The organism is Rhabdobacter roseus (assembly GCF_014202275.1).
GTDB lineage: Bacteria > Bacteroidota > Bacteroidia > Cytophagales > Spirosomataceae > Rhabdobacter > Rhabdobacter roseus.
Window position 1 is genome coordinate 115,343 of the sequence record NZ_JACHGF010000002.1, and the last position, 57,671, is coordinate 173,013.

Annotated in this window: 49 protein-coding genes (2 of these 49 running past the window's edge); 37 read left to right on the forward strand and 12 right to left on the reverse strand. The window is 54.4% G+C overall.

Features of this window, described 5'->3' with window-relative positions; translation table 11 throughout:
• A protein-coding gene (gene radC, locus HNQ92_RS05450) for a RadC family protein (RefSeq protein WP_184172001.1) crosses the window boundary here: on the forward strand, positions 1-428 show its 3' portion. Its footprint begins 277 nt before the window's first position; the window shows 428 of its 705 coding nt (coding positions 278-705); its start codon lies beyond the left edge, outside the window; the stop codon is at positions 426-428.
• On the opposite strand, the gene HNQ92_RS05455 is transcribed toward radC, so the two are convergent.
• The 4 genes from HNQ92_RS05455 to HNQ92_RS05470 all read right to left on the reverse strand — a co-directional run bounded on the left by HNQ92_RS05455 (position 425) and on the right by HNQ92_RS05470 (position 4,014).
• Entirely contained in the window at positions 425-1,246 is an 822-nt protein-coding gene (locus tag HNQ92_RS05455) for a DUF3298 and DUF4163 domain-containing protein (RefSeq protein ID WP_184172003.1), read from the reverse strand. The genes radC and HNQ92_RS05455 overlap by 4 nt on opposite strands.
• Positions 1,247-1,306: 60 nt before the next feature.
• Positions 1,307-2,041: a LytR/AlgR family response regulator transcription factor gene (locus HNQ92_RS05460; protein ID WP_184172005.1), complete on the reverse strand. Its 735-nt coding sequence runs from the start codon at positions 2,039-2,041 to the stop codon at positions 1,307-1,309.
• A gap of 70 nt (positions 2,042-2,111) precedes the next feature.
• Positions 2,112-3,191, reverse strand: coding sequence for a sensor histidine kinase (locus HNQ92_RS05465; protein WP_184172007.1), 1,080 nt, complete (start codon positions 3,189-3,191; stop codon positions 2,112-2,114).
• A 178-nt stretch (positions 3,192-3,369) separates the two neighbouring features.
• The gene (locus tag HNQ92_RS05470; protein WP_184172010.1) at positions 3,370-4,014 is read right to left on the reverse strand and encodes a histidine phosphatase family protein; all 645 of its coding nucleotides are present in this window, start codon (positions 4,012-4,014) and stop codon (positions 3,370-3,372) included.
• Between the two features lie 86 nt (positions 4,015-4,100).
• Here HNQ92_RS05470 and HNQ92_RS05475 point away from each other — a divergent pair, with 86 nt between their 5' ends.
• From HNQ92_RS05475 to HNQ92_RS05490, 4 genes are all read left to right on the forward strand, one after another.
• A complete protein-coding gene (locus HNQ92_RS05475; protein ID WP_184172012.1) occupies positions 4,101-4,526 on the forward strand; it encodes a hotdog fold thioesterase in 426 nt (141 codons plus the stop codon).
• An 87-nt stretch (positions 4,527-4,613) separates the two neighbouring features.
• Positions 4,614-5,864, forward strand: a complete 1,251-nt coding sequence (locus tag HNQ92_RS05480) for a chorismate-binding protein (protein WP_184172014.1) — start codon at positions 4,614-4,616, stop codon at positions 5,862-5,864.
• 158 nt (positions 5,865-6,022) lie between these two features.
• Complete coding sequence (locus tag HNQ92_RS05485; protein WP_184172016.1) at positions 6,023-6,445, forward strand: DoxX family protein; 423 nt, start codon at positions 6,023-6,025, stop codon at positions 6,443-6,445.
• Positions 6,446-6,578: 133 nt separating this feature from the next.
• The gene (locus HNQ92_RS05490; RefSeq protein ID WP_184172017.1) at positions 6,579-7,418 is read left to right on the forward strand and encodes a CvfB family protein; all 840 of its coding nucleotides are present in this window, start codon (positions 6,579-6,581) and stop codon (positions 7,416-7,418) included.
• A 219-nt stretch (positions 7,419-7,637) separates the two neighbouring features.
• Here HNQ92_RS05490 and HNQ92_RS29255 read toward each other — a convergent pair whose 3' ends face one another.
• Entirely contained in the window at positions 7,638-7,883 is a 246-nt protein-coding gene (locus HNQ92_RS29255; protein ID WP_460885355.1) for a WCX domain-containing protein, read from the reverse strand.
• 3 nt (positions 7,884-7,886) lie between these two features.
• Positions 7,887-8,618: a helix-turn-helix transcriptional regulator gene (locus HNQ92_RS05500; protein WP_184172022.1), complete on the reverse strand. Its 732-nt coding sequence runs from the start codon at positions 8,616-8,618 to the stop codon at positions 7,887-7,889.
• Between the two features lie 183 nt (positions 8,619-8,801).
• Here HNQ92_RS05500 and cas6 point away from each other — a divergent pair, with 183 nt between their 5' ends.
• The 10 genes from cas6 to HNQ92_RS05550 all read left to right on the forward strand — a co-directional run bounded on the left by cas6 (position 8,802) and on the right by HNQ92_RS05550 (position 20,871).
• Positions 8,802-9,659 carry a CRISPR-associated endoribonuclease Cas6 gene (gene cas6 / locus HNQ92_RS05505; RefSeq protein ID WP_184172024.1) on the forward strand — a complete coding sequence of 286 codons (858 nt, stop codon included), beginning with the start codon at positions 8,802-8,804 and terminating at the stop codon, positions 9,657-9,659.
• 224 nt (positions 9,660-9,883) lie between these two features.
• Positions 9,884-11,869 (forward strand): hypothetical protein, encoded by a 1,986-nt coding sequence (locus HNQ92_RS05510; protein WP_184172026.1) that lies wholly within the window; start codon positions 9,884-9,886, stop codon positions 11,867-11,869.
• 26 nt (positions 11,870-11,895) lie between these two features.
• Positions 11,896-12,816 carry a type I CRISPR-associated protein Cas7 gene (locus HNQ92_RS05515; RefSeq protein WP_184172028.1) on the forward strand — a complete coding sequence of 307 codons (921 nt, stop codon included), beginning with the start codon at positions 11,896-11,898 and terminating at the stop codon, positions 12,814-12,816.
• 14 nt (positions 12,817-12,830) lie between these two features.
• On the forward strand, positions 12,831-13,595 hold the full coding sequence (gene cas5, locus HNQ92_RS05520; protein WP_184172030.1) for a CRISPR-associated protein Cas5: 765 nt from the start codon (positions 12,831-12,833) through the stop codon (positions 13,593-13,595).
• Positions 13,579-16,395, forward strand: a complete 2,817-nt coding sequence (gene cas3, locus HNQ92_RS05525; RefSeq protein ID WP_184172032.1) for a CRISPR-associated helicase Cas3' — start codon at positions 13,579-13,581, stop codon at positions 16,393-16,395. Before cas5 ends, cas3 begins: the two co-directional genes overlap by 17 nt.
• A gap of 90 nt (positions 16,396-16,485) precedes the next feature.
• The gene (locus HNQ92_RS05530; protein WP_184172034.1) at positions 16,486-17,004 is read left to right on the forward strand and encodes a hypothetical protein; all 519 of its coding nucleotides are present in this window, start codon (positions 16,486-16,488) and stop codon (positions 17,002-17,004) included.
• Between the two features lie 6 nt (positions 17,005-17,010).
• Positions 17,011-17,556, forward strand: a complete 546-nt coding sequence (gene cas4 / locus HNQ92_RS05535; RefSeq protein ID WP_184172036.1) for a CRISPR-associated protein Cas4 — start codon at positions 17,011-17,013, stop codon at positions 17,554-17,556.
• 58 nt (positions 17,557-17,614) lie between these two features.
• Positions 17,615-18,619 carry a type I-B CRISPR-associated endonuclease Cas1b gene (cas1b, locus tag HNQ92_RS05540; RefSeq protein WP_184172038.1) on the forward strand — a complete coding sequence of 335 codons (1,005 nt, stop codon included), beginning with the start codon at positions 17,615-17,617 and terminating at the stop codon, positions 18,617-18,619.
• Between the two features lie 68 nt (positions 18,620-18,687).
• The gene (gene cas2 / locus HNQ92_RS05545; protein WP_184172040.1) at positions 18,688-18,951 is read left to right on the forward strand and encodes a CRISPR-associated endonuclease Cas2; all 264 of its coding nucleotides are present in this window, start codon (positions 18,688-18,690) and stop codon (positions 18,949-18,951) included.
• Between the two features lie 738 nt (positions 18,952-19,689).
• Positions 19,690-20,871 (forward strand): PQQ-dependent sugar dehydrogenase, encoded by a 1,182-nt coding sequence (locus tag HNQ92_RS05550; protein WP_246439705.1) that lies wholly within the window; start codon positions 19,690-19,692, stop codon positions 20,869-20,871.
• Positions 20,872-21,040: 169 nt separating this feature from the next.
• On the opposite strand, the gene HNQ92_RS05555 is transcribed toward HNQ92_RS05550, so the two are convergent.
• Positions 21,041-21,487, reverse strand: coding sequence for an NUDIX domain-containing protein (locus HNQ92_RS05555; protein ID WP_184172042.1), 447 nt, complete (start codon positions 21,485-21,487; stop codon positions 21,041-21,043).
• A gap of 193 nt (positions 21,488-21,680) precedes the next feature.
• On the opposite strand from HNQ92_RS05555, the gene HNQ92_RS05560 reads away from it, so the two are divergent.
• From HNQ92_RS05560 to HNQ92_RS05650, 19 genes are all read left to right on the forward strand, one after another.
• Positions 21,681-23,204, forward strand: coding sequence for an FAD/NAD(P)-binding protein (locus HNQ92_RS05560; protein ID WP_184172044.1), 1,524 nt, complete (start codon positions 21,681-21,683; stop codon positions 23,202-23,204).
• Positions 23,191-24,111: an AEC family transporter gene (locus HNQ92_RS05565; protein ID WP_184172046.1), complete on the forward strand. Its 921-nt coding sequence runs from the start codon at positions 23,191-23,193 to the stop codon at positions 24,109-24,111. Before HNQ92_RS05560 ends, HNQ92_RS05565 begins: the two co-directional genes overlap by 14 nt.
• Before the next feature lie 483 nt (positions 24,112-24,594).
• Positions 24,595-26,646 carry a dipeptidyl-peptidase 3 family protein gene (locus HNQ92_RS05570; RefSeq protein WP_184172048.1) on the forward strand — a complete coding sequence of 684 codons (2,052 nt, stop codon included), beginning with the start codon at positions 24,595-24,597 and terminating at the stop codon, positions 26,644-26,646.
• Positions 26,647-27,021: 375 nt separating this feature from the next.
• Positions 27,022-28,050 carry a GntR family transcriptional regulator gene (locus HNQ92_RS05575; RefSeq protein ID WP_221307394.1) on the forward strand — a complete coding sequence of 343 codons (1,029 nt, stop codon included), beginning with the start codon at positions 27,022-27,024 and terminating at the stop codon, positions 28,048-28,050.
• 324 nt (positions 28,051-28,374) lie between these two features.
• Positions 28,375-29,535, forward strand: a complete 1,161-nt coding sequence (locus HNQ92_RS05580; RefSeq protein ID WP_184172050.1) for a sialidase family protein — start codon at positions 28,375-28,377, stop codon at positions 29,533-29,535.
• A gap of 22 nt (positions 29,536-29,557) precedes the next feature.
• Positions 29,558-30,367, forward strand: a complete 810-nt coding sequence (locus HNQ92_RS05585) for an alpha/beta hydrolase family protein (RefSeq protein WP_184172052.1) — start codon at positions 29,558-29,560, stop codon at positions 30,365-30,367.
• 84 nt (positions 30,368-30,451) lie between these two features.
• Entirely contained in the window at positions 30,452-33,541 is a 3,090-nt protein-coding gene (locus HNQ92_RS05590; protein ID WP_184172054.1) for a SusC/RagA family TonB-linked outer membrane protein, read from the forward strand.
• Positions 33,542-33,554: 13 nt separating this feature from the next.
• On the forward strand, positions 33,555-35,015 hold the full coding sequence (locus HNQ92_RS05595) for a RagB/SusD family nutrient uptake outer membrane protein (protein ID WP_184172056.1): 1,461 nt from the start codon (positions 33,555-33,557) through the stop codon (positions 35,013-35,015).
• Complete coding sequence (locus HNQ92_RS05600; protein WP_184172058.1) at positions 35,015-35,950, forward strand: dihydrodipicolinate synthase family protein; 936 nt, start codon at positions 35,015-35,017, stop codon at positions 35,948-35,950. Before HNQ92_RS05595 ends, HNQ92_RS05600 begins: the two co-directional genes overlap by 1 nt.
• A gap of 83 nt (positions 35,951-36,033) precedes the next feature.
• A complete protein-coding gene (locus HNQ92_RS05605) occupies positions 36,034-37,812 on the forward strand; it encodes an FAD-dependent oxidoreductase (protein ID WP_184172060.1) in 1,779 nt (592 codons plus the stop codon).
• Entirely contained in the window at positions 37,809-40,235 is a 2,427-nt protein-coding gene (locus HNQ92_RS05610; RefSeq protein WP_184172062.1) for a sodium:solute symporter family transporter, read from the forward strand. Before HNQ92_RS05605 ends, HNQ92_RS05610 begins: the two co-directional genes overlap by 4 nt.
• An 8-nt stretch (positions 40,236-40,243) precedes the next feature.
• Complete coding sequence (locus HNQ92_RS05615; protein ID WP_184172064.1) at positions 40,244-41,029, forward strand: HpcH/HpaI aldolase family protein; 786 nt, start codon at positions 40,244-40,246, stop codon at positions 41,027-41,029.
• A gap of 297 nt (positions 41,030-41,326) precedes the next feature.
• A complete protein-coding gene (locus tag HNQ92_RS05620; RefSeq protein WP_184172066.1) occupies positions 41,327-43,225 on the forward strand; it encodes a heparinase II/III domain-containing protein in 1,899 nt (632 codons plus the stop codon).
• Positions 43,226-43,702: 477 nt separating this feature from the next.
• Complete coding sequence (locus HNQ92_RS05625; RefSeq protein ID WP_184172068.1) at positions 43,703-44,500, forward strand: sulfite exporter TauE/SafE family protein; 798 nt, start codon at positions 43,703-43,705, stop codon at positions 44,498-44,500.
• 116 nt (positions 44,501-44,616) lie between these two features.
• Positions 44,617-46,038, forward strand: a complete 1,422-nt coding sequence (locus tag HNQ92_RS05630) for an MBL fold metallo-hydrolase (RefSeq protein WP_184172070.1) — start codon at positions 44,617-44,619, stop codon at positions 46,036-46,038.
• 74 nt (positions 46,039-46,112) lie between these two features.
• Entirely contained in the window at positions 46,113-46,316 is a 204-nt protein-coding gene (locus HNQ92_RS05635; RefSeq protein ID WP_184172072.1) for a YgaP family membrane protein, read from the forward strand.
• A 4-nt stretch (positions 46,317-46,320) separates the two neighbouring features.
• The gene (locus HNQ92_RS05640; protein WP_184172074.1) at positions 46,321-46,626 is read left to right on the forward strand and encodes a rhodanese-like domain-containing protein; all 306 of its coding nucleotides are present in this window, start codon (positions 46,321-46,323) and stop codon (positions 46,624-46,626) included.
• A 20-nt stretch (positions 46,627-46,646) separates the two neighbouring features.
• Positions 46,647-47,357: a DUF2490 domain-containing protein gene (locus HNQ92_RS05645; RefSeq protein WP_184172076.1), complete on the forward strand. Its 711-nt coding sequence runs from the start codon at positions 46,647-46,649 to the stop codon at positions 47,355-47,357.
• 79 nt (positions 47,358-47,436) lie between these two features.
• Complete coding sequence (locus tag HNQ92_RS05650; protein ID WP_184172078.1) at positions 47,437-47,631, forward strand: DUF6132 family protein; 195 nt, start codon at positions 47,437-47,439, stop codon at positions 47,629-47,631.
• Between the two features lie 83 nt (positions 47,632-47,714).
• On the opposite strand, the gene HNQ92_RS05655 is transcribed toward HNQ92_RS05650, so the two are convergent.
• The 4 genes from HNQ92_RS05655 to HNQ92_RS05670 form a co-directional block, all read right to left on the reverse strand.
• On the reverse strand, positions 47,715-48,509 hold the full coding sequence (locus HNQ92_RS05655; RefSeq protein ID WP_184172080.1) for a cation diffusion facilitator family transporter: 795 nt from the start codon (positions 48,507-48,509) through the stop codon (positions 47,715-47,717).
• A gap of 29 nt (positions 48,510-48,538) precedes the next feature.
• Positions 48,539-48,952: a response regulator gene (locus HNQ92_RS05660; RefSeq protein ID WP_246439864.1), complete on the reverse strand. Its 414-nt coding sequence runs from the start codon at positions 48,950-48,952 to the stop codon at positions 48,539-48,541.
• Positions 48,953-48,970: 18 nt separating this feature from the next.
• Positions 48,971-52,774, reverse strand: coding sequence for a PAS domain S-box protein (locus HNQ92_RS05665; protein WP_184172084.1), 3,804 nt, complete (start codon positions 52,772-52,774; stop codon positions 48,971-48,973).
• A gap of 139 nt (positions 52,775-52,913) precedes the next feature.
• Positions 52,914-54,056 carry a CehA/McbA family metallohydrolase domain-containing protein gene (locus HNQ92_RS05670; protein WP_184172086.1) on the reverse strand — a complete coding sequence of 381 codons (1,143 nt, stop codon included), beginning with the start codon at positions 54,054-54,056 and terminating at the stop codon, positions 52,914-52,916.
• Between the two features lie 59 nt (positions 54,057-54,115).
• Here HNQ92_RS05670 and HNQ92_RS05675 point away from each other — a divergent pair, with 59 nt between their 5' ends.
• Positions 54,116-54,379 (forward strand): hypothetical protein, encoded by a 264-nt coding sequence (locus tag HNQ92_RS05675; protein WP_184172088.1) that lies wholly within the window; start codon positions 54,116-54,118, stop codon positions 54,377-54,379.
• Here HNQ92_RS05675 and HNQ92_RS05680 read toward each other — a convergent pair.
• Positions 54,366-55,721: an enolase C-terminal domain-like protein gene (locus tag HNQ92_RS05680; protein ID WP_184172090.1), complete on the reverse strand. Its 1,356-nt coding sequence runs from the start codon at positions 55,719-55,721 to the stop codon at positions 54,366-54,368. The genes HNQ92_RS05675 and HNQ92_RS05680 overlap by 14 nt on opposite strands.
• Positions 55,722-55,917: 196 nt before the next feature.
• Between HNQ92_RS05680 and HNQ92_RS05685 the strand changes: the two genes are divergently transcribed.
• Both HNQ92_RS05685 and HNQ92_RS05690 read left to right on the forward strand, forming a co-directional pair.
• On the forward strand, positions 55,918-57,186 hold the full coding sequence (locus HNQ92_RS05685) for an oligogalacturonate lyase family protein (protein WP_184172092.1): 1,269 nt from the start codon (positions 55,918-55,920) through the stop codon (positions 57,184-57,186).
• A 279-nt stretch (positions 57,187-57,465) separates the two neighbouring features.
• On the forward strand, positions 57,466-57,671 hold the beginning of the coding sequence (locus HNQ92_RS05690) for an alginate lyase family protein (protein WP_184172094.1). It continues 1,762 nt past the right edge of the window; only the first 206 of its 1,968 coding nucleotides appear in the window; it begins with the start codon at positions 57,466-57,468; its stop codon lies off the right edge, out of view.

Consider the following 57,671-nt stretch of genomic DNA (forward strand, 5'->3'; position numbering starts at 1 on the left):
TGGCGGCGCTGGAGCTGGGACGGCGGCGTAAAGAAAGTACCATGCTGCGACGGCGGCGCATTGGCTCCTCGCTGGATGCCTACGAAGAAATGAAACCCTACCTGCTGGACAAGCCCCACGAGGAGTTCTGGATTTTGCTGCTCAACCGCGCCAACGAGGTACTTCGTCCGGTCCAGATCAGCACGGGCGGCGTGGCGGGTACCGTGGCCGACCCCAAAATGATTTTTAAGCACGCGCTGGAGCAGCTGGCGAGCTCGATCATCCTTTTTCACAACCACCCCTCGGGCAACCTCTCGCCCAGCCAGGCCGACCGCGACCTCACCCGCAAACTAAAAGAGGCAGGCCGAATGCTCGACCTGCCCGTGTTGGATCACCTTATTTTTACCGATAGCGGCTACTACAGCTTTGCCGACGAAGGTACTTTCTAAAAGAGTAGCTCGCGCTTCACAACGCCCTCCAGCTCGGCGTAAGGTACCGTAAACGAAATGGGGCCACGGGCGTAGGCGGCTATTTCGTAGGGATTGTAGTGAAAAAGTACCCCCTCGCGCGTGAAGGCGACGTTGGCCGGCAGGAAGAAAACGTGGTCTCGCAGAAAGTACCCCTGCTCCTCCAGGTTGGCGTCCGCCGGGATTTCTTCCAGCTTCCGGAAGGCCGCCTCGGCTTTCTGGTACAGGGCTACTGTGTCGCTCACGTAGGTTTGCCACTCCCGGTGCTGGCCGGTTTGGGCGTCGAAGAGGTAGTAGCCCAGGAACGAGTTGGGGTGCGCGCCGCCCGTGAAAGAATACTGGTCCAGGCTGTACACAATGAGCTTCGGCGTGGTAGCTACCGTATCGCCCTTCATTTCCACCGCCCAGCAGCCGGGGGCGTCGGGGTTTTCCTGGTGGAAGTCGCGGTAGCTGGCCATAAAAGCCTGTCCGGCGTTTTCCATCTCCGACAGGTTGGGCTTCTTGGTGCTTTGGTAGGCGCTGTCGGAGTACGTATACAGCAGCCGAACCACCGTTTCCTGGAGGTACTTGCGCAGCGCCTGGGTGGCTTTGCCCGAATCGGCGGGCATCAGCAGGTCCACGGATACCATCGCGCCGCCCAGGTTGGCGGTGTCGCAGCTACCTACTTCGGTACCCTGCCGGGTGGCGTTTTCAAAGGTGATGCCCGTGCGCTGGGTACTTTCCTCGTCCTGGTTTGCTTGCCGACAAGCCCCCGCCAGGAGGGTACTTAGTAAGCACAGGGCTGCTAGGTGCTGCTTCATAAGGTACTTCCGGGTCCAAAAACCGCTATTAGATTTGGTAAAAAAAGATTCCGTAGGGCCTCATAGGCTCATGAGCTCTTTGAAACGAATGGCCTGACGGCGCGAAATTTCGATGCGGTCGCCGCCCTGTAGGGTCACGAGCAGACCACCGCTAAACCACGGCTCGATCTTCTCGATCCATTGCAGGTTGATGATATGCTTGCGGTTGGCGCGGAAGTAGGTATTCTGGTCGAGGCGCTCTTCCAGGCTGTTGAGTGACTTCAGTACCAGCGGTTTCTGATCGTCGAAGTGCAGCCGCACGTAGTTGCCCATCGACTCAAAAAGCCGGATTTTTCCCAGCTTCACAAACCAACATTTTTCTCCGTCCTTTACAAACACCTGATCGTTTTCGCCCAGTACCTTTTCGCTACGCTCGTTGGGGGCCACGGCTACTTCCAGCGGCGACTGGTTTTCTTCCACGCGGTTGATGGCGTCGCGGAGCCGGTCGCTGTCGATGGGCTTCAGGAGGTAGTCCAGGGCGTTAAACTCAAAAGCTTTGATGGCGTACTCGTCGTAGGCGGTGGTAAAAATCACCTCCGGGGCCTTGCCTTCCAGGGCCGAGAGCAGTTCGAAGCCATTCTTGCCGGGCATCTGGATGTCCAGGAAAAGGAGCTCCGGTTGCAACTCATCGATCATCACCAGGGCTTCGTCGGCATTGGAGGCTTCGCCCACGATGTCAATTTTCGAGAAAGGCTCAAGGAGGCGTTTGAGTTCGTTGCGGGCCAGGCGTTCGTCATCAACGATTAGTGTTTTCATGGCTTTTGGGGTTGTAAAGAGCGTTTAATCTATTCGTTTAGGGTACTTCCGTTGGGTACTTTGGGGTTGGTCAGGATTCTTCCTGGGTACTGGGTGCTACCTCGCCGCTAAACCGGTGCAGGCCGTCGGTGAGCATGGGCATCCGTACTTCGGCGCACACTACATTCTCTTTTTCCTGCAAGATCCGAAAACTGGCGTACTTTCCGTACAAAATCGAGAGCCGCTCGGCGGTATTGAGCAGGCCCACGCCGCCGGAGTCGGTGGTGCCCAGCGTACCGGTGTTCCGAATCCGGATCAGGAGCAGCTGCTCTTCCAGCTCCGTGCTTACTTCCAGAAAGCCCCCACCCATAACCTTGGACACGCCATGCTTGATGCCGTTTTCGACCAGCGTCTGGAGCATCATGGGCGGTACCTGCCAGTAGAGGGTCGTTGGGTCGGCCTCGAGGCGGTATTGCAGCCGGTCTTCGTAGCGGACTTTTTCCAGTTCCAGGTAGTCTTCCACGGTTTTGAGCTCTTCGCGCAGATCTACGGTTTTGCGGCGGTCGGCCAGGAGCGAATTTCGTAAAATATTGGACAACTGCGTAATGCTTTGCTGCGCTTTGGCGGGATTTTCCATCACTAGCGCCCGGATACTGTTCAGGGCGTTAAAGGTAAAGTGTGGGTTGAGCTGCGAGCGAAGTACCTTGGCCTCGGCCTCGCGCATGGAGGTTTTGAGCATGATTTTGTCCAGATCAGCCAGGCGGTTTTGCTCCACGTAGTGGTATACGGTGTACGACAGGATCCAGGCCAGCAGGTTTTTGCACCAGCCCGAAAAGTACCCCCAAAACAGGAACGGGTGGTTGACGAGGTTTTCGGCCAGCACGGCTTTGTCGAGCGGGACGTTCACGGCGGTCATGATCACGCCCAGCACCAGCACCGACAGCCCCACCCGAAACACCAGCCGGGGCATGGGCAGGGCGGTCCAGTTCCAGCGCCGGATCACCAGGCGGTAGAGGTGCGTGAGGGTAATACCCAGCAGGATGTTGGCCAGGCTGGTAAAAAAGTAGTTGGAATCAAATCCGTATTCGGCCGAATAGAGCAGGTACTCGTACATCACGAGCACAGTCCAGCCGGTGATTTGGAGCGTCCAGTATATGCGCGTCTTGGACATGGATGACGTGGGTCTAGCCAAAGAAATAAAATAAGTAGGTACCCGCGAGAAAAGCTAAAAAAAAGCCATTGCGTTTTCTGCCGGTTAGCATACCCTTACAAAAAAAGCAAGGTACATACTTACCGCCAACGGCGCGGGCGTAATTACACCAGTGGGAGCCACTCTACACGAGCGGCTGCTAGGAGTTATGCGGTATTTCGAGCGAAAGCAGGTGGGTGATGTCGTTGGAAACTTCCAGGGTAAACTGCCGGTCGGGGTAGCAGTAGCTGAGCTTGTACAGGCACAGGTTGCTGTGCTCGTAGTGATCCATTTCGGTGAGGGGCTGGTTAAAGAGGGTCGTGAGCAGGATGCGCATCGCGCGGCCGTGCATGGCTATCAGGATGCACTTTTCGTGGGGGCGCGACAGGATCAGGTCAATCACGGGTAGCTGGCGCTCGCGCACCTGCATGGGGCTTTCGCCTTCCTCGGCGGCCAGCTCCACTTGTCCGTTGCGCCATGCCAGCACCAGGTCCCGGTAGTAGGCGTTGTCCATGTTGTTAGGGGTGCGGCCTTCGCGCATACCCCAGCCTATCTCGTTCAGCCCGGCGTGGCTTTCGTACGGAATCCCCAGGTCAATGAATGCCTGGACGGTTTGCTTCGTGCGCTGGAGCTTCGAGGTATATATTCGGTCAAAAGGGACGTGCTCGTAGGCGTCAAAAAAAGCCGCCGCCTGGGCTTTGCCCCAATCATTAAGCTCAGAATCAACGCCGCTTCCCTGTACTACGCCCAGGCGGTTGTACTCGGTTTCGCCGTGCCGGATGATATAGATAGACTTGCTTCTCAATGGATTTGGATTATTTTTATAAATAATTTGCCAAAAAGTGGTTTTTTCGCTTATTTAGCGCATACAAATTTAGATAATTTTTAGATATGTTTAAAAATAATGCGTCAATAGATTTCCTGAAATCCCTGGATACCAATTCCATGGGGGGGCACCTGGGAATCGAATACCTGGAGATAGGAGCAGACTACATACTGGCCCGGATGCCCGTTGACCACCGAACCCGCCAGCCCTTCGGCATCCTGCACGGCGGGGCGTCGGTGGTGCTGGCCGAAAGCCTCGGGAGTGTGGCCTCTTTTCTGTGCCTCGACGACCCCCAAACCCAGCGCGCCGTGGGCCTGGAAATAAACGCCAATCACCTGCGGTCGGTAAAGGAAGGGTACGTCTACGGACAAGTGACGCCCATCCACGTGGGCCGCACCACCCACATCTGGGACATCCGGATCACCAACGAAGCCAACAAGCTGGTGTGCGTAAGCCGCCTCACGATTGCGATCATCGAGGCCAATCGCTAGCAGATCGAAACAAAAAGGTCATCCAAAAGTGTTATTCAGGCAGGTACTTTGAAGGTACCCACGCACTGCGTACGGAAGATTTTATTCATGATTGATCAAGAAATAACTACCCCCGAGCCGGGCGTCATTAGTTACCAGGCTCAGTCTCTTTGGGATACCGCCCAGGCCCTGGGCTTCCCGGCGGCTATTTGGCGGCTGCCGCACCGGGCGGAGGCGGTGCTGCTGGTGTCGCTGCGCGAGCAAATAGCACGTCGCCAGCCCGACCTGGAGGCCTTGCCGACCGGTTTTTTGTTAAGTCCTTTTCTTCATGCCCAGCCCGACGAGGTACTTTTTCTGGAAGGAGACCTGATTTTTACGCTCAACGAGAGCGGGCAGGTACTTCGTATGGAAAGCCCCCTGGGCGAAGAGCATCCCCTGGTGCGGCCGTTTCTGGACGCCGCCGCGCAGGTGCCTGCCAAGGCCGCCCCGCTGGCCCCGACGCACCTGCACCCGCTCAACGACGAAGTACCGGTGCCGACGGGTACTTTTCAGAACGCCGTAGCCCAGGCCGTGGCGGCGATCCGGGAGGGGTACTTTGACAAGGTGGTACTTTCGCGCACCAAAACCCTCACCTACGCCGACGATTTCCCGCCGCTGGAGGCTTTTCAGCGGCTGTGCCGCGCCTACCCCACGGCCTTCGTGTCGCTGGTGCGCCTGCCCGAGCGCGACGAAATGTGGCTCGGCGCTACGCCCGAAACCCTCGTGGAGCTGGACGCCAACCGGATCTTCCGGACCATTGCGCTGGCCGGTACCCAGCGCGCCAGCACCGAGAGCGGCACGCTGCTGCCGCGCCAGGAGGTACGCTGGGGGCAAAAAGAAATCGAAGAGCAGGCGCTGGTGAGCCGCTACATCATTGAATGCTTCAAGAAAATACGCCTGCGCGAGTACCTCGAGCGCGGGCCCAAAACGGTACTGGCGGGTAACCTATACCATTTACAAACGGAGTTTGAGGTTGATACGCAGGAGGTAAACTTTCCGGAGCTGGGTACCGTGATGCTACGGCTGCTGCATCCTACCTCGGCGGTTTGCGGTACGCCCAAGGAGCCCGCGCTGCGCTTTCTGACCAGCGTGGAAGGCTACGACCGCTCTTTTTACAGCGGGTACCTGGGTCCGGTCAACGTGGAGCGGGCGTCCAACCTGTACGTAAACCTCCGTACCATGCGCCTGGCCCAGGGCGTAGCCACGGTATTTGCCGGGGCGGGTATCACCGAAGACTCCGACCCCGAGCGCGAGTGGGAGGAGACCGAGCTCAAGTGCCAGACCCTCCTGCGAGTACTCGCACCAGACCCAACTACCTAAGCACCTGCCTAAAAGGTACTTTGCCGATAAGCCAATGGGTAGATTTTTGAGCAAGCTACTTATAAGACTAGCGTAACTTCCCGGAAAATTAAAACCGAAAGGTACTTTGGGAAGTTACGTAAGCATGCTAAGTCTCATCCCTAACCGCTCACAACCTCATGAATCGACTCTTCGGAATTTCCCACAATCCGTCCTATCTGCACGTTTGGCTGCTGCTGCTCCGCGTTGGCGTGGCGGCCTGTATGCTCACCCACGGGTGGCCTAAGTTGATGAAAGTCCTCGGCGGCGATTTTCAATTCATGGACCCCATCGGGATCGGGGCCGCCCCGTCGCTGGTGTTGGTTACGTTCTCCGAAGCCATTTGTTCGTTCCTGATTTTGTTGGGGTTAGCTACCCGTCTGGCCACCATTCCGCTCATCATCAGCTGCTCGGTGGCGGCCCTGGTGGCCCACGCCGGCGACCCCTTCGGCAAAAAGGAGGTACTGGTGCTCTACATACTTATTTACATTACGCTGCTGGTACTGGGGGGAGGCAAGTACTCCGCCGACGCCGCCATCAGCCAAAACAAGCGCGGGTACTAGTAGGGTACTGCTGTGCGTATAGGGCCTGAGGGTAGTTTTGGCTAACTACCCCCGGGCTTTGCTTGGCCCGAAGGTAGGGTGGGGCATTCTGATTCTTAGTCCTATCTTTGCGAACTACCAGTTTTGACTAACTATGCTATTCATCGGAAAATACAATAACCTGACCGTACTGCGGCGCACCAGCGTGGGGCTTTTCCTGGGCGACGTGGAAGGCGAAGAGGTACTTTTGCCCAACAAGTACGTCACCGACACCATGCAGGAGGACGACGAGCTGCGGGTCTTTGTGTATAAAGATTCCGAAGACCGCCCCGTGGCTACCACCGAAACGCCCAAGGTAGTTCGTAATGAATTTGCCTGCCTAAAGGTAAAACAGGTCACGGCCGTGGGGGCTTTCCTGGACTGGGGCCTGGAAAAAGACCTGCTGGTGCCCTTTCGGGAGCAGTCGCGGCCCATGCAGGAGGGTGAGTGGCACATTATTTTCCTGTACCTCGACCACAAAACCCAGCGCCTGTCGGCTACGGCCAAGTGGCATAAGTACACCGAAAACGACCGCCTGAGCGTGGCCGAGGGCGACGAAGTGGAGGTGCTGGTGGCCGAAACCACCGAGCTGGGCGTGAACGTGATCGTGAACCAGTACCACCGGGGGCTTATCTACCACAACGAGCTGTTCCGGGACCTCGCCTACGGCGACACCGTGAAAGGCTACGTGAAGCGCATCCGGGAAGACAACAAGCTGGACATCAGCCTGGAAAAGCAGGGCTACGACAGCGTGGAGCCCAACGCCCAGCGCATTCTGGCGGCGCTACGCCAAAACGGCGGGTACCTGGGGCTGTCCGACAAAAGTACCCCCGAGGCCATCACGCACCAGCTGCAAATGAGCAAGAAGTTGTTCAAAAAAGCCATCGGTGGCCTCTACCGCCAGGGCGTCATCCGGATCGAAGAAGACGGCATTCGGCTGGTGGCGGAGGAGTAGGGTGCTAGGGGTTTGTAGCATGGGGCAGAGGGGTACTTTGTCGCATGGGGCAGAGGGCTTAGGGCAGAGGGGTAGTTTAGTGGTCAAATGGTAAAGTACCTATACGTTGGAGTTGCTCCTCCGGGAGGAGCTCCTCCCGGAGGAGCGCGCAAACTCCCTTTCTCCGTCGGAGAAAGGGCCGGGGATAGAGGCAAATCTTGGCATCAAGGGTACTTTTGCTCAGCTATTGAGCTGGGTGCCTTTCAGCAGGTGCTCGCGGAGCTTGTGGCGCAGCGACTCCGGCGCTAACACCCGGGTTTCGTGCGCGCTGCGGGCCAGCTCGTACACCAGCTCTTCGTTGACGATCATCCGTAGCGTTACCCGAAATTCCTCCTCGTTGTCGACGAGAATATCGTTTGTTGAAAAAGCAAAGAACGGCTGCGTTTTGAAGTACCTGCCGCGGGTGGGCGTCATGGACAGGACCACCTCCTAGGCGGGCTGGTCGTACACGGCAATGCCTAGTGCCTGCCGGAAGTACGCCTCGGCGTCGAAGGTACTTTCGACCGGCTCTTCCTCGACAAGTTGCACGGAGTCCGGCAGTACGCGGTCGAGCCCGAAGCAGCGGATGCCCCGGCGGTTGCGGGCCAGGCCCACCAGGTACCAGCGGTTGCGGTGCTCCTTCACCACGTAGGGCTCCACCAGGTACCTTTCCGGCTGACCATTCTCAAACTTCTGGTGCAGAAAATGCACCGCCCGCTGCTTCTGAATGGCCTCCAGGAAAATTTCGATCAACTGGCTACCCCGAAAGTAAGGTACCTCCTCGAAGAGCAACGCCTGCGCCGGAAGCCGCCCCGCCCGGAAGTGCACCGCCTTCTCGATTTTCTCCACCGTACTGCGGAGGTCATCGAAAAGCCCCATTTCTTTAAACTGCGTGAGGGTCTGGACGGCCCCGTAGAGGTTGCGCAGGTCGCGGTCCGAAAGAACCAGCTCCACCTGGAGGTCGAAAGGGGCCGTGTAGCGGTAGCCCCTTTGTCGGTAGTCGTACTGGAGCGGCGCTTGGTAGGCCTCGCGCAGGTACTTTAGGTCTTCTTTCAGGGTACGTTCCGAGTAGCCCGTCAGGTCCAGGAGTTCTTCCTTGGTCACGACCCGCGCGCCGCGCCAGCGGTTCAGCCGCTCGTTGATTTTGTGGAGACGCTCGTACTGATTTCGGTTTTCGGCCATTTTTTTTAAAAATAATGGAGGGAGGTACATCAAAGCTGCACGCGTGGCGGCCATCTTTGGTGAGGTAAAGGCAAAAGGACGGCCTATTTACCAGCCCCGGCCGCCGAAAAAGGGACCGTTCGATCAAATTTTATTGGAAATAATCGAGAAAAAACTGTAAACTGCCTCCATATCCATGACCCCATGCGCTTTAAACTAATCCTCCGCCCCGAAAAAGACCGACAGCACCTGCTGTTCAACTACCAGTACCCGCTCATGGCCTGGCTCTACGGCCTGCTCCACCGGGCCGACGCCGACTATGCCGCTTTCCTGCACCAGCAGGGCTACGCCGTCCCCGATCGCCGGAAGTCGTTCAAGCACTTTACTTTTTCGAGCCTGCTGATTCCGCGCATGGAGAAGCCCCGCCCCGGCGACACGTATATGGTACTTCGTTCGAGGGAAATTGAGCTGGTGGTGTCGTTCTACCTGGACCGCGCCGCCGAAGGTTTCGTAGTAGGGCTGTTCCAGAATCAACGCCTGAGTCTTTTCAATCAGCAACACCGCGCCGACTTCGTCGTGGAGCGCGTCGAGACGCTGCCCCGTACCCAGGCACAGGTACTTGAAAGTACCCCAAGCTCCGGGCCTACCAGTTTGATTTTTAGTACGTTATCGCCTTTGGTCGTAGCCGAGAAGGTTCGGGGGCTGGATCAGTACCTGGCTCCCACCGACGCCCGCTACCCGGCGCTTTTCGCCCTGAACCTCGTCGATAAGTACCGCTCCCTGGTACCTGACGCCCTGCCCGCGATGGACGCCGCCACGGCCGCGCAACTGGTGAAGTTCCGACTCCTGCCCGAGCAAAATCGCATCAAAACCCGAAAGATTGTGATCAAAGAAGGGAAAGAAGCGCAAACGAAAGTAGTTGGGTACCACCACTTTCACTTTGAAGTAACGGCCCCGCCGGAGCTGCTAGAGCTAGGGTACCTGGGCGGCTTTGGCAAGTACTGCGCCAACGGCATGGGCTGCGTAGAGGTGGTGGAGAAAGTACCGGTGGCGAGTGGGTGAGGTTAAGAAGATTTAACGTTCTTGATCTTTTTGATTAAGTCCTGTTGGCTAAGGCGTTTACCTCGGAGCTGACGAATCTCATCCCAACTCATTTCAGAGAGAGTTTTGCCGGTGATGCTATTGACCGCAGTTGTCTTGTCTGATTTCTTGCTCATTGAATTTAAAATTAATATTTCCTGCAAAATAAACAAAATAGTTCCTTTTCAAAGTAATAATTATATAGCATGATAAAAGAGCTAATCAACTTTACGCGAAACCTTGATGAGGATTTCAAGAACTTGGGCGTAAGTCCCAGAGAAGGATTACACGTTTTAATTTCCACAAAAGAAATAGACGACATTGTAAAAATAGATACTGAAAATTATCAATACGCAATGTATTCTAAAAGAATGGCAGAGGAAAGCGAATTATTGAAGCGATGTAAATTCCTCTCTCAAAATGCTTGGTGCATTGATACAAACAAATGTTTTGACCTTCCTACGAAAGCTATTCACTCCTGTTCTCCATATTTAGTAGCATTTAAAAGAGAGCATTTAAAGGGAGGAGAGAAATACAAGAAAAATGAAGAAAAGAAAAAAAAACAGGTACATGAACGCTTTGCTGAGTATTTTGCCAAAGCGGAAGCCCTATTTCCAGACGATGACAGTAAATATAAAAATCAAGTATTTCAGCTTTTTTTTAAAAGTGGAGGTTTCAATGATTTGTTGAATGAAATCTTGGAGAAAAATAGTGTCGAGAATCAAAGATTAAGTACGATTAAAGTTGATTTAGAGCAAAAAGCCAAAGACACAAAGGAAAAAAATGAAAAAGAAGAATTGAAAATGAAGATCAAAGACCTTGACAACCAACTACTTGCAGTAAAAGAATTGGAAGATAGTGATTATATACTTTTCTATCTTGACAAATCTTTAGATGAATATAAAACTGTTCATAAAAAATACTTGGCAGATAAATTATTCAATACTGATAAGTATAATACATTACCAAATGACGAAGGTTTAATTTTTGGTACAAGTAATTTTATGAATGGCTACAACAGTAGTATGCCATTTTTGACTCACCAAACTGCCAGTTTTGACATTACAGGACGTATTTCAGATGTTGATGCAAAGCATTTATTTGACTTTAAGCAAATCTTACCGAGAAAAATATTGCCTAATCCACTTCCAATTTTCATTTATCAAGATGAATTTATTAAAGATGGCAAAAAACAGACCTATGTAAGCCTTTTCAAAAATAGCGGTTTTAAAAAAGGATATAGAGAGATGTTAGACGAGCTTTGGCAAAACAATGCAAGTAATTTTGAAAATTACTACTTGCTTACTTGGCAAAACACCAAAGACGGTTTGGTTTTCCAAGACTTCGATTTTGTAAGTAAGTTTGAATATGAGCTAGAGGCACAAATTGAAAACTACTTTGAAATTCAAGAAAAAGGTGGAAAGTCTTTACATCATTATCAAAAAATCAATACTGTTTTTGCTTTTGAACAAGCCGTTTTTAAACCTTTACTTCAAAGTAAATATCTTCGTTTAGACTATTTCAATGAATTAAAAAATGAAGATTATGAGCATTTAGGAAACACTTTTCAGGCCTATTCCAAATACCGTAAAACTGTGTATGATTATGTCTATAAGTCAAAAAGACAAGGAATTGACGAGCATATTTTTTCGGATATGGTTTTTAGCCACATCAAAGATGATTTGAAGCAAAACAATGGATACAGTATCAAAGAAAAACTAAACATATGGTTTAGTCTGTATGAGGATTTTCAACCAAAAAACCATAAAAATGAAATAACAATGGCAAGTAAACTAAAACATTACCAAGTATTTGTGGCTCGCCTTTCAATGGGCGAAGCCGACACTGAGACTGCTACCGATGCAGATTTTGCCTTTGCCGCCGGGCAGGTAATAGACTATGTGTTGAATAAAAGCAAATCTGACGATAAGAGTTATCAGTTGTTGGAGCCATACCTACAACAAGCTAAGTGTCAAGAGTTCAAACGAGCGATTGCCAACGACATAGCCCGCTACAAACATGCTATCAACGACAGCGAATCGCGGTTTAAGGCTGTATGTGATTTTGTATTGACTTACGAAACTACTACCAATATGAAAGAACTTATGCCTGAAATATTGGCGGGTGTTTTTTCTAAATGTCAGTTTTTTAACAAAAAAGAGACAACCGTATCTTCTACTCAAAATAACTAATCAAGAACTTTTAAATTCAATCGAACATGAGTAATTCATTCAAAAACCGTGTATTTGGCTGTGCCATCATTAAATCAATCAACTCAAACTATAATGCTGATTTTTCACATCAACCCCGAACCTTACCGAATGGAACTGTTTATGCGACTGACAAAACATTAAAATGGTCAGTCAGGAATTATTGGAAAAAAAATCTCAATTCTAACGTTTTTTATTCAAAGACTTTTGATGAAAATATGAGTCCGAGAACATTAGATGAAACATTTGAGAGCCATTTTGGGAAAGATATTTTCAAAATTTCTGATAAGAACAAACTCAGGCTTGAAGTACTTAAAAGTATAATGAGTTATGTAGATGTTCGCCTTTTCGGAGGTACATACGCCGGTAAAACCAATATTTCTATCCACGGTGCTTGTCAGATAACACATGGGGTTAATCGTTTCAGAGAAAATGTGATTTATTCTGAGCAAATCATGTCGCCATTTAGAAACCCGAGTGAGAAAAACAACGATAGTACCATGACCACTCTCGGTACACAGTCAAAGCTGCAAGAAGGGCATTATGTGCATCACTTTTCCGTGAATCCCAGAAATATCGAAGACGATGTAAAGCTTGTGGGAGTAGATGGAATCTCGATTGATGATATTGAGAAATTGAAAGAAGGCCTGAGAAAGGGGGTGACATACTACGATTCGGCGGCGAAAGCAGGTACAGAAAACGAACTGTTGCTTTGGGTACAGTTGAAAGAAAACTCCAAATTAGTGCTTCCTTCTTTTGTGGAGTTAGTTACTGTAAAGGATGATAAAACCATTGATTTACAGAAAGTTGCTGACGTGTTAACAAAAGAACATGTGAAAGGAGAAATTGAAAAAATTGAGTTGTACTACAGTATAGGTATCACCAAAATAACCAATGAGCCTGCGAATGCAATCAAAATGGAACTTTAAATCCACAATACACAATGGAAAAATTAGTTTCGATTGAATTGAAAAGCGATTTTGGCTTTTTCAGAAAGCCTGATGCCAACAACACCGTTAATCTATCCTACAATATGCTCCATAAACCTGCCCTTTTGGGCATTTTTGGGGCTATTGTAGGCTTAGAGGGATATAAAGAAAAAGGGAAACCACCGCAATATTATGAGGTTTTTAAAAACCTAAAAATAGGTATTGAGCCGCTCGGCCACGAAAAAGGAAATTTTCAAAAAACGGTTATCAAATATTCAAATACAGTTGGTTACGCAAATAATGGCTCAACCTATTTGACCGAAGAAGCGACGCTCATTAAGCCTGGTTATCGGGTTTACGCGTTGTTGGATTTAGAGGACGATAAGCAACACTTGCTGTATGAATACCTAAAAGAGGGAAAGGCTGAATACTTGCCATATTTTGGCAAAAATGAATTCGCTGCTTGGTGGGAAGATTTTCAAGAGTATGATTATCAGTATATTGAGAAACCACTCGGTGATTTCAGAGTCAGAACTCTCTTTTTGAAACAAGAAGTCATAAAAGAACAAAAGACTGCTCCATTTCTTGATTTTACGTCTTTTTGGGAGAACGAAACTCCATTCATGTACTTTGAAAGGCTTCCCAGAGACTTTAATCTCACTTTGTTTCAGTATGATTTGGGGGATTCTGTATTTACCACTTTTGGCTTAAAGCAGTCTGCCAATATTGACAATCTTTATCATCTAACCGGTTCGGAGTATTATGTCCAACTCTTATAAAACGGTTGCCGATATTTTAAAAGCAACACCCCCTATCAACGATTTCCTGATAGACTCAGATATATATTATGCTCATATATCACCCAAAAATGCGGTTAATCCACTCCCGCCTGAAACCCTTCAAGAGCATATTGAGTTAGTGCAAAAAAAATTTGAGTTGCTCACGGAAAAGCATGGCTTAGATAGAGTTATTGATAATCTAATCCGTGATTTTCTAAACAATCAGAAGATAGAAAGTGAAAAGTTAGGTAATTTTCTCAAACGGCTTTTTGTCAATACCGTAGTCTTTCACGATTTTGGAAAGATTAACGAGAACTTTCAGGCAAGTCCCGATAAAATGAATAATCCTCATTTTAGGGGAAAAGAAAAGTCAAAAAGCGTTCTTTCAACGCATCATTCAAGTTTAGGTGCTTATTTGTTCATTGTCAAGCACATTGACGAAGCAAGAGTACAAGTAGAATCTCAGTACAACCCAATTGTTATGTTGGCTATACTGATGCTTTCGTATCCTATTTTTAAGCATCATGGTAAATATTTAAATGACGAATATAAAGATAAGATTAGCTTTACAGCCGATGAGGTGAATAGTATGAAAGTGTACGTAGCTAATTATCAGTATAAACTAGCACCTCAGATTACCGATTTACTGCCTTTGCATCTGAAAGTTGCTTTTGAAAAACTTGATACAATACCGAATTTATTAAAGCCTTTTTCTCTCTATTCATTAGTCCGTCTTAGCTTTTCATTGCTCACAGCTTCTGATTATTTAGCGTCAGGCCAGTATATGACCGGCATTGAAATAAAAGAGTTTGGCGTTTTGAGTCTAAGAAGAATCAATGAATTATTTGATTTTGTAAGTACCAGCAGTACACTTCTAAATGGCAAAGAGAACTTCAATAAAGCTACTTACCAACAAGTAGAGATTGGCTACGAACTACAAAACCCCACAAATCAGAGCAACGATAATTTGAATTTGCTACGTAAGGAAATGGCGTTGGAAGTAATTCGAAACATAAGAACCAACAGTCATAAAAACCTTTTTTACATTGAAGCTCCAACGGGTGGCGGCAAAACCAACCTTTCAATGCTGGCCGCTGTCGAACTACTAAAAGCCAGCGAGGCTGGAATAAACAAAGTTTTTTATGTTTTTCCATTCACAACGCTTATCACACAAACCTACACCGCTATTAAAGATACGCTTGGGCTAAGTGAAAACGAGGTAGTTCAACTTCACTCAAAGGCAGGATACAAGCAACAATTCGAGGAGGAGCAAAAAGATGGGGTTTATAGTGATGAAAAGAAAAACTACATTGATAACCTTTTTGTCAATTACCCATTCTGCTTGCTTTCGCACGTCAAATTCTTTGATTTGTTGAAAACCAACGAAAAAGAAGCTAACTATATGCTTCATCGATTGGCCAACTCGATTGTTGTGATTGATGAGCTTCAATCCTATGACCCGGCCCATTGGGATAAGATGCTGTATTTCATTACCCACTATGCCAAACTTTATAACATCAAATTCATCTTGATGTCTGCCACTCTACCTAAGTTAGGTAATTTGCAGGTTATTGATAAAGAGTATGTTAGCGACTTTGTTTATCTTCTGCCTAATGCCAAAAGAGATTATTTCCTAAACCCCAATTTCAGTGATCGAGTAAAGTTTAACTTTGATTTGTTTGAACGTGCAGATTTGGAGTTAGCAGAAATTGCAACAACACTTTTAGAAAAATCAAAAAAATATGCTACTTATGATTTTGGCCAACCTAAACCAAAAGGAAGTGTTTTTTGTATCATTGAGTTTATTTTCAAGAAGTCAGCAACTGAATTTTATGGAGAAATTTCTAAAATCAACGATGGTTTTTTTGATGAGATACTGTTACTTTCAGGAACAATTTTGGAACATCGGAGAAAAGAAATTATTAACCTTTTGAAAAATCCAGATACCCGAAAAAAACGAGTTTTGCTAATAACTACGCAAGTGGTGGAAGCGGGAGTAGATATTGATATGGATTTGGGCTTTAAAGACCGTTCGATGATCGACAGTGAAGAACAATTAGCAGGTCGTATCAATCGAAATGTCAATAAGAAAGAATGTACTTTATATCTCTTTAACTACAACAAAGAGCGGATAATTTACGGGCAGGATTTACGCTATCAAGAGACAAAGAAGTTGAAAACGGCTGATTACCAGCATATTTTATCTAATAAAGACTTTGATTTTTTGTACAACTCAGTATTTGCGAAAATAAACTTTTGGGATAATTCTGATAAAATCAGCAATGAAAATCATAACGGGCAATTGAAGTTTTATCGTTCTAAAATTGAAAATCTACATTTCAAATCAGTTCATTGGGATTTTAAAATAATAGAACAGAACAATATTTCATGTTTTATTCCGCTTGACATCCCGATTGAAGTAGAAGGAGTTGTCAAGGGCGTTAAAGATATAATTTTTTCAAAAAACGAATTGACTTTTTTAAAGATTCATGGTATAGAGCCAAATCATGATTACTGCATTAATGGTGCACAAGTCTTTAACCTGTATGTGTCTTTTATTCAAAATAAGCGAGAGTTTGTACAGCAAAAAATTGGGGAGAAAATTTTACAGGGTATTATGTCAAACTTTATTTTTTCATTATTTGCCACTAAGAATTTAGAAGCTCAAATTATTCATTTTTCAGATGAATTTAAAAGTGATTTTGGTTATAAATATATTGAATTTTGGAAGGATTTTTATGATGTAAATTTTGGTATGGATGGAGATAGATTTAATAGTAACGAGACTCAATTTCTGTGACTTAATTCTTTTAAACAAATATTTGATTGACAGATATTTGCAAAACTTAAGAGTGATTAACCGAGGTATTTTCTTAACTGCCCTAGCCCCATGCATTACCCCAACCGCCTCTCTTCCGGTGCAAACAACATTGTCATAGCCCTTTCGGACACGGAAGTAGCCAAGCTATTTGTAGGCGATACCCGCTCGGACCTGGGCTCAGAGGCCGAAAAAATGAGATTTGCCAACGGGATAAACGGATTGGTTGTGGAGTTTGTAAGGCTGGATTATAGCGAGGAGCTAGTGGCGGAAATGCTGGTTATGGAGCGCTTGAAACCCATAGACTACCGGGCCTATGAAGTAGAACGCCGGGAATTATGGCTGGATGTATTCGAAGACGAGCTGAACGAACTGCACCGGGCGGGTTTTGTGCATCGCTCCCTCAAACGTCCGTCGGGAATTGGGGGGCAGTACTTTGATAATATTCTGCTGACCGAAAAAGGCTTACGATTGATCGACGTAGGAATCTCGGCGTTGCGGGAGCAGGTAGGGGAAAAAATATTTGCCAAGTACCTGGAAACCGAGCGGCAGGAGATGGCCGCCTTTCGGGACTATTTTCTAAACCGCTAACCTCTAATGAACATCAACGCTACGCTTATCAACCTGTACCACGTTTGCCAGCGGGAAATGTGGCTGCACGCGCACGTGATCCGGATGGAGCATACCTCAGACGTGGTGTACGAAGGCAAGCTGATCGGCGAGACGACCTACCCACAGCGGGCCGAGCGCTACACGGAAGTGGAGCTGTCGCTGGAGCCGGAGGTACCGGACGGCGCGCGCCTGACGGCCAAGATCGACTTCTACGACCCGCACCGGGGCGTGGTACACGAGGTGAAGAAGTCGGCGGCGAAGGAGCAGGCGCACGTGGCTCAGGTGCAATTTTACCTGTATCTGCTGCGCAAAAACCAGATCAAGGCCGAGTACGGGCTCATCGAGTACCCCAAGCTCCGCCAGACCGAGCGCGTGGAGCTGAGCGTGGCGGACGAAGCCCAGCTGGAAGGCTGGATCGCGGAGGCGGGTCGGATCATCGCGACGGAGCAGTGCCCGCCGCTGCTGGCGAAATCAAAATGCCGCTCGTGTAGCTACTACGATTTTTGCTGGTCTTCAGAGCCAGCGTCGTAGCGTTGACGTCCATTGGAGGTAATCCCATAATCCCTAATTCACACTAATCCAGGATCGTATGAAGAAAACCTACTACCTCTTTAACCCCGGCCGGATGTCGCGCCACGACAATACGCTTTGTTTCACGCCCGTCGACGAAGAGGGGCGGGAGGGCCCGGCCCGGCACATCCCGGTAGAAGGCGTGGACAACTTCTACTGCTTCGGGAGCCTCGACGCCAACAGTGCCCTGTACAACTTCCTGGGCAAGCACCAGGTGGCCGTTCATTTTTTCGACTACTACGAGCACTATACAGGTTCGTTCATGCCCAAAGACTACCTGCTGGCGGGCAAAATGCAGGTGGAACAAACGCGCCACTACCTCTCCGCCGCTAAGCGCATGGCGCTGGCCCGCAAGCTTGTAGAGGGGGCGGCTTTCAACATGACTAAAAACCTCAGGTACTACCAGAGCCGGGCCAAAGAAGTGACGGCCTTTCTGACGCGCATGGAAGGGTACGCGCCGCTGATTGGCCCCTGCACGCGGGTGGACGAGCTGATGGGCATCGAGGGTAATCTGCGGCAGGCTTACTACGATGCCTTCGGGGTGATCATCAACGACTTCGAGATGGGCGGGCGCAGCCGACAGCCGCCCCGCAACGAGGTCAATACCCTGATTTCGTTCGGCAATATGCTCTGCTACACCGTTTGCCTGGACCAGATTTACCACACCCAGCTCAATCCGACCATCAGTTTCCTGCACGAGCCGGGGGCGCGGAGGTACTCCCTGGCGCTGGATTTGGCCGAAATCTTCAAGCCGCTGCTCGTGGACCGGACCATCTTCAGTATGCTCAACCGCAAGCAGATCCAGGCGTCGGACTTCCGGCAGGAAATGAACCGCTGCACGCTGAAGGAGGGTGCGCGCAAGGCCTTTGTGCAGGCCTTCGACGAGCGCCTGAAGGAGACCTTCAAGCACCGGAGCCTGGGCCGGAGCGTCAGCTACAAGCACCTCATCAAGCTGGAGTGCTACAAACTGCAAAAACACCTGCTGGGCATTGAGGAGTACCGGCCCTTTAAGATGCTGTGGTAGGGGATTTAAGTTAGGAGTTTAGAGTTTATGATTTTAGTAGGCAACGTGCTGAAATATAGCGAATAGACATGTACGTAATACTGGTGTATGACATAGGCGAGAAGCGGGTGGGCAAGATGCTCAAGCACTGTCGCAAGTACCTCAACTGGATTCAGAATTCGGTATTCGAGGGCGAGATCACCGAAGTAAAGCTCAAAGAAATGGTAGGGGAGGCCAAGCGGATCATGCGCGAAGACGAGGATAGTTTGATTATCTTTAAGAGCCGCGACGAGCGCTGGCTCGACAAGCAAGTCATCGGCCAAGAGCGCATGAGTACCGACCATTTTTTGTAAGGCAAAAGTCGTCGAGGAACCGACGAAGACGTTCGTTGACGTACTGTTTACCTTTATAATTCGGCCCTAAATGGCCTAAGGCCTTGGTGATCAGGCGTCGTCGATCTCTAGGGGAAATCGTATCATTCCCCATCGACGATTTTTACTTTCAAAAACTCCCAAAAAAAGTGCTTGCTTTGCGCTAACAGCGCCGTTTTCGCAACGGCCTTCAATAGTACCTTACTGGAATTGAAATGGTGCAGGCAGTTGCCGCAGATGCTGGCATCGGCCAGCCTTCAATAGTACCTTACTGGAATTGAAATAGATCACCGACAAGCACCTGGACGAGCTCCATAGCTCCTTCAATAGTACCTTGCTGGAATTGAAATTGGGCGGGGGCGATTTCTAGGAACTGAATTTCGCTCCTTCAATAGTACCTTGCTGGAATTGAAATAATCGCTTTGGTTGGTTAAAAAGCACGTCTCCAACCTTCAATAGTACCTTACCAAAATTGAAAGGCCTCTGATCTTGTAAGTGATGGCAATGGGTAGGGAGCGGGCGGTCTGGAAGAAGTGAATAAAAAGAGAACGAAGGATTAGGGAAGCGCTATTTTTGAAAAAAGCAGCTGAGGTGAATGGGGCGTGCGTCAAGGCACCCACGAAAAAAATAGGGAGGAGCTAAATCGTCCGCGCGGTAGCGGATCATTGTATTTTTTGCCTACTTTTAGTTCCAGCTGAATAAAGTGTAAAATCATTGGGTATGAATCAAATAATCAGTCGAAAGCATTTCTTGGGTCTCATGTTGCTGCTGACCACCGGATCATTCATTCAGGATACGCCCGCTACCAAGTCTGCGGCTCGTATGCGCGTGTCGCCGGCCTTCCCGGCCCTGACTTTCGCCTACCCCGTGGACCTCACCCACGCCAACGACGGCTCGAAGCGTTTGTTTGTGGTGGAACAGCAGGGGTTTGTTAAAGTATTTGAGAATAAGCGCGACGTCGCTACGGCGCAGGAGTTTCTCAACATACGGTCCAAGGTAAGCTACGGCGGCGAAGCGGGCTTACTGGGGCTGGCCTTTCACCCCGATTTTAAAACCAACGGCTACTATTTTTTGAACTACACCCGAAAAACACCCCAACGCCTCGAGACCGTCATTGCGCGCTACAAGGTTGATGCCGCCAATATAAACCGGACCGACGCGGCTTCGGAAACCATCTTGCTGGCCTTTGAGCAGCCCTACGACAACCACAACGGCGGCAGCATCAAGTTTGGCCCGGATGGGTACCTGTACATCGCGACGGGCGACGGCGGCAGCTGGGGCGACCCGTCGGATAACGGGCAGAACAAAAGCGCCTGGCTGGGGAAAATTCTCCGGATCGACGTGAACTCAACCGAAAAAGGCCATTACGGCATTCCGGCCGACAACCCCTTTCGGGGCAATCAGGAGGGTTTCCGGGAGGAGGTGTACGCCTACGGGCTCAGGAACCCCTGGCGCATTAGTTTTGATCCCGAAACCAGTACCCTCTGGGCGGGCGACGTGGGCCAGAACAAACGCGAAGAGATTGACGTGATTGTGAAGGGCGGCAACTACGGCTGGCGGAGGAAGGAAAGCATCGACTGCTACAAACCCGCCCGCGACTGCGCCGACCCGGCCTTCATCGACCCGATCCTGGATATGCCCCAGGCCAACGGCGAGCGTTCGATCACGGGCGGCTTTGTGTACCGCGGGAAAAAGCACCCCTCGCTACGGGGCAAGTACATCTTTGGTGACTACGTGAGCGGACGGGTGTTTGCTCTGGAAACCAAAAACGGCAAGGCCGTGCAGCACGAAGTGCTGGCCGATCAGGTTGGGCAGATTTCGTCCTTTGGCGTCGATGAGGAAAATGAGCTGTATATCTGTAATCATGGGACCGGGAAAATTCTTACCTTAGTCCAGCAATAATTTTTTTCAGCAACGAGCTTGGAAAGGAAGGTACCTGACGGGTGTAGGAGTTCGACTCTCCTTCGGGATGCCAATTCCCGACTACCCCTTTTTCTGATTTTCTCCAAATAGTATTTTCCGAAAAGTACCTTCGTTTTTTTAGCATGCCCCATGCCCGCGCAAGTACCTCTTAGCGCACAAAAGCGGTGGTCGTGGTGGCCAGGGCATCCTGGAGCCAGGCGGGGTGGTGCTGGGCCAGGTCGGTGGGTAGGGCGTCGGGCGCAAAAAAACGGATCTCCTGGGTTTCTTCGTTGGCAAAATCCGCCCTGGGCGGGCTGAGCAGCGCGGCCTCAAAGTAGGTGGTGACGTACTGCACGCGGCGGTGCGGGTAGGTGTAGGTTTGGGAGTCGGGCTGCGAATACACGCCAATGAGGCGCGTAAGCTGGGCTTTGGCACCGGTTTCTTCCCAAATCTCGCGCAAGATGGCCTGCTCTACACTCTCACCAAACTCCACGTGCCCCGATAGGAGCCCCCAGCGGCCCACGTCGCGGCGGCGCTGGAGCAGGATGCCCCCCTGATCATTGAAAATAATGGCCGCCACGGCGGGCAAAATGGCTTGTACGGAGGTAGTTGGCATGGGTAGTTGGGACAAAAAATGAAGTACCTGCGCAGCCAAAGGTACGGATTCTTCTTTTCTTTATTTCTTCCTAGTTTTAGCGGAGGCGCTGGCAGAGGAGGCAAAGTACCCCAAAACAATCCCCGTTTACGCGCAGTTTAGGATAGAAGTTCTGCCGTTTGGTGGGCCAATACTGCCTGATTAGCCATTATTGATGAAAGAAAAAACGATTGCGATTGTGGGCGGAGGAGCCAGCGGGGTTTCTACCTTTATCCACCTGGTGCTAAAACTGATCGTGAACCCGGTACCTGGCCGGGTGACGCTGATACTGATTGAGAAAAAGGAGGAAGTGGGCCCCGGCCTGGCCTACGATACCAGCCAGCAGGGCCACCTGCTCAATACTTCGGCGGGTTTGATGGGGATCTTTGCCGAAGAACCCCACCACTTTGTGGAGTGGATGCAGGCCCGGCCGGACTACATTTCCGAAAAGTACCCCGGCACCAAGATCCACGCCGACGCCTACCCGCCCCGCAGCCTCTACGGCGACTACCTCAAAGAAACCCTGCACGAGTACGTAGCACTGGCCCGGCAGCACGGGCTGGAGGTACAGCTCCGCCACGACGAGGCCATCGACGCCGAGGTATCCGAAGCGCGCGTGGTCCTTCAGCTCGCCTCGGGGCTGTCGGTGCGGGCCGACGCCGTGGTGCTGGCTACGGGTACCCCCGAGGCCAATAATTTTAAGCACCTGGAAAAATCGCCCAGGTACCTGGACTCGCCCTGGCCCGCCCGCCGGATTTTGGACACCGTGGCCTCGCCCGATGCGACGGTGAGTATCCTGGGAGCAAGCCTGACGGCCATCGACGCGGTCATTACGCTCACCAACAACGGCCACGGTGGCCCCATCCGGATGTACTCCAAGGACGGCCTGCTGCCGCGGGTGCAGTCGCCGCAGGAGGTACCTTTCGAGCGCCAGTTCCTGACGATGGAGAATATCCGGAAAACCATCCGGGAGCAGCGCCGCCCGCTGCGGGTCAAGGACCTCTGGCGGTTGTTCAAGGCCGAGGCCGAGCGCATCCTGGGCCCGCAGGACGACTGGACGAAGTTTGACCGCGTGGACAAGCCGCAGCTCAAGCTGCTGCGCGAAGACCTGGAGCTGGCCCTGCGGGGCGAAAATTGCGTTGCTAATATCCTTTTCTCGACCCGCTACGACTCCTTCGACGTATGGAAGCTCCTGCCTACCGACCAGAAGATATTATTTACCAAAACCCTGAAAGCGTACAGTGACATCAACCGCCACTCCATCCCGGTGGAGAACGCCCGCAAGCTGATCAGCCTGCTGGAGTCGGGGCAGCTGTCGGTCACGGCCCACCTCGATGAGGTGGATTGGCACGAAACCGAAGGTACCTTTACGCTACAAACCGAGCGGGAAGGTACCCAGCGGGCCGACTACGTCATCAACGCCACGGGTACCGCCGCGGCCGTTGAGAAGATGAACATCCCTCTGCTCCAGCAGCTTTTGAAGAAAAAACACCTCGTGCCCAATCCCGCCGGGGGCGTGCGCGCCGACGTCCACACCATGCAGCTGGAAGTACCCGGCCAGCCATTGGCCCCCCTCTACGGCATCGGGCACCTGCTGGTGGGGGAGCTCTTTGATACCAACGCCGTGTGGTTTAACGTAGCCCGCGTCGATTTCATGACCAACGACATTTTACTCCGCCTGGCCGATGGACGTTCTTAAAGAGTTACTGACCAGCGTAGTACCCCTCTACGTCTTTATCCTGATCGGGTACGGTGCCAGCCGCTGGTGGGGGCTGAAGAGTCAGGTCATTTCCAAGATCCTGCTTTACTTCCTCATTCCGTTGGTGATTTTTGAAAATATCCTGAAAGCGGAGTTGGATCAATTCCTGATTGTGGCGGCCATCATCTTTTTGCTGGCGGCGCTCATGAATATACCCGCCCAGGTAGCCAGCAAGTACCTGGATACGGACCTGAATAAGAATATTTTACGGTGTTCCTATTCCTACTTCAACGTCGGGTGGTTCGGGATTCCGGTCGTGATGGCGCTGTTTGGTGAAGAACAAATGCCGCTCATCATCAGCGCTTACATGGGCAATGTCTTTTACGGCGATACCATTGGCTACTACCTGGTGTCGCGCAGCAAGGACCTGCCCGTGAGCGACTCCGTGAAGAATGTCCTGAAGATCCCGGCCATCTACGCCTGCGTGGCGGCCATCGTGGCCAACCTGCTGGGCCTCGAACTACCCGACACCCTGGAGCCCGTGATGAAAGGGGCCAGCTGGACGCTCTCGGCCCTGGGGATGCTGATCATCGGCATTACCCTCACCCAGGTGAAGCTCAAGGAGCTGGATTACGCCTTTTTTGGAAAGCTCATGGCCCTGCGCTACGTGGCCGCGGCGGTGCTGATGGGCGCGCTGGTGCTGGCCGAAATGGGACTCTTTTCTCAGCTCGAAGGCGACGAGCAAAAGCTCCTGCTCCTGATTCCGACGTTCCCCATTGCGGCTAACCTGGTGGTGTTCGCTTCATTTCTGGACGTCGAAACCGAAAATTCTTCCGTCATCGTGGCGCTTTCGTCGCTCATTTCGCTGGTGCTGGTGCCGGTAGTGTGTATGTTGTTGTTTCAGTAATACTTTGTAAACAAGGTACTTGACACTCCGGGTGTTTTATTCTGGTTTCTTGCTGTTCCTGAATGAAAACAAGACTTTCACGGCACTTAGGATTTTTATAAAGCTACTCATGAAGCTAAAAAGTACTTTTTGCGGTATTACAAGATTCCGGCGGAATCACACGGTTTTTCGGCCCGTACGACCACGCCGTGCCCGTACGGGCCGGGTTACTTTGCTTTTATATCTCCATAAACAAGTAAAGTCGCTGCCACGGGGGCCTTTACCAATCAATTCACAGACCTATATCGGCCAATGAAGCCCACGAGCCAGTGCTTGTTCGGGTAGGGGTTATTCCAACGAAGGGGGCTATCCTGGTGTCGTCATTTCCAAACGACTTTATCCTTACTTGCTCATGCTGAAAAAGTAGCCAGGGTACTTTTTTTGGAAAAAATACAATATACTTACGGTTTGATTTCAGGTACTGGAAATAATCCCTTCTTCAACATGAAAACAAACCACCTCTACGCTTGGCTGCTTTCGTCGGCCCTGCTGTTTACGGCCTGTGACAACAAGCCAAACGATACGAGCCAAAGTACCCCGGACTTCAAAGTCATGGCGGAGTCGTTCGCCGACCTGCAGGTACTTCGCTACCAGGTACCCGGCTGGGAGGAGCTCAGCCTTCAGCAAAAAACGCTGGCCTACTACCTCTACGAAGCCGCCCTGAGCGGCCGCGACATCATCTACGACCAGCACGGCCAATACAACCTCACCGTCCGGAAAACCCTGGAGGCTATCTACGGTACCTATTCGGGGAGCAAGTCGGGCGAGGATTGGGAACAATTCCAAACCTACGCCGGGCGGGTGTGGTTTAGCAACGGCCTGCACCACCATTACTCCAACGACAAAATTCTGCCGGAATTTTCGGCGGAGTACTTTTCGGAGCTCATCCAGAAAACCGACGCCAGCCAGCTGCCGCTGCAACCGGGCGAAACCGTGGCGGCCTTCCTGGCGCGCGTGCAGAAGATTATCTTCGACCCCACCTTCCAGCCCAAAATGGTAGACCTGCGCGCGGGCATCGACAACGTGGTGCATTCGTCCAACAACTTCTACGAAGGCGTAACGCAGAAAGAAGTGGAGGATTTCTACGCCACCTTCCCGCAGAGCGACCAGGAGCCCGAATGGGGCCTCAATAGCAAGGTGGTGAAAGTAAACGGCCAGGTACAGGAGCGGGTCTGGAAGTCGGGCGGGATGTACGGCCCGGCCATCGACAAGATCATTTTTTGGCTGCAAAAAGCCGTGACCGTAGCCGAAAACGACCAGCAAAAACTAGCCTTGCAACGGCTGGTGGAATACTACCAAACCGGCGACCTGAAGAAATGGGACGCCTACAACATCGCCTGGGTGGCCGACACCGCCAGCCGCCTGGACGTGGTCAACGGCTTTGTAGAAGTGTACAACGACGCCATCGGCAAAAAGGGTAGCTTCGAAAGCGTGGTGTCGCTCAAAGACATGGTCGCGACGCGGCGCATCAAGGCTATTGCCGACCAGGCCCAGTGGTTTGAGGACAACGCGCCGCTGCTGCCCGCCCACAAAAAGAAGGAAGTGAAGGGCATCAGCGCCAAGGCTATCACGGTGATCGTGGAGGGCGGCGATGCCACTCCAAGTACCCCCATCGGCATCAACCTGCCTAACTCCGACTGGGTACGGAAAGACTACGGCTCGAAGTCGGTGTCGCTGAGCAACATCGTACACGCCTACAACGCATCCAGCGCCGGGAGCGGCTTCCTGGACGAGTTCGTGGGCAACGAAGCCTCGCTCCAGCGCATGAAAAAGTACGGCAACCTGGCCAGCGACCTCCACACCGACATGCACGAGTGCATCGGCCACGCGTCCGGGCAGCTGAACTCCGGCGTAGGTACCCCCGACAAAACCCTGAAAAACTACGCCTCGACCCTCGAAGAAGCCCGGGCCGACCTGGTGGCGCTTTACTACATCATGGACCAGAAGCTGGTGGACATCGGCGTGATGCCCTCGCTGGAAGTGGGCCAGGCCGAGTACGACAGCTACCTCATGAACGGACTCATGACCCAGCTGACGCGCCTCAAGCCCGGCGACCAGATCGAAGAAGCCCACATGCGCAACCGCGCCCTCAACGCCTACTGGGTGTATGAGAAAGGCAAGGCCGACAACGTGGTGGAGTTTGTAAAGAAAAACGGCAAAACCTACGTGCAGGTCAACGACTACGCCCGGCTGCGGGTACTTTTTGGGGAGTTGCTGCGGGAAATTCAACGGATTAAGTCGGAGGGCGATTTCGAGGCGGGTAAGGCGCTGGTCGAAACCTACGGCGTGAAGGTGAACCCCGTGCTGCATCAGGAGGTACTTGAGCGCTACGCCAAACTGAACGTAAAACCCTACAAGGGTTTCATCCAGCCGCGCCTGGTGCCGGTGATGGAAGGGGACAAAATCACGGACGTGAAGCTGGAGTACCCCGATTCCTTCTTTGACCAAATGCTCGAATACGCCAAAAACTACTCCTACCTGCCGGTCATGAATTGATTTTTCATGCTCGTCCCCGGGCGTCTTCTACTCGCGTTGGAAACGCAAGTCAGACGCAACCGCCGATTAAAAATCGGGGTTAGCAGGTCAATGAATTAGCTCATCATACATGGCCGAATCCGTTCATAAGGCTTTGCCATCGCGCGGGTATACTGGGCACCAATCCCATCTGTTTAAAAAAAATAGGTACAGACTTACTTACTCATCAATAACAGCGGACGGGAAGTCTATTAGAAATCCTGAAGCACCCTATAACCCTTACTTGGGGGCGTAAAAGCCGTGCTTGGTCTAGTCTGGTTTGTATTCCATTTTTGATAAACGTTGTTTTTTCTTCATTTTTGTACGAATGAAAACCTGCCTCAACCTATCAGCCCCTTGACTCAGCCCGTGAAACCCGACTCCCTCTCTTCGCAGCAGGACAACAGCAAACTGAAGTACCTGCAACTTGCCCAGCGACTGACCGATCAGATCAAAAACGGAGAGCTGCGCGTCAACGACCAGCTGCCGTCGGTCAATCAGCTGTCGGCCGACCTCCGGATCAGCAAAAGTACCGTGCTGATGGGCTTGAACCACCTGAGCGAGAAGGGCATCATCGAGGCCGTGTACCGCAAGGGGTACTTTGTGCGCAAAAGCCGCATCGACCACGACTACCGGGTTTTTTTCCTGATGGACAAGCTCACCGTTTTTAAGGAAGAGCTATATCAGGCTTTTTACAACAAGCTCAAAGACAGGGCCGACATCGACGTTTTCTTTCACAACCACAACTACCGCATCTTCGAGCGGCTGGTGCTGGAAAACCTGCACAACTACACCCATTTCGTCATTATCTCCATTCTCAAAGAGGACGTTTCGGAAATCATCAACCAGATCCCGCCCGAAAAAAGGATCATTCTGGACTACAACCAGGAGGGGCTCACGGGCAACTACTCGGCCGTGTACCAGGACTTTGCGGGGGATCTGTACGCGGCCCTGCGCGACGTGAAGGAGCGGATCGGGAAGTACAAGCGGCTGGTCATGGTGCTGCCCGACAACGTCTTTTACGGGCACCTGGTCAAGGAAGGCTTCCAGCAATTTTGCCAGGAGTTTGACCAGCCCAGCGCCCTCATCAACCGCATCAGCGAGGAGCATTTCGCCCCAGGCGACGTGTACATTACCCTCAATCGCTACGACATCGACGACGTCAACATCATCAAGCTCTGCCGCCAGTACGGCTACACCCTGGGCAAGGACATCGGACTGATTTCCTACAACGATCTGTACATGAAAGAGGTACTTGAGGGCGGTATCACGGTCATCAGCACCGACTTCGTCCGGATGGGCGAGGAGGCCGCCCAGCTCATCCTGGAGCAGCGCACGGCCAAAATCAAAAATCCCAGCAAGCTCATCATTCGTGCTTCGCTTTAAATTTTTTTTGCCTGTACTGGTTTGTATTGGTTTTATTAAGATTTTGTTATATTTGTGTCATCCCAAATTTTAGTGCGATTGCTTCTATTTATCCAAAATGAAGTACTTTCACTAGTAAAATAGGGGAAATAGCTTGTAGGAAGTGGTCGCGAGGTATTTTCTGGTTTGGTCTGTACTGTATTTATAGATAATCTTTTCAATACAAGTAAGAACATTTTTCAGGAAAGGGTACTTGCGAGCCAGCCAGAGAAAGCAATTGGCCAGGGTAGTTTTACCGGAATAAGGATAGATAGCATGAGAACAAAGTACTTAGTATTTTCCTGGATGGCATTGGCATTCCTTGCCTGGGCTCCGACCTGGGCGCAGTCGGGTGCTCCCTCCGGGCCGGGGAAGCCCAGGCTCCTGATTCCCCCAACCAAAATTTCCCAGACGGTACTTTCGCACACGCAAGTAGGAGAGAAGCCTTACTTGTCTTTTCCCTGCCTGCTTCGCCTCAACGAGCAGGAGATCCTGATTACCTTCAAGCGGGGTACTTCCCACGGCACCGACCGCCAGGCCGACAGCGACGTTATCCGGTTCAATACCGTAACGGACCAGGTACTTGAGCACAAGACCATCGGCAGCTTGCCCGACCAAAAGTACCAGCTGACGCTGCCCGTGCGGCTGCCTTCGGGCGCTATTGCCTTTTTTGCCGATTTACAACATCAGGGCCACGACAACCGCCACTACCGCGACGGCATGCTCTACGCCACCAGCCCCGACCAGGGAAAAACGGTAGGTACCTGGAAAAAGCTACCGTTGGTGGATGGCGTGGAGTACGGCTACCCGCTGGACGCCCTTGTGGAAGGCAACACTGTGTACCTGCTGGCGATGTCGTTTGGGTACCGTCCCGGCGGCTTGTGGTCGGTCGCGGTGCTGCGGTCGGACGACGGCGCGAAGAGCTGGAAACGGGTCCAGAATATCACCGAGGCCCTGGGCGGTGGCCCCATCAACGAGAGTTGCTTCGTGCGCGTGGGCAGCGACTTCCTGGTGGTGTGTAGGGGGTACCTGGGGCAGGAGACGCGCCTTGCGCGCTTTGACCAGCATTTTAAGCTCAAACAAGTCGTTGACCTCACCGGCCCTCAACAGCTGATCGGAGGGTACATTGGCTGGCCCCGCATCTTCTACCGCGACAACCGGCTGTACGTCATGGGCCGCATGTGGCCGGGCGGCGCGTCCTACCAGGTACCTCCGGGTCAGTACCCCGAGCAAAAGAACGGTCGGCTGGGATTGCTGCGCATCCAGCCAGAGAGCCTGGCGGTGGAGCAACTGGCGCTGCTGGATAACGAAGAAGGACTAACGCCCATCAAAGACGGCTACTACGCTGCACCTTACTGGCAGAAAAAGGGGGATGAGGTGTGGTTCAACGCCGTTACGTACCGGGCCATCGGTACCCATCCGCCGGATATTATCCGGCTGGCGTTTCGCTGGGACGAAGTAAAGTAGGGGTACCTGAAGGGTAGGTAGTTTGGGTAAATACGCCAATCATTTTAAAGCGCAGGCTGTGGTGGTATCGCATCGTTTTTGGCTGGTCGGGGTACTTTGGCTGCTGGCCGTGCCCAGCGCCCGGGCGCAGCAGGAGTGGCTGGGCTGGGTGGGCGGAAAACGCGTGTACCTGGCCTGGCCAGACGAGGGCCTCAAGCCGGGGCAACCCGTGCTGCTGGCCCTGCACGGCAGCGGCCGGGAGGCCGAAAGCTACCGGCCCGAGAGCCCGCAGGGGGTACCTTTCTACGTACACCAGCGCGACCTGGCCCTGAGCGGCGGGTACCTGTTCGCCGCCGTCTCAAACGGGCGCGCCACCTGGGGTACCGACGAAGGCCTACAGGCGGTACTTACGCTCTACGACTCCCTGCGGCAGCACGCCGCCGTAGCCGAAAAATGGGTGTTGTGGGGTAGTTCGGCGGGCGGGGTACTGACCAACCGGCTCGTCCGGGAGCATCCCGACAAGGTACTTAAGGTACTGGGTACCTTTCCGGTCTACGACCTGGCCGCGGCCTTTGACCACCTGCAAACCGCCCGCGACGCCTGGCAGGAAAAAGAAAAAGCCGAGCGGGCCAATCCGGCCCGCGACCCGGCCCCGCTCAGCAAAGTACCTTACCTGCTGTTTCACGGGCGGGAGGATGAAGCCGTACCGGCCCCGATGCATTCGGAGCGGCTGCGCCAGGAAGTAAACGCCCTGGGCGGGCAGGTGCAGCTGTACCTGGTACCGGGCGGGCACAGTACCCAAAACTTCGCACTTTACCAGGACGACCTCATTCGCGCTTTTTTACAAAAATAAGGGGCCTGCATTACGTACTCTTTGTACTGTACTGGTCTGGTTTATAACATTACCATTCTGTCTATTTCTAAACTTTTATCGCACATGAAAATGAAAAAATGTACCCACAAAACCGGCAGGGAAGTACCTCCTCGGTGGCGGTATTGGCTGGTAATGAGTGCTTGGCTCGGTTTGATAGCCAGTAGCTACGGCCAAACGCTGTCCGTTTCCGGGCGGGTTACCTCGCGCGAAAGCGGCGAATCATTGCCGGGCGTGAGTATTCTGGTGAAAGGTACCACCCAAGGTACCACCACCGATGCCAACGGTACCTACCGCCTGGACGTACCGGCCAACGCCGTGCTGGTGTACTCCTTCATTGGTTTTACGCAGCGCGAAGAGCCCGTCGGGCAACGCAGCACGCTGGACGTAGCCCTGCAACCCGACGTGATGGCGCTGGAGCAGGTGGTGGTCGTGGGCTACGGTACCCAGAAAAGTACCCGCATCACCGGGGCCATTGCCCAGGTCAAAGCCACCGACCTGGAAGAGCGCCCCGTGGGGCGGGTGGACCAGGCCCTGATGGGCAAGCTGGCGGGCGTGCAGGTGCAACAAACCAGCGGCGCCCCCGGCAAGGTACTTGACATCAAAGTGCGGGGTACGAGCTCCATCAATTTTTCCAACTCGCCCCTTTACGTGGTGGACGGCTTCCCGATTTCGGGGGATTTGAACAGCATCAACACCAACGACATTGAGTCCATCGAGGTACTTAAGGATGCGGCTTCGGCGGCTATTTACGGCTCTCGCGGGGCCAACGGCGTGGTACTTATTACGACCAAAGCCGGTAAAGAAGGGAAGCCCACGATCCAGTTCGACGTGTCGCACGGCTTGCAGAAACGCTTCAGCCGCTACGACGTCCTGAACCGCGACGAGTGGATCGAGTACGCCATCGAAGAGCGCAACAACAGCTGGGTACTTCAGGGAGGCCGCGCCACCGACCCCAACAGCGCCCGCGCCAACTCCAACTACTGGATCGACCCCGTGTGGCTGACCAACCCGACCTCCCTGCCCGACACCGACTGGCAGGACGTAGTGGACCGGACGGCCCCCGTGAGCAACTACCAGCTTTCGGCTTCGGCTTCCAACGACAAATTCAAGTACTACATCTCGGGCAACTACTTCGATCAGAAGGGAATCATCATTGGTTCGGACTTCCGGCGCATGTCGTTCCGGACCAACCTGGAGTCGCGCTTGTCGCGGGTCGTGAACGTGGGAATTAACCTGACGGCCAGTACGACCGTACGCAACGACCCCAACACCGACTCCAACGCCGGGCCCGTGAGCCGGTCGCACATCATGCCGCCGGTGGTGCAGCTGACGCAACAAACCGAGCGGGGCGGGTACTATCCCTTCGTGCTGGCGGCGCTGATCAACCCGTTGGCGATGCTCGAAGAATACACCAACGAAAACAAAGCCAAGCAATTTTTGGTCAATGCCTATGCCGACTTTTACCTAGCCTCTAACCTAAAACTCCGCTCTAGCTTCGGCACCGAGCAGCAAGCCGCCGAAAACCTGTATTTTATTCCCAACAACATCAACCGCGGCAATGGCAGCCAGGCTACGGCTTCAAATTTTACCTACGAAAATTACCTCACCGAGCACATGCTTAACTACCAGCTAACCCGGAGCAACTGGGATCTGGACCTGCTGGGGGGCTTTTCGTACCAGGAAGCCAAGACAGGTACCTTGAGCATGACCAAGCAGGGCTTTGCCGACGAAGAAATCCGGACGCTCAATGCCGGTACCATCCTGGCCTCGGGGGGCTCGGATCTGACGCTGTGGAACCTGATGTCGTTCCTGGGCCGGGCCAATTTTTCCTATAAAGAAAAGTACCTGCTGGCCGCCAGCGTGCGCCGCGACGGCAGCTCACGCTTTGGCCGTGACAACCGCTGGGGCTGGTTCCCGTCGGTGTCGGGGGGCTGGCGGCTATCGCAGGAGGAATTCCTGAAGAATGTCTCCTGGATCTCTGACCTGAAGCTCCGGGCTAGCTACGGCGTGGCGGGCAATAACAACATCGGTGATTTTGCGTCGATCGGTACCCTCACCTCCGGCAACTACGTGATCGGGACCAACCAGCAGAAAGTACCCGGCTACCAACCGGCCTCGTTTAGCAACACACAGCTGGGCTGGGAGCGCACGCACACTACCGACATCGGACTGGACCTGGGCTTGTTCCGCAACCGGATTCAGGTGGGGCTCGATTACTACATTGCCGATACCCGCGATCTGTTGCTGAACGTGCAGATCCCGGAAGTGACGGGCTTCCAAACCGCCCTGCGCAACATCGGGAAGGTACGTAACCAGGGCGTGGAGCTGGAGCTCAGTACCATTAACATCGACCGCGCCGTGAAGTGGACGTCGAACTTCAATATTTCGGCCAACCGCAATAAAGTACTGGCCCTGGGACCAGACGGCAGCCCTATTTACGGCACCAACGAAGGCTACCGCGTCACGATCACGCAGATCGGCCAGCCCATTGGCAGCTACTACCTCTTTGAGCAGGAGGGCGTTTTCATGGATCAGAACGACCTCGATACGCACCCCCACTACCTCCGACAAAACGTGGGTGATATAAAGTACAAGGACATCAACGGCGACGGCGTAATCAATCAGGAAGATATTAGAATTGTGGGCAACGCCATGCCGGATTACTTCTGGGGCTTCCGCAACTCCATCAGCTTCAAAGGACTGGACCTGACGATCTTCATGGACGGCCAGGCGGGCGTCAACATCCTGAACATCGGCAGCCGCTCCAACATGCAGTCGCGGCAAAACGTATGGGGTATGTGGCGTGACCGCTGGCGCTCGCCCGAAAACCCCGGCAACGGCATGGTACCCCGGGCCGCCGTCACCGACAACATGACCACGCCTTCGACCTTCTGGATGTTTGATGGCTCCTACTGGGCCATCCGCAACATCACCCTGGGCTACAACATCCCGACTTCGCTCATGAGCAAAGTGGAGTGGCTGAATTCCATTCGGCTTTTCGGTAGCGTCGACAACGTGTTCATGCGGGATCACTACCACCGCAGTCCGCAGACCGGCAACCACGCCAACTCCAGCCTGACGCCCAACATCGACAGCGGCACCAGCTACCCGTTGGCCACTACCTATACCCTGGGTTTAAGCGTACGATTCTAACCATTGCAACACTATGAAACGCAGTATTCTATTCTTATTCATGAGCCTGCTGGCTGGTTGCTCACAGCTGGACCTGGTGCCGGTTTCGCAGCGGAGCGTGGCCAGCTTTTACCAAACCCCCACGCAGGTCAACCAGGCCCTAATGGGCGCCTACAACGGTCTGCGCCACGCGCAGGTGCGGCAGCAGTATTCCTACATGCTCACCGAGTCGCGCAGCGACAATGCCTTCCAGAGCCTGGATTACAACGACGGCAACACGTCCCGCTTTACCGAAACCTCCCTGCTGCCGATTCTGTACACGGCCTGGAGCGATTTCTACAACAAGATCCAGTTTTGTAATAAAATACTGGAAGAAATGGTGAAAATTGAGATTCCGGAGGCCGAAGCCCGGCAGTACGAAGGCGAGGCGAAGTTTATCCGGGCACTGCTGTACTTCGATCTGGTTCGGCTGTGGGGACCGGTACCATTGGTAACGACCTCCCTGACCATCGACCAGGGCTATCGCGTGACCCGCAACAGCGCCGAGGAAATCTACCAGCAGATTGAGCGGGACCTAACCGACGCCATGAACCTGCTCCCCGAAACCTACAACGCCGCCAATACCGGGCGCGCTACGCGCTGGGCCGCTCAGGCCTACCTGGGCAAAACCCTGGTGTACCAAAGCGGGTACCCCTTGAAGAAAAACCGCTGGGCCGAAGCCGCTACGTTGCTGAAGGGCGTTATCGACTCGGGCCGCTTCACCTTCTTTGAAAACTTCGCCGATATTTTTAAATACGAGCACGAGTCGGGCCGTCAGGCGGTTTTTTCGCTGCTGTTCAAGGCGGGCGTGCAGGGCGAAGGCAATCCCTTCCCAACCCGCAACGCGCCCAACTTCGTCTCGCGCGACGTGGTACCTTTCGGGGGGAGTCCCTTCCAGCTCTTCCTGTCGGATGATCTGATCAAGAGTTTTGAGCCGGGTGATCGTCGCAAAGAGGCGACGATCCAGAGCGAATGGCGCAACAACGCCAATGCCACGATCACGACCATGCCTTTTAGCAAAAAGTACCTTAACGGTCCCGTGGTAGCCGCCAGTGACTGGGAGATCGACTGGATTGCGCTACGCTACGATGACGTGCTGATGCTCTACGCCGAAGCCCTGAACGAGCAGGCCTACGTAGCCAACGGCGAAGCTTTTGAGATTTTGAACAAAATCCGGCAGCGGGCAGGGTTGGCACCCAAAACCGCCGCCGAAGTACCCAACCAAGCGCAATACCGCCTGTGGATGGAGCAGGAACGTCGGCACGAGTTTGCCTTCGAGAACCAGCGCTGGTTTGACCTCGTCCGGACCGACCGGGCCCTGGACGTGATGAAACCTTTTTTGCGTACCTACGCTCAGGAGGGGAATTTCCAATCGAAGGATCGGTACTTTTACCCCGTACCGCAGTCGGTCATTGACGTTAATTCCAACATTACCCAAAATCCGGGCTACAATTAATGAATCTAGACACGCATCGAATATCGGGGTCCTGGACGACCCTGCTGCTACCCATTCAAGCCGACGACACGATCGACTACGTAGCGCTGGCCGAAGGCATAGACCGGCTCATTGCCCTGAAGGTAAGCGGGATTTATTCCAATGGTACCGCCTGCGAATTTTACACCCAGACAGAGGCCGAGTTTGACCAGATCAACGCGCTGCTGGCCGAGAAATGTACCGCCGCCGGCATGCCCTTTCAGATTGGCTGCAGTCACATGAGCCCGCAGCTCTCGCTGGAACGGCTCAAGCGCGCCGTGGCGTTGAAACCCAGCGCCTTTCAGGTCATCCTGCCCGACTGGAGCATTCCCACCCTGCCGGAGATCATCCATTTCCTGGAGCGGATACAGCAGGCCGCCGGAGGTACCGACCTGGTACTTTACAATCCGCCCCACGCCAAGAAGGTACTTCAGCCCGACGAATACCGGCAGCTGCGGGAGGCGGGTATCGAGCTGGCGGGTTGCAAGGTCATGGGCGGCGATGGTACCTGGTACGCTGCCATGCGCGAAGCCATGCCGGGTATGGCGCTGTTTGTGCCGGGGCATACGCTGGCCAGTAGCCTGCTGCTGGGGGCCGATGGCGCCTACTCCAACGTCGCCTGCATTCATCCGGGCGCGGCCCAGGTCTGGTACGAAACCATGCTCCGCGACAGTCCGGCGGCCCTGGAGCAGGAGAAACGGATTCAGCTGTTCATGCAGCAGTACATCCGTCCCTTCATCCGCGACCACGGCTACTCCAACCAGGCCGTCGATAAATTCATGGCCGCGGTGGGCGGCTGGGCACCCATCGGGACGCGCCTACGGTGGCCCTACCGTTCCATTCCCGAGGCGGAAGTAGCCCGCGTGCGGGCGGCGGGTCAGGAACTTATACCCGAATTTATGCGGGAGGTACTTTGACGGGTACTTTTCTCGAATAAAGAAGAGAAAATCAATCGTAACGATTACAAAATACCAGAACGAACCATTATTAGTACGTACTCATGATTTTAGTTGAAGCAGAAAACTTTGGAGATACCGGTGGGTGGGTCATCGACCAGCAATTCATGGACCAAATGGGATCTCCCTTTTTGTTGGCCCACGGCCTGGGGCAACCCGTCGCCGACGCCACCACGCAGGTAGATTTTCCCGAAGCAGGTACCTACCACGTATGGGTACGTACGCGCGACTGGACGGCCCCCTGGCGTCGGGCGGGGGGTACTTCGGCCGACTGGGAAGCGCCGGGCCGGTTCCAGCTTCTGCTCAATGACGAGCCCCTGGATACGGAGTTTGGTGCGGAAAAAGCCGACTGGCACTGGCAGTACGGCGGCGCCAGGTACCTTGAGAAGGGTACTTCCCAACTAACCCTGCGCGACCTCACCGGCTTCGACGGGCGCTGCGACGCCATTGTGTTTAGTACCAATCCCGACGAAAAACTACCCGATAACGGACCGGAGCTGCTGCTTTTACGCCGAAAACTACTAGGCTTCGATGGAGACCCGACCGAGATGGGTAATTTCGACCTGGTGGTCGTAGGCGGCGGCATCGCCGGGATTTGCGCGGCGGTTTCGGCGGCCCGGCAGGGACTGCAGGTGGCGCTGGTGCAAAACCGTCCGTTGGTAGGCGGCAATAACAGCTCCGACGTGCGGGTACAGCTGGGCGGGAAGGTCAACATGGAACCGTACCCGGCCATCGGGAATTTGGTGAATGAGCTGGACCCCCAGCAGGTACAGAACGCCCGCCCCGCCGAGGAATACAAGGATGATTTGAAGCTAGGGTTAGTAGAAAACGAACCCGGCGTGCAGCTTTTCCGGAATGTGCACGTCAACGAAGTTGAGAAGGAAGGTACCCGCATCCGGGCGGTGGTAGGCCAGCACGTCCAAACCGGCGAGCGGCTCCGGTTCCGCGCGCCGCTTTTTGCCGACTGCACCGGCGACGCCAACCTGGGGTACCTGGCGGGAGCCGACTACCGGATTGGGCGCGAATCCCGCGCCGAAACGGGCGAAACCCTGGCTCCGGAGGAAGCCGACACCATGACCATGGGTAGCTCCGTGATGTGGTACTCGGTGGAAGAAGAAGGTCAGGAGTTCGGGTTTCCCGAAACGCCCTGGGCGCTGCAGTTCGACGACCAAACCTGCCAAAAGGCCCGCAAGGGCGACTGGGACTGGGAAACGGGGCTGGGCCGCCACCAGGTAGATGAATTTGAATATATTCGCGATTACGGGCTGCGGGCCGTGTTTGGCAACTGGTCGTTTTTGAAAAATAAGAGCGTGCGAAAAGACGATTTCCTGAACCGTAAACTGGAATGGGTCGCCTACGTGGCCGGTAAGCGCGAATCGCGGCGGCTCCTGGGCGACGTTATTCTGCAGCAGCAGGACATCGACAGCAGCCGCCAGTTTCCGGACGGCTGCGTCACCACCACCTGGTCCATCGACCTGCACCATCCGCGCATCATTCCGGGCTTTGAAGACGAGCCGTTCCGGGCGCGCTGCGTCAAAACCAAGATTGCCCCCTACGCCATTCCGTACCGTAGTCTTTATTCCAGAAACATCGACAACCTGTTTATGGCCGGACGAAACATCAGCGTGACCCACGTGGCGTTGGGTACCGTGCGGGTTATGAAAACGACCGGCATGATGGGCGAAGTGGTGGGCCTGGCGGCTTACCTAGGTACCAAGTACGGCGCGTCGCCGCGGCAAGTATATGAGCAGTACCTGGAGGAGTTTAAGGAAGTACTGCGGGCGGGGGTACCTGCGCTGGCCGAAACTCCCGCTAAACTATGAAGGGAATCAGGAGCCTCGTTCTGCTGCTAGGGATCGTTTTTCTGTTTACTTCGTGCCAAAGTACTTCCGAGCGGGACGTAGTCGATGACGCGCTGCGTGAGCAGGCCTTGGAAAAACTAAAAACGCCCCTGGCCGACGACTCCCTGCGCTGGGAAAAGGTACACGCGGCCGAGTACCTCCTGAGCTTGCAATACACCGATCAGGTACAGGCCGTTTTTATCCAAGAGGAAAAATCGTTTGGAGACCAACCCATGTACCGCATCGGGATCTGGCGGGTACTGGCGCAAGCGGCTACCTCTGCTGAGGAGCGGGCGCAATGGGTGCAGCGCATCGAGGCCGTGTACCAGGACCCTACCGCCCCGGACCGGGTACACGCGGCGGAGTCGCTGGCCAAGCTGCGGGTACCTATCCTCGAGCCGGAGCGGCGGCAGCCGGATACTGACCCCATCCTACATTTATTTGCGACCTGGGCCGAAGCCTATACTTCCAAGCCTGCCGCCAGCCAGGCCCAGGAGACCTTACTGCAACTCGTGGCGGCGACGGAACGGCCGGTTCGGGAACGAAAGCTGGCGGCCTACGCGCTCAGGCACCTGGGTACTTTGCCCGACTCCGCTTGGACCCACCTGGCCGACCTCGCCCTGCGTGAACCGGCTACTTCGGAGGCGCGCGTTTTTATGCTAAGTGCGGCCTTCGTCACCGCCCCTGGTACGTCATCCGGGCGTTGGCAGCCCGTGCGGGAGGCATTGCTTGCGGCGGCGCAGTCGGGCCGAAAAGCCGAGCGCTACGAGCTGGCAGTGGCTTTAAGCGAAAAAGGTACTTCGTCCGAAATTACCTTGCTCACGAGTCTGCTCGATGCTACCCAAGGGGGTACTTTTAGCCGGGAAGACGTGGTGGATATGCAGCTGGCAGCGGCCTACGCCCTGCTCCGCATCGACCGGCGCGCCGAACCGGCCCTGACCATCCCTGACTGGATCGTGATTGTACTCTACGGAGCGGCCATGCTGGGTACGGGCTGGTTTTATTCCCGCCAAAACAAAACCCAGGAAGACTACCTCCTGGGCGGCCGCCAGATGAATCCCATCGCCGTGGGCATTTCGCTGTTTGCCACGCTGCTAAGTACCCTGAGCTACCTTTCGTACCCCGGCGAGATGATCCAGCACGGACCGGCCATTTTCGCGGGTATGTTCGCTTTTCCGTTTGTGTACTACGCGGCGGGCTGGTGGCTCATTCCCCGGATCATGCAAATGAACGTCACCAGCGCCTACGAGATCCTGGAGCGGCGGTTCGGGCTCTCCGTGCGGCTCATGGCAACCTTCATGTTTTTGTCGCTGCGGTTTCTCTGGATGGCCACGATTATCTACGTCACGGTGGATGTGGCCCTGCTCTCGGTAGTACCCATTGATCGCGCGTACGTCATGCCCATCGGGATTTTGCTCATGCTCATCACCATTGTCTACACCGCCATGGGTGGGTTGAAGGCCGTGGTCGTGACCGACGTGGTGCAGTCCATCATCTTTCTGGGCGGGGCGCTGCTAAGCATCGTGGTGGTATGTTTTCATTTTGGGTCGGTCACGTCCTGGTTTCCGCAGCAGTGGCCTACCTACTGGGACCCGCTCCGCTGGGGCTTTGACGCCACCGAGCGCTCGACGGTGGGCAACGCCATGATGATGCTGTTCGTGTGGTATATCTGCACCACCGGCTCCGACCAAATGGCCATTCAGAGGTACCTTTCTACTAAAGACATTCGGGCGGCGCGCCAGTCGTTGCGGGTATCGCTTTATACCAACCTGCTGGCCAAGTGCCTCCTGGGCTTGGTGGGGCTGGCGGTTCTGGCGTTTTTTACCAAAAATCCCCACTTTCTGTCCGACGGCCGCTCGTTGCAGCAGCAGGCCGACACGCTCTTTCCCCGGTTCATTCTGGTGGGACTACCGGCGGGGCTGTCGGGTCTGGTGATTGCGGGCTTGCTGGCGGCGGCCATGTCGAGCCTGTCGTCCGGGCTCAACTCCGTGTCGTCGGTCCTTTCGGAAGATATCATCCAGCGGTTTCGGCGCTCGGAGTCGTCGAAGGCCGATCTGTTGAAGCAGGTCAAGCGCTTGTCGTACTTCACGGGGGCCGTCGTGATGATCCTGAGTATTTTGGTGGCCAGGGTAGAAGGCAATCTGTTCGACGTCGTCACCAAGATCGTCAACCTGTTCGTGGGGCCGTTGTTCGTGCTGTTTTTTATGGCTCTGTTTGTGCCGTTTGCTACCACCAAAGGTACCTTGGCCGGTGGACTGGCCGCCATTGCTGCGGCCTGCGGGGTGGCATTTTTTGGCATGTTGGGGATTACCGTATTCTGGATCTTACCCGTAGCCTTAGTCGCGGGGGTAGGCGTAGGTACGTTGGTCAGTTTTTTGGAAAATAAAGTAGGTATTACAAAATAGAAAAAGACATGCGAACGAGTAAAGCGCTCGCCAAATGGCGCGCGGGGGTACCTGTGCTGGGAGTCACGCTTCATTTCAACGACCCCTCGGTGTACGAACTGACCAGCCTGCTGGGCTTTGACCTGATCTGGATGGACCTGGAGCACCACGCCCACAGCCTCGAAACCGCCGGAAACCTCATGCGCGCCGCGCGGGTAGGTACCAGCGACATCCTGGCCCGGCCCGCCAAGGGAGAGTTTACGCGCACGGCCCGGCTGCTGGAAGCGGGCGCGCAGGGGATTCTGTACCCACGCTGTACCTCGGCCGACGAAGCGGCGGAGCTGGTACGCCACGCCAAATTTGCGCCCCTGGGGCAGCGGGGACTGGATGGGGCCGGGCCCGACATGCCCTACGGCCTCCTGAACCTGAAGGAGTACCTGGCCGCCGCCAACCGCGAAACCTACCTCATTGTGCAGATCGAAGACGCTGAAGGCCTGGCCAACGCCGAAGCCATTGCCCGCGTCGAAGGCGTCGATATGCTCTTTTTTGGACCGGGTGATTACAGCGTCGAAATGGGCTTTCCGGGGCAGTTTGACGACCCTCGCTACCAGGAGGCATTGGACGAGGTAGCCCGCGCGGCCCGCGCCGCCGGAAAGTGGTGGGGTACGCCCTGCTTCTCGACCGCCCACGCACAACAGCTTCTGGATCAGGGTGCCATGCTCATCACGCGTTCCAGCGATATCACGTTGGTACGCCTGGCCTTTCAACAAATCCAAAAGGACTTTACGGCGCTGGGCCTGGGCTTCGGTGCCTAACCATTTTTCAAGTACCCTACTTACATCACACTATATAGACTCCAGGTACCTCTGGGCATGACGCCCAGAGGTACTTTTGGTTTACAGGCTCGTCCCGATTTTCAATCGGAGACGGGTTCTGAATAGCGTTTTAAACGCGAATTGATACAATCCCCATGTGGCTAGTAAAAGGTACTTTTATCAGAATAAATCAACCGGCGTACTGGTAAGAGGCGCGGGAAGCAGTCTTTTAGGAACGGAGCCAGGTACCTGGCTCCTCAAAGTACCTACCTAACCTTTTTCCGGCCTTTTTTACCCATGAAGAAAATTGCGTTTCTACTACCTCTCCTGGCTTGGCTGCTGGTACTTCAGGTACCCGCGCTTGCCCAAAAAGAGTACCTTGACCAAAATACTAAAGTACCCGCGCACCCACGCCTGCTGCTGCTGAAAGGCGAGGAAGCGGCCATCCAAAAGACCATAGCCGCCGACAAAACCTGGGAGAAAATGCACCAGGCCATCCTGACCGAGAGCGACGCCCTGCTGGAAGTACCCCCCGTGGAGCGCATCCAGATCGGGCGGCGGTTGCTGGACAAGTCGCGCGAGGCGCTGCGCCGGATTTTCTTTCTATCCTACGCCCACCGGCTGTCGGGCCAGGATAAGTACCTCAAGCGGGCCGAAAAAGAGATGCTGGCCATTGCCGCCTTTAGCGACTGGAACCCCTCACACTTCCTCGACGTGGCCGAAATGACGATGGCCCTGGCCATTGGCTACGACTGGTTGTACGAGAAACTTCCGGAAGCCTCGCGCCGCACCATTCGGGAGGCGATCCTGAAAAAGGGCATCGAGCCTTCCATGGACCCCAAGCACAACGCGTGGCTGCGGGTGAGCCACAACTGGAACCAGGTCTGCAACGCGGGCATGACCTACGGCGCCCTGGCCATCTACGAAGACGAGCCCGCCCTGGCCCGGCGGGTCATCAACCGCGCCATCCAGACCATCGTGCTGCCCATGGAAGACTACGCACCGGGCGGGGCCTACCCCGAGGGCTACGGCTACTGGGGCTACGGCACGAGCTTCAACGTCATGTTCAACAGCGCCATTGAGAAGGCCTTCGGCAACGACTTTGGCCTCAACGCCCAGCCCGGCTTTTTACAAACCGGCGGGTACCTGCGCAGTATGACCGGCCCCACGGGCGTCTCCTTCAACTACTCCGACGCCGGCGGTGGTGGTGGCCTGCACCCGGCTATGTTTTGGTTTGCCGAGAAAGCCAAAGACCCGTCGCTGCTGTGGGTGGAGAAGGATTTTCTGATGAACCGCCCCACCGACCGTCACCTGCGCGACCGCCTGCTGCCCGCCATCATGATCTGGAGCGCGGGCGTGGGAATGGATAAAATCACGGCTCCCAAGGATAAAATATGGGTAGGAGCGGGCAAAAGCCCCGTGGCGCTGATGCGCACGTCCTGGACCGACCCGAACGCCATCTACCTGGGCTTAAAAGCGGGCTCGCCGTCGGTGAACCACGCCCACATGGACATCGGCTCCTTCGTGCTGGACGCCGACGGCGTACGCTGGGCCATGGATTTCGGGGCCCAAAGCTACGAGTCGCTGGAATCCAAGGGCATGAATATCTTTGGCCGGGATCAGAACGCCCAGCGCTGGACCATTTTCCGCTACGTCAACCAAACCCACAATACCCTCACCATCAACGATCAACTGCAACGCGTAGCGGGCGACGCGCCCATCACGGGCTACTCCGATGCGCCCAACTACCTGAGCGCCACCACCGACCTGACCCCCGTCTACAAGGGGCAACTGGCCCGCGCCCAGCGCGGCGTTGCCATCGTGGACCAGCAGTACGTCGTGGTGCGCGACGAGCTAGAAGCCCTATCCGCCGAAACGACCTTGCGCTGGACGATGCTCACGCCCGCCGACGTGAAAATCGTGGGTAAAAACAAAGCCGAGCTCACCAAAGATGGCAAGAAGCTCATCCTGGAAGTACAGGAGCCCGCCACCATCACGATGAAAACCTGGTCTACCGAACCCACCACCGACTACGACGCCCCCAACCCCGGTACGACGCTGGTAGGTTTTGAAGCCAAACTACCCGCCGGAAGCAAGACGGCACTGACGGTACTGCTTGTACCCGAAAAAGCCAAAGCCCGCAAAAAGGTACTTCCGCTGGCCCAGTGGAAGCAGCAGTCCCTACCTACGCGCTGACGCTACCCGCGCTGACCCCCATTTGTCATGGGGCGTCGGATCAGTTAGCGTTTCCAACGCTTTCCAACACTATAGAATAACCCGGCCTTCCCTCGTGGAGTGGCCTGGTTATTCCTTTTTTGGAGTTTTGGCGTTTTATGAAATGAGGGGGTAAATTTGTTTACAACAAGCAAAAACCCCTAAGGGGTGAAATAAATGCCACCCCTTAGGGGTTGTACAATGCTTGTAAATGTTGATGCTATCATCATGACATCCCTTCGGGATTTTTTAAGAATACGCAAGTACCTCGTTTCCAATTCCTCCGCTGAGCGTAGCCGCCAACTACGTTCCGACACCACTCGGTCATGAGCCGTCGTTAGAGAGTCGGGCCGTCCCGTTCGCTACTTTTTCTATTCCAATGTCCCTCTCTGTGATAAATGTTACTTTTTAGCCGGGAGCTGGGTGTGATCTTTGTAGCGTAAAAGCAAACCAAGATTCATGGAACTGTTCGGGTATATCGCTTCGCTCTTTATTGGTATTTCGCTGGGACTCATTGGCGGGGGCGGGTCTATCCTGACGGTGCCGGTGCTGGTGTACCTGCTGGGTGTCGATCCGGTGCGGGCCACGACCTACTCGCTTTTTATCGTGGGCGTAACGAGCCTGCTGGGTACCTGGCCCAAGTATCGGCACGGCCTGGTGGATGTCCGCACGGCCCTGGTGTTTGGGGGACCTTCCATCGTGGCCGTTTATGCCACGCGCAAGTACCTGCTGCCCGCCCTGCCAGAGGTACTTTTCCGGCTGGGGGAAGTCACGATCAGCAAGCCGGTCTTCATCATGGTCCTTTTTGCGGGGCTCATGCTGGCAGCCTCCGTTTCGATGATCCGCGAAAAAACCGAAGACTGCGTCGACTGCGACGACGAGCTGCGCTACAACTACCCCATGATCCTGCTGGAAGGTACTTTGGTGGGGGCGCTAACGGGCCTGGTGGGGGCGGGGGGCGGCTTCCTGATCATCCCCGCGCTGGTGGTGTTCAGTAAACTATCCATGAAAAAAGCCGTGGGTACTTCGCTGCTCATCATTGGGGCTAAGTCGCTGATTGGCTTCACCGGCGACCTCACCCACACTACGCTGGACTGGCAACTACTCGGCACGGTGACGGGGCTGGCCTTGGTTGGTTTTGTTGTGGGGAACGTACTCTCCCGAAAAGTACCCTCCCGAGGACTCAAAAACGGCTTCGGTTGGTTTGTGCTGGTGATGGGTGCGTACATTTTGGTGCGGGAACTACTTCTGCAATAGCCTGATAAAATTCTTCCCGCAGCGTGACATTGGTCACTGACTCCCGACGCGTAGCTGCCGAACTTTGTATAGAAGTTAAGCAAAATCGTCTTCCTACATATTAACGCAATAAACCTATGAAAATCGAACAAATCTATACGGGCTGCCTGGCGCAGGGTGCCTACTACCTCGAAAGCCAGGGCGAGGCGGTGGTCATCGACCCGCTGCGCGAAGTAGAACCCTACCTCAAACGCGCCGAGAAAGACGGCGCTACGATCAAGTACGTCCTGGAAACGCACTTCCACGCCGACTTCGTGTCGGGCCACCTGGACCTAGCCGCCAAAACCGGTGCCACGATTGTGTACGGCCCCACGGCCCAGCCGGGTTTTGCCGCCCACGTAGCCGAAGATGGAGAGGTACTTCGGGTAGGGGCCGTGACGATCACGGTGCTGCACACGCCCGGCCACACGATGGAAAGTACCTGCTACCTGTTGAAGGACGAAACCGGCCGGGAGGTGGGCCTCTTTACGGGCGACACGCTGTTTATTGGCGACGTAGGTCGTCCCGACCTGGCGCAAAAAGTAGTGGCCGACCTCACGCAGGATAAGCTGGCGGGGTACCTGTACGATTCGCTCCGAAACAAGATCATGCCGCTGTCCGACGCGCTCATGGTGTACCCGGCCCACGGCGCGGGCAGCGCTTGCGGCAAGAACATGAGCAAAGACACGACCGACACCCTGGGCAATCAGAAGAAATTGAATTACGCCCTGCGCCCCGACCTGACGCGCGAGGAATTTATTCAAGAAGTGACCGATGGCCTCACGCCCCCGCCGGGCTACTTTCCCGAAAACGTGCTGATGAACATCAAGGGCTACGACAGCATCGACGAGGTGCTGGCGCGGGGTACCCAGGCGCTGGCTCCGGAGGCCTTTGAAGCGGCCGCTCAGGAGACGGGAGCCCTGCTGCTGGACACGCGCGACGCCCAGGTATTTGCCCGGGGTTTTATACCGGGCTCCATCAACATCGGCATCGACGGGAGCTTTGCGCCCTGGGTAGGTACCTTGGTGCCCGACATCCGGCAGACGATCCTGCTCATTACGGACGAAGGCCAGGAGGAAGAAGTTGTGACGCGCCTGGCGCGGGTGGGCTACGACCATACGCTGGGGTACCTGAAGGGGGGCTTTGCGGCCTGGGAGCAGGCGGGCAAGGCCGTAGATACGCTGGAGTCGGTGTCGGTAGAAGAGATGATAGACCGGCTGCAGCATGACCCTACGGCTACGATCCTGGACGTGCGCAAGGCCAGCGAGCACGCATCGGAGCACGTGCTGGGTTCGGAGAATATCCCGCTCGACTACCTCAACGAGCACCTGGCCGAGATCGACAAAGGCAAGACGTACTTTGTACACTGCGCGGGCGGTTATCGCTCCATGATCTTCAACTCGATCTTGCGGGCCAGAGGCTACCACAACCTGATCGACCTGCGCGGTGGTTTTACGGCCCTGAAGGCCTCGGGTCTGGTGGCTGTGAGTGAGTACGTATGCCCCACCACGATGCTGTAAGCCAAGTACCCCCACGGTCTGAAGTGGGGGTACTTTATACCAATCAATACCCGAAACATAATCCTTACATTCTCATGAAAGCAAACCTGAGTAATCCCGACCGCATCTGGCGTATAGTACTAGCCGTAATCACCGTGGTGTTGTATGCCACGGGCGTGACTACGGGTCTGGAAGGTATCTTGGTGATGGTAGCCGGAGGCATTTTACTGCTTACTTCTTTTGTAAATTATTGTCCGTTGTATGGTTTGTTTGGCGTCTCAACCAAGCGTAAAAAATAGCGATATGGGTATCTTCTCGGGCTTGTTTGGCCCCAAAATCAATCTGAAAGAGCTGGCCCGGCAAGGAGCGCTGCTGGTCGACGTACGCTCTCCGCAGGAGTTTGCCGAGGGGCACGTAGCGGGTAGTATCAATATCCCGCTGGGTACCCTGGCCAGCCGCGTGGCCGAGCTGAAGGCCAAGGGTCAGCCCGTGATCACCTGCTGCCGGAGCGGAGCGCGCAGCGGCATGGCCAAAAGCATGCTCGAAGCCGCCGGCCTAGAAGCCTACAACGGTGGGCCGTGGAATACTCTCCAGGCCAAGCTACGATAACCAGGTGGTACTTCAGGTTTATGAAAAAGTACCTTTTGATCCTGGCGGTGATGGTGGTGGGGCTGACGGTGCTGGCCCAGCCTCACCACAACGCCTGGCTTAGAGCTACCGGCAGTGTACCCTTGGCTGAAGGCTGGAAGGCCGACGCGGAACTCCAGCACCGCCGGCAAAGCGGCTGGGGAAATACCCGCCCCTGCCACGAGCCTCTACTGAGTTCGCTGCGTCTGTGGGTACATTATACGCCAAATTCGCCGAACCCTACCTGGCAGTTGAGCGCATCGCCGGGGGCTTACTACCGGCTATACAAGCTCATTACCTCGGCGGAAGACGCCAATAAAGTACCTATGCAGGAGTTTCGGGTGTCAGCCGCCATTGCCCGGCAGGATCTCCTCGCTCGGGCGCTCTTTTTGACCAACCGCACCGCCCTGGAGTACCGTTTCTTCGATCAGCTCTTGCCCGTGCTGCGGCTACGCCAACGGCTGGGCGTACGGTATGACCACGCTGCGGTTTCGGTGGCGGTTTATAATGAGTTGTTGACCAACCCGATGGGGGTACCAACCGGCCATTTTTTTGATCACAATCGGCTGGGTGGCGGCGTGCAGTGGCGGGTTGAACGGCACCTGGAGGTAGAGGCAGGGTACCTGTACATTCATCGCCTACCCCTTACCAATCTCGAAATGCTCCGGGAGCGGAATTTTTTTCTAAACCTCACTTACCGGTTTGTCCGCTAGGTTGGGGTACTTTTGGTTGGGGAGGTTGCGGGAGTAATGTATAGAATTGATGGTAGTTTTTAAAAGATAACGCGAAAGTATGAAAGCATTCGTAGCTCAAAAAGGCTGGCTGTGGGTAGCCGGGGGAGCCTTGCTCGGCGCGGTGGCGGGGTACTTGTACTACCACTACGTGGGCTGTACCTCGGGGAGCTGCCCCATCACGTCGCGCCCGCTGCCCAGTACCCTTTACGGAGCGGTGCTCGGCGGGTTGCTTTTTAGTCCTTCAAAAAAATAGCGATAAGGTACTTGGGAAGAGCCAAGTACCCTATAAAGTACCTCAGGAAGGGGTACTTTGGGATTAGTAGCATGCAGCGTATTTCATTTCCCTACTTGAAGAATCCGAAAAGCTCCGCGAAGTACCAGCGCGAACACCACGCTGCCCACGAGGAGGTCGGGGAGGCTGGATTTAGTCCATAGCACGAGCAGCCCGGCCACGATGACGCCCCCGTTGATGATGATGTCGTTGGACGTAAAAATCATACTGGCCCGCATGTGGGCTTCCTGGCTTTTGGCTTTTTGCAGCAGGTACAGGCACAGCCCGTTGGCGATGAGGGCCGCCACCGACACCCCAATCATGGTGGTGAAATCGGGTGGTTGTTCGGTGCCCAAAAAGCGCCGAAGTACCTCCCCGAAACCCACCAGCGCCAGGGCGATCTGGAAGTACCCCGCCAGCCGGGCAATGGCTTTCTTGCGGGCCAAAGTACCTCCCACGGCGTACAGGCTAATGGCGTACACGAAAGCGTCGGCGAGCATATCGAGGCTGTCGGCCACCAGGCCCATCGACCGCGACAGCAGGCCGGTGGTCATTTCGAGCACGAAAAAGGCAAAGTTGATGACAAGTACCGCCCAAAGTACCCTACGCTGGGTTTGGTGCTCCTCCCCAAATTCGCGCTGCTCGGTGGATTCGGTCCGCTGCCGTTGGGTGCCCAGGTTCAAGGCCTCCATCGACTTTTCGATCAGCTCTAGCTGGCCCTCGTGGTAAACGGTCAACTGGCGGCGCTCCAGGTCGAAGTCTAGTTTTTTTACTTCCGAAATAGGATTGAGCTTGATCCGAATCAGGTTTTCTTCGGAGGGACAATCCATTTTAGGTACTTTGAAAAGCGTTTTTTGCATACAGCAGCAGGCGCAGGTGAGGCGTAAAGTTAGGCGGGAGAATCCGTAAAAAAAGCCCGTAGTGTGTCGTGTTGTTTAAGGTTCTCCAAAGCGTGCCGCGACAGGGGCTTGGTCAGGAAGCCAATCACCTGCGGGAATGTCTGGGCCTGCTCGCGGTCCGACTGGTCAATGGAGGACGTCACGACGCAAACCCGAATGCGAGCCTGGACGGGTACTTCCTGGATCGCGGCCAAAAACTCCCAGCCGTTCATAACGGGCATGTTGATATCCAGCAAAATCAGAAATACCGTTGCGCCGTCATCCTGTTGGCAAACGACCTCCAGAGCCTCGGCGCCGTTGACGCACACCAGGGGCTCGGCACTGAGGGCCGCACGCGTGACGAGTGCTTTGTGCAGCACGATCATGACGGGATCATCATCCACCAAAAGTACCTGGAGTTTCATCACGCTGCATAGCTGTTTTTATTTTAACTGGGCCGATTTCTCGACAATATCATGAATTATCTCGTCAAGTTCATGGATCGAGTTACATAAATGATCAAGTACCTCCTGCTGTGACCAGGGATTGCTGTCCTTATCTTTCAATACTTCCACGAGCGCCATGATGCGGGCCACCGGGGCGCGAATGACGTGCGACTGGATCCAGGCGATTTCGCGAAGCTTGTCGTTTTGGAGCTGGATTTTGTAGGCGCTTTCCTGGACCTTGGTAATATCCCGAAACGACGCCAGGCTCCGGATGGCTTTCCCCTGTTCGTTTCGCAAAAAGATGGCTCTGTGCTGGATGATGGCGCTCTCGCGGTTGGCTTTCATAAAGCGGTATTCGGAATGGAAAAGCTCCTGCGCAGGGTCCTGGAGAGCCTGCCGGAGCTCCTGCAACACCCGGTCTTTGTCTTCGGGATGGATGTTGTCGGACCATAGTCGATTGTTATGAATTGCCAAATCGTACCCAAACAAATCGTGAAAACCTGGCCCCCACTCCACGTGGTTGGCTTCGATGTCCCAATCCGAGATGGCCTCGTTGGAGGCCTTCAGGACCAGCTTGTAGCGCTCGTTGCTGAGTTGTAGCTGCTGGGCCTGCTGTACGGCCTCCGTAATGTCCCGGGAGTTGGCCACGATTCCCCCCACGGCCGGTTCGTCCAGCAGGTTGGTGGCCAGGGTCGTGATCCAATGCCATTGGTTAGCTGCGTCCCTAAAACGGAAAGGCGAAATTTGCGTTTGCCGCACATGTTCCAGCGCTTGAAATTGTCGAAGTACCTGCTCCTGATCGTCGGGGTGGATGAATTCAAAGGCATTTTTGCCCACCAAATCCTCAGGCCTCATGCCCAGGTAGGGAATGGTGGTTTCGCTGACAAAGAGATAGTTGCCGGAGGTGTCAAGAATCGAAATGAGATCCGATCCTTCCTGAACCAGGGCTTTGAAGCGTTTTTCGCTGGCTAAGAGGGCCTGCTCCTGCTTTACTTTCTCGGTAATGTCCGTAACCACGGTCAGGTGCAGACCGGGCAGGATGTGGGGCTGGGCGTTAAAGGCCCCCGTGATCACCGAACCGTCTTTCCGAAATAGCTGCGTGACGCCTTGCTGGATACCTTCTTTCAAAAAGGCCTGCCAAACTTCCAGAAAGGGAGCGGTGGGGTCAGCAATTTTAAACAGCTGATCAACGCGCAATTGCCGGAGTTCGTCAGGGGTGTAGCCCAGCAGCGTGGTGGCCACTCGGTTGAAATCCAGCAGCTGAGCCTGGTCGTTGGCCAGGAGAATGGCATCCTGGGTGTGTTCAAAGACCGCCTTGAAAGTTTGGTCGGTTTTTTTCTTTTCGGTAACGTCCATGATGACACCGTCGATCCATAACAGCTCACCCTGCTCGTCGTAGATTCCCATCCCTTTTTCTTCCGCCCAGATAATACTGCCATCGGCGGCCTGGAGGCGGTAGTTGAGCTGAAATACCTGCCGGGCCTTCAGAGGTACGTACAGATCGTAGGTAAGGGCGAGGTCATCGGGGTGGATGATACTGCTGAAGCTCCGGCGCTGGTTGTTGATAAAGTCGCTGGCGGGGTAGCCCGTCATGCGCTCCACTTCGTCGCTGATAAACTGCATGGTCCAGGTTTCGTCCGGTAGGCAGCGGTAGGTGATGCCCGGCAGGTTGCTGATCAGGGACGCCAGCCTCTGCTCACTTTCTTTCAGCGACTCTTTGGTTTTTTGTTCTTCCACCGTCATGGCCAGGTTGCTGGCGATGGTCTGAATAAAGCTTTGCTCGTCATCAGACCACTGCCGCTGGCTGCGAAAGTCATCGAACCCAATAAAGCCGTGAAAAGTACCTCGTATGTACAGCGGCACAATCAGGAAAGAGAGAATGCCCTGCTCCGTCAATAAGTCTTTGAGTTGGTTTTGGGGTAAATCGTCTACCAGCGCCCAGAAAGGCTCGTTTCTTTGCTCCCAGAGGGGTTCCAGGTATAATTTAAACAGCTGAACGGGGTTTTTCTGGAGGTCCGAATCACGAAGGTTCGTCTTGATGTCAGGCTGAGTCCAGTCGATGCGTTTTTCCGGAAACTCAGGCCCGGAGGAGGCATCAGCACGGTATTCAAAGTAGTACACGCGGTCGGACTCCACGGCCTGGCCTACTATTTCGAATGCTTCCACTAGCACGCATTCCCAGTCTTCGCTTTGCAGGAGCACCGAGTTGAATCGGCTGATGGCTTCCAAAAGCCGGGTTTTGTTCCGTAGGGTCGTTTCGTCGATTTTTTGCTGGGTAATATCCTGAATGGTTCCGTTCAGCTTGGCGGGCGTGCCCGTGCCTTCGTTGATCAGGTTTACCCGTTGGTGAATGTATTTTAGGGTTTGATTGGGGGTAACAATTCGGAATACCATGCTCTGCGAAGGAAAACGGCTCAGCTCATGCAGGTTATTCACCCGGATGAACGGGCGATCCTCCGGATGAATCGTTTCCAGAAATGCCTCCGGAGACAAAGGCCCGCCCTGGGGCGGAAGCTCCCAAATGGCGTACATTTCTTCTGACCAGTATATAGCACCCGTTTTTAATTCGTATTCCCAGTAGCCCAGGCGCGCCAGCTCCTGGGCGGTTTCGAGCCGTGCGTAGGCTTCTTCCAGTTGCTGGGTGGCTTGCAGCCTCCCGGTGATGTCATGGGCCAAGATCAATTCACACTTGGTGCCGAAGGAGTAGATGATGTTACTCAGGATCTCGACGTGGATCACATCACCGTTTTTTTTCTGGTGTCGGTAGGTACCCGACGTGAAAAGCGTGGTATGCTGTCGTACCCGCGCCACGGCGTCTTCCAGTTGGGGTACTTCTTCGGACGGGCGAATATCGCGGATCGTCATGGCCAGAAACTCGTCGCGCGTGTAGCCATAGTGCCGTACGGCGGCCTCGTTCACGTCCATAAAGCGCAGGTTTTCTACCTCGTATACCCACATGGGTTGGGGACTCAGCTGGAAGAGGTCCCGGTACTTTTTTTCGGATTCTTCCAGCTTCAATTCTGACTCCTTTTTCTCCGTAATGTCGGTTCGGAAAGCCATGAATTGGTACGGGGTACCTGCCTCGTCCAGGAAGGGTACAATGGTCATCTGCGCCCAGTAGTGCGAGCCACGTTTGGTTTTGTTTTGAATCTCTCCCTTCCAGACTTGCCCCGCCGAAATGGTGGTCCAGATCTGGGCAAAAAAAGAAGGCGGGTGGTAGCCCGAATTCATGATATTGTGGCTTTTTCCGATTAACTCTTCCTGAGTATAGCCCGAAAACCGACAGAAAAGATCATTGGCAAAAATAATAGTACCCGCCGGGTCGCTCACTGAAACCATATTGGCCTGATCGAGGGCATATTTGTAGTCCATCAATTCCTTTTGGCTTTTTTTCGCCGAAAGCGAAGGGTAGGAGCGGGTGGCCTGCGCCGGGCAGCCGTCGAGCGTATGGATGATCCAAAGTACCTCGCCGTTGTCGCCCAGCACGGGGCTGTGTACTACCTGCTGCTCGGGACTTTCCAAAGTACCCCTTAGGAAATAGGTATGGGACCGGCCCGTTAGCAGTACTTGCCGGAGGGAAGCGAGCAGGGTTAGATCCGAAGTACCTCCGTCATGGCCCCAGGCAGGGCCGTGCGTTGCTAATACAGGCTGACCCAGCAAAGTACCCTCCTCCAGCTGGCTTAGCCCCAGGTAGGCCGCGTTGGCCGCCACGATGGTAAAGCCCGATGTCTCGGGCCGTATGATCAGACTTGGACTAGGGAGTGCCCGAAAAATGGAAAGGTACTGCTGGTCGCTGATCATGAAAAACGTGAGTAGGGGTGTATGTGTTGGGCGAAGTTACTGCTTTTTCCTTAAGTAGGTACTTGCCTCCGTATGAACCAGGTACCTGTACCCGTACCCGCCGAACGTTGAGCGACCCGGGCCTGGGGTTGACGAGCGATCAGGGAGCCACTACGGGCTGCGTCCAGGCCGTTTCCAGGTCGCCTTGCTCGAAAGGATTTTCCTGTAATTTGGTCGAAATAATTTTGGCCCGTACGTACAAATCTTGCGGGCGAAGCCGGTAGCTGGCCCAGGTACCTTTCACTTCCTTCAGAAGTACCCGCGTCCGGGCGGGGCCCGCCCCCCAAAACTGAATGGTATAGTCCACGCCGGGGATAGGGGCTACGCGCACATCGAGTTTTTTTCTACGAAACCGCACATCCTTGAGCAGCACGCCCGTGGTAGCGTAGAAGTCACCCCGCTCCATGGCTTCGATGAGGGCCTCGGGCGTGAGGGCGGCGGCCCGCACCATGATCCAGCCCCGGCCGGGGTTGCTGAGGCCTACTTTGTATTCGAGGTAGTTGTGGGAGTCGTCGGTGGCCAGGCCGTAGAGCAGCGGTTTGCCGTCTTCGAGGTACTTGATCAGCAGCCGGTCCCAGAGCTCTTCCATGCCCAGGGTGGTGGAGTCGCCGTAGTTATGAACGTGCGGGTGGCCGTTGTATACTTCAAAAAAACGCTCACCGCGCAGCGGGTACATGTCTTCAACCTTGACGGCCCAGCCGAAGTTGGGGTGGTTGAGGTGCGGAAGCATGGGCTGTCCGGTTTGGTCGCGCTGGCGATACACGGCGTCCAGGTTGTTTTGCATCACGTCGGTTACGCTGCGGCCCCCCTGCGGCGGAATCAGCTCCTGCACGTTGACGGCGTTCAGGTGGATGGGCTTGCCCTCAAACTGGTCGGTGATTTCCTCGGCCTGAATGATCAGGAACTTACCTTTTTCTTCAAAAAGCGGACGGTACTCTTCCAGGGTTTTGAGCCGCACGCTGATCTCCCCGGTGGAGTCGGTCCGGTAGTTGACCCAGCTTTCGCCGTACTTTGTCAGGTACTCCCGAAAGCCCCGCTGCCGAAACGGGTGCGCGGGTATCTTCTTCCAAAATTCTTTATTCGCCAGGATGTTGTGGTCCGAGAGGGCAATGAAATCGTAGCCCCGCGACTTGTACCAGTCCATGATCATTTCCGGAAAATCATCGCCGTCGCTCCAGTAGGAGTGGGTATGGGTATTGCCCTTGTACCAGGTGGTGGCTTGTTGGCCCCAGGCTTGGGTCATCAGCAAGCTTAGGTATAAAATCCCTGCTGTACGCATGATCATAACGGGTTGTTCTAAAGGTGAAAAGTACGGATTATGATGCAAGGCCCCAAGGTACTTTCCTTTATCCAGGGGTAGTACCACGCGCCTTCCGGTCTGCCAAGTACCTCTCAGGCGCGTCCGGTTCCGGGCTCCGGAGCCACAGGTACTTTGGCAAGGCTGCGGGCACGGGTACCTTCATCATTGTATTTCTGTTTTTTGGACGAAAATACAAGGCAGGTACCCCGAGGCAAAAGGGAGAGGTACCTGCCTTTCTTTTTGGAAAGTGGGTCAAGGCCGGATGATGGTCCCGTCGGCGCGGCGTACCTGCCAGTTGGACTTGGTGCCAATAGGGTACTTGGCGGCCTCTTTTTCGTTGATGTCGACGCCCAGGCCGGGTACTTCGTTTACCGACATGTAGCCGTTTTTCATGGTAGGACAGCCGGAAAATACCTCCTGCGTGCGCTCCGAGAAATTCACCGCTTCCTGAATGCCGAAGTTCCAGACGGCGAGGTCGATGTGGGCGTGGGCGGCATGGCCCACGGGTGAGACGTCGCCCGGGCCATGCCAGGCCGTACGAACGTTGAACCACTCGCCCAGGCGGGCCACCTTCATGGCGGGCGTAATGCCCCCGATCTGCGACACGTGGCAGCGGATGTAGTCAAACAGGTGCTGGACCATCGGTTCCTTGAACTCGTTGATGTTGTTGAACAATTCGCCCATCGCAATGGGTACGGAGGTACTTTGGCGCAGCTGACGGAACCAGCTCATGTTTTCGGGCGAAAAGGGGTCTTCGATAAAAAAAGGTTGGTAGGGCTCCAGCTGCCGGATGAGGTTGATGGCGTCCATGGGCTGTACGCGCTCGTGGATGTCGTGCAGAAGCTCCACGTCGTCGCCGCAGCGCTTGCGCACCACGTCGAACATTTTCGGGACCGACCGCAGGTACACGCGTTCGTTCATGTAGTTGTCGGTTTCGCCCCCAAAGTTCGCCGCCTTGAAGTCCGGCGCGGCGGTGTTGGTGCCCACGGCTCCGTAACCGCCCTGCTGTATACGTACGTACTTATAGCCCTGGTCCATGATCCGCTGGGCGCTTTCGGCCACGGCTTCGGGCGTGGTACCATTGGCGTGGGTGTAGCACGGAATCGCGAAGCGGGCTTTGCCGCCCAGAAGCTGGTACACGGGCAGGTTGGCCCGCTTGCCCTTGATGTCCCAGAGGGCCTCGTCGAGGCCGCTGAGGGCGTTGTTGAGCACGGGGCCGTTGCGCCAGTAGGAGCTCACATACACCGACTGCCAGATGTCCTCGATGTTGTCCACGTCCTTGCCCTGGCAGAGCTCGTTCAGGTAACTGTCGATGGCCGTCACCACGGCGACGGCCCGCTGCGTAAAGGTAGCGCAGCCGAGCCCGTACAGGCCGGGTTCGGAGGTTTCTACCTTCACCACCACGAGGTTGGAGCCCTGCGGGGCGGTGGCAATGGCGCGCACGCGCTTGATCCGGACGGGTGCCAGGCCGCGGGCGTAAGCGGGCGTTTCGGGGGTAGCCTGGGCGGTGGGCAGGCCCGTCAGCAGGCCCAGCGCGGAGCCCAGGCCGAGCTGTTTGAGGGCGGTGCGGCGGCTGGTGTTTTCGGTGGAGCGGGAGCGCGTGGTCATGGGTCGGTAGGGTTTAAGAGGTACTTTCCAAAAAAGCCAGCCGTAGGCTGATTCTACCACTCCCGGCCTGAGCAGGTACCTAAAAAGAAGTCAGTCATAAGAATTTCGGGTAATTCAAAGGATTCAACGGGAGAAATGGCCCACCCCTGACTTACTAGAAAGGATACAAGGTACTTTCGGAAAAATCATTGACGATATGAAAAACGACCACCGCATCAACCTGATCAAACTGAGTACGGTACTCCTGCTGCTTGCCGGGCCGACACTCTGGGCTCAGCCGGTGCTGGAAACCGGCGGACAACCCATGCCCGATGAGTGGATCGATAAAACCACGGGGCACAAAGTGATCCGGCTCACCAAAAGGCCGGGCAACAACATGAGCTTTTATTTCCATAACCGGCCTTTTGCCGGCAATACGATGGTTTTCTACGGCACCGACTACCTGAATACCGCCCGGAACGACTCCGTGAAACAGGAAACCGGCAATATACCGGCCCTCAACAAGCAGTTGTACAGCGTGGATCTGAAGACGCTGGAGGTCCGGCAGCTTACCTTTCAAAAAAGCCCGATGAACGGCGAGATCGTCGCGCCGCAAAGCAGGCTGGTGTACTACCAGGTGCGGGACAGCGTTTTTTCAACCCACATCGACACCCAGGAGACTAGGTTAGTGTATGTGTTTCCGGAGGGTTTCAAAGGAAGCATCACGACGCTCAACAGCAACGAAACCCTGCTCGCCGGGGCCTGGACCCAGCCACGGGATAGGGGACAGAACAGGAGTAACCCGGGCAGACCCAGCACCTTCGACCAGATTTATGAGGCCCGCGACCCGCGGACTCTGTTTACCGTTGACGTCAAAACCGGCGAGCTGCAAAAGGTATTTTCGGACAGCGCCTGGCTCAACCACGTTCAGTTTTCGCCCACCGTGCCGTCCCTGTTGATGTTTTGCCACGAAGGTCCCTGGCACAAAGTCAACCGCATCTGGACCATCGATGTGAATACCCGTGATACCACGCTCGTACACCGCCGCACCATGGACATGGAAATTGCCGGACACGAGTGGTTTGGTCCCGACGGCCGAACCATCTGGTATGATTTGCAGCAGCCCCGGGGTGCTACTTTTTTTGTAGCGGGCTTTGATACCCAAACGGGAGAGCGAAAAAAATATGCGCTGACGCGAAATGAGTGGAGTATTCATTTTAATTTATCCCAAGACCAAAAGCTCTTTTGCGGCGACGGCGGCGATCCACGCCAGGTAGCGCGGGCGGAAGACGGGCAATGGATCTACCTCTTTACCCCCGACGGCGACCGGTTGAAGTCCCGGAAGCTCGTGAACATGCAGCACCATAACTACCGGCTTGAGCCAAACGTACACTTCAGTCCGGACGGCCAATGGGTGATCTTCCGGGCCAATTTTGAAGGCCATACCGAGGTGTACGCCGTAGCCCGGGAAAAACCAAAAAAGTAGCTTTCTATGCCGCGCGGTGGTGCGTAGCTTCTTTAGAAGCGGTATTTATTGTTTCGTAAATAACTGATTGTCAAAAAAATTTCATGCTATATCATCCTTTCTTGTTTTTTTGTGAGGCATCACTTTCTTAGTATATACTAGGGTCTATCTGAAAATTAACCCCAAAGGGGTGCCAGGATTATAGCAGAGTATAAGACAGCAACACGCCCGAATCCCGTAGGGATGACATAGAACTTTACAAAGCGTTAGAAAACAGATTATCCGAATCTTAAATCAGTGATGAAGGCAATTAGTAGATATGGTTTTTTGCTCGTTACGGGAATGTTCCTATGGGTACTTCAACCCGCATTGGCGGCACCCACTTTCGTTGAATCCAAAGAGATAGAAAAACTCCTCTCCCGCCTGGACCTGAGCGCGCCGGGCCTGGAAAAAGTCCGGACCGCCCCTAACCCGGAGCGCGCCGCCACGGAGCTGCTGGGGTACCT

Coding starts and splice junctions, on each gene's coding strand:
- HNQ92_RS05605 (WP_184172060.1), top strand. CDS start 36,034: ATGATTTTAGTTGAAGCAGAAAACTTTGGAGATACCGGTGGGTGGGTC.
- HNQ92_RS05650 (WP_184172078.1), top strand. CDS start 47,437: ATGAAAGCATTCGTAGCTCAAAAAGGCTGGCTGTGGGTAGCCGGGGGA.
- cas1b (WP_184172038.1), top strand. CDS start 17,615: ATGAAGAAAACCTACTACCTCTTTAACCCCGGCCGGATGTCGCGCCAC.
- HNQ92_RS05515 (WP_184172028.1), top strand. CDS start 11,896: ATGAGTAATTCATTCAAAAACCGTGTATTTGGCTGTGCCATCATTAAA.
- HNQ92_RS05490 (WP_184172017.1), top strand. CDS start 6,579: ATGCTATTCATCGGAAAATACAATAACCTGACCGTACTGCGGCGCACC.
- HNQ92_RS05610 (WP_184172062.1), top strand. CDS start 37,809: ATGAAGGGAATCAGGAGCCTCGTTCTGCTGCTAGGGATCGTTTTTCTG.
- HNQ92_RS05665 (WP_184172084.1), bottom strand. CDS start 52,774: ATGATCAGCGACCAGCAGTACCTTTCCATTTTTCGGGCACTCCCTAGT.
- cas4 (WP_184172036.1), top strand. CDS start 17,011: ATGAACATCAACGCTACGCTTATCAACCTGTACCACGTTTGCCAGCGG.
- HNQ92_RS05560 (WP_184172044.1), top strand. CDS start 21,681: ATGAAAGAAAAAACGATTGCGATTGTGGGCGGAGGAGCCAGCGGGGTT.
- HNQ92_RS05645 (WP_184172076.1), top strand. CDS start 46,647: ATGAAAAAGTACCTTTTGATCCTGGCGGTGATGGTGGTGGGGCTGACG.
- HNQ92_RS05550 (WP_246439705.1), top strand. CDS start 19,690: ATGAATCAAATAATCAGTCGAAAGCATTTCTTGGGTCTCATGTTGCTG.
- HNQ92_RS05595 (WP_184172056.1), top strand. CDS start 33,555: ATGAAACGCAGTATTCTATTCTTATTCATGAGCCTGCTGGCTGGTTGC.
- HNQ92_RS05615 (WP_184172064.1), top strand. CDS start 40,244: ATGCGAACGAGTAAAGCGCTCGCCAAATGGCGCGCGGGGGTACCTGTG.
- HNQ92_RS05510 (WP_184172026.1), top strand. CDS start 9,884: ATGATAAAAGAGCTAATCAACTTTACGCGAAACCTTGATGAGGATTTC.
- HNQ92_RS05570 (WP_184172048.1), top strand. CDS start 24,595: ATGAAAACAAACCACCTCTACGCTTGGCTGCTTTCGTCGGCCCTGCTG.
- HNQ92_RS05530 (WP_184172034.1), top strand. CDS start 16,486: ATGCATTACCCCAACCGCCTCTCTTCCGGTGCAAACAACATTGTCATA.
- HNQ92_RS05555 (WP_184172042.1), bottom strand. CDS start 21,487: ATGCCAACTACCTCCGTACAAGCCATTTTGCCCGCCGTGGCGGCCATT.
- HNQ92_RS05620 (WP_184172066.1), top strand. CDS start 41,327: ATGAAGAAAATTGCGTTTCTACTACCTCTCCTGGCTTGGCTGCTGGTA.
- HNQ92_RS05625 (WP_184172068.1), top strand. CDS start 43,703: ATGGAACTGTTCGGGTATATCGCTTCGCTCTTTATTGGTATTTCGCTG.
- HNQ92_RS05680 (WP_184172090.1), bottom strand. CDS start 55,721: ATGACCACGCGCTCCCGCTCCACCGAAAACACCAGCCGCCGCACCGCC.
- HNQ92_RS05485 (WP_184172016.1), top strand. CDS start 6,023: ATGAATCGACTCTTCGGAATTTCCCACAATCCGTCCTATCTGCACGTT.
- HNQ92_RS05660 (WP_246439864.1), bottom strand. CDS start 48,952: ATGAAACTCCAGGTACTTTTGGTGGATGATGATCCCGTCATGATCGTG.
- cas5 (WP_184172030.1), top strand. CDS start 12,831: ATGGAAAAATTAGTTTCGATTGAATTGAAAAGCGATTTTGGCTTTTTC.
- HNQ92_RS05565 (WP_184172046.1), top strand. CDS start 23,191: ATGGACGTTCTTAAAGAGTTACTGACCAGCGTAGTACCCCTCTACGTC.
- HNQ92_RS05655 (WP_184172080.1), bottom strand. CDS start 48,509: ATGCAAAAAACGCTTTTCAAAGTACCTAAAATGGATTGTCCCTCCGAA.
- HNQ92_RS05685 (WP_184172092.1), top strand. CDS start 55,918: ATGAAAAACGACCACCGCATCAACCTGATCAAACTGAGTACGGTACTC.
- HNQ92_RS05670 (WP_184172086.1), bottom strand. CDS start 54,056: ATGACCCAAGCCTGGGGCCAACAAGCCACCACCTGGTACAAGGGCAAT.
- HNQ92_RS05640 (WP_184172074.1), top strand. CDS start 46,321: ATGGGTATCTTCTCGGGCTTGTTTGGCCCCAAAATCAATCTGAAAGAG.
- HNQ92_RS05455 (WP_184172003.1), bottom strand. CDS start 1,246: ATGAAGCAGCACCTAGCAGCCCTGTGCTTACTAAGTACCCTCCTGGCG.
- HNQ92_RS05600 (WP_184172058.1), top strand. CDS start 35,015: ATGAATCTAGACACGCATCGAATATCGGGGTCCTGGACGACCCTGCTG.
- HNQ92_RS05580 (WP_184172050.1), top strand. CDS start 28,375: ATGGCATTGGCATTCCTTGCCTGGGCTCCGACCTGGGCGCAGTCGGGT.
- HNQ92_RS05590 (WP_184172054.1), top strand. CDS start 30,452: ATGAAAATGAAAAAATGTACCCACAAAACCGGCAGGGAAGTACCTCCT.
- cas6 (WP_184172024.1), top strand. CDS start 8,802: ATGCGCTTTAAACTAATCCTCCGCCCCGAAAAAGACCGACAGCACCTG.
- HNQ92_RS05500 (WP_184172022.1), bottom strand. CDS start 8,618: ATGGCCGAAAACCGAAATCAGTACGAGCGTCTCCACAAAATCAACGAG.
- cas2 (WP_184172040.1), top strand. CDS start 18,688: ATGTACGTAATACTGGTGTATGACATAGGCGAGAAGCGGGTGGGCAAG.
- HNQ92_RS05630 (WP_184172070.1), top strand. CDS start 44,617: ATGAAAATCGAACAAATCTATACGGGCTGCCTGGCGCAGGGTGCCTAC.
- cas3 (WP_184172032.1), top strand. CDS start 13,579: ATGTCCAACTCTTATAAAACGGTTGCCGATATTTTAAAAGCAACACCC.
- HNQ92_RS05465 (WP_184172007.1), bottom strand. CDS start 3,191: ATGTCCAAGACGCGCATATACTGGACGCTCCAAATCACCGGCTGGACT.
- HNQ92_RS05460 (WP_184172005.1), bottom strand. CDS start 2,041: ATGAAAACACTAATCGTTGATGACGAACGCCTGGCCCGCAACGAACTC.
- HNQ92_RS05475 (WP_184172012.1), top strand. CDS start 4,101: ATGTTTAAAAATAATGCGTCAATAGATTTCCTGAAATCCCTGGATACC.
- HNQ92_RS05635 (WP_184172072.1), top strand. CDS start 46,113: ATGAAAGCAAACCTGAGTAATCCCGACCGCATCTGGCGTATAGTACTA.
- HNQ92_RS05480 (WP_184172014.1), top strand. CDS start 4,614: ATGATTGATCAAGAAATAACTACCCCCGAGCCGGGCGTCATTAGTTAC.